This is a genomic window from Endozoicomonas sp. Z74, assembly GCF_057680865.1.
The window spans coordinates 1-40,893 of the sequence record NZ_JBLYZI010000047.1; the positions used below are offsets into that span (position 1 = coordinate 1).

General features: G+C 51.2%; 31 protein-coding genes and 10 tRNA genes. 31 read left to right on the forward strand and 10 right to left on the reverse strand.

The window, feature by feature from the left end:
* Nucleotides 1–107: 107 nt before the first annotated feature.
* The gene (locus tag ACNRUY_RS14260; protein ID WP_488112316.1) at nt 108–455 is read right to left on the reverse strand and encodes a hypothetical protein; all 348 of its coding nucleotides are present in this window, start codon (nt 453–455) and stop codon (nt 108–110) included.
* Between the two features lie 6 nt (nt 456–461).
* Here ACNRUY_RS14260 and ACNRUY_RS14265 point away from each other — a divergent pair, with 6 nt between their 5' ends.
* The 13 genes from ACNRUY_RS14265 (at nt 462) to queC (ending at nt 17,783) form a co-directional block, all read left to right on the forward strand.
* Nucleotides 462–1,550: a hypothetical protein gene (locus ACNRUY_RS14265; RefSeq protein ID WP_488112317.1), complete on the forward strand. Its 1,089-nt coding sequence runs from the start codon at nt 462–464 to the stop codon at nt 1,548–1,550.
* A gap of 74 nt (nt 1,551–1,624) precedes the next feature.
* Nucleotides 1,625–2,632 carry a Holliday junction branch migration DNA helicase RuvB gene (gene ruvB, locus ACNRUY_RS14270; protein ID WP_488112318.1) on the forward strand — a complete coding sequence of 336 codons (1,008 nt, stop codon included), beginning with the start codon at nt 1,625–1,627 and terminating at the stop codon, nt 2,630–2,632.
* Nucleotides 2,633–2,851: 219 nt separating this feature from the next.
* The gene (locus ACNRUY_RS14275) at nt 2,852–6,868 is read left to right on the forward strand and encodes a hypothetical protein (RefSeq protein WP_488112319.1); all 4,017 of its coding nucleotides are present in this window, start codon (nt 2,852–2,854) and stop codon (nt 6,866–6,868) included.
* 231 nt (nt 6,869–7,099) lie between these two features.
* Nucleotides 7,100–10,549, forward strand: a complete 3,450-nt coding sequence (locus ACNRUY_RS14280) for an ATP-binding protein (protein ID WP_488112320.1) — start codon at nt 7,100–7,102, stop codon at nt 10,547–10,549.
* Between the two features lie 41 nt (nt 10,550–10,590).
* Complete coding sequence (locus ACNRUY_RS14285) at nt 10,591–11,076, forward strand: hypothetical protein (RefSeq protein WP_488112321.1); 486 nt, start codon at nt 10,591–10,593, stop codon at nt 11,074–11,076.
* Nucleotides 11,077–11,185: 109 nt separating this feature from the next.
* Nucleotides 11,186–11,854 (forward strand): protein TolQ, encoded by a 669-nt coding sequence (tolQ, locus tag ACNRUY_RS14290; protein WP_488112345.1) that lies wholly within the window; start codon nt 11,186–11,188, stop codon nt 11,852–11,854.
* Nucleotides 11,855–11,871: 17 nt separating this feature from the next.
* Nucleotides 11,872–12,309: a protein TolR gene (tolR, locus tag ACNRUY_RS14295; protein ID WP_488112322.1), complete on the forward strand. Its 438-nt coding sequence runs from the start codon at nt 11,872–11,874 to the stop codon at nt 12,307–12,309.
* Nucleotides 12,310–13,131 (forward strand): cell envelope integrity protein TolA, encoded by an 822-nt coding sequence (gene tolA, locus ACNRUY_RS14300; RefSeq protein WP_488112323.1) that lies wholly within the window; start codon nt 12,310–12,312, stop codon nt 13,129–13,131.
* Complete coding sequence (tolB, locus tag ACNRUY_RS14305) at nt 13,128–14,480, forward strand: Tol-Pal system beta propeller repeat protein TolB (protein WP_488112324.1); 1,353 nt, start codon at nt 13,128–13,130, stop codon at nt 14,478–14,480. Before tolA ends, tolB begins: the two co-directional genes overlap by 4 nt.
* A 218-nt stretch (nt 14,481–14,698) precedes the next feature.
* Entirely contained in the window at nt 14,699–15,262 is a 564-nt protein-coding gene (locus ACNRUY_RS14310) for an OmpA family protein (RefSeq protein WP_488112325.1), read from the forward strand.
* Nucleotides 15,263–15,299: 37 nt separating this feature from the next.
* Nucleotides 15,300–16,175 carry a tol-pal system protein YbgF gene (ybgF, locus tag ACNRUY_RS14315; protein ID WP_488112326.1) on the forward strand — a complete coding sequence of 292 codons (876 nt, stop codon included), beginning with the start codon at nt 15,300–15,302 and terminating at the stop codon, nt 16,173–16,175.
* Nucleotides 16,176–16,423: 248 nt separating this feature from the next.
* On the forward strand, nt 16,424–17,074 hold the full coding sequence (gene queE / locus ACNRUY_RS14320; RefSeq protein ID WP_488112327.1) for a 7-carboxy-7-deazaguanine synthase QueE: 651 nt from the start codon (nt 16,424–16,426) through the stop codon (nt 17,072–17,074).
* Nucleotides 17,075–17,111: 37 nt separating this feature from the next.
* Nucleotides 17,112–17,783, forward strand: a complete 672-nt coding sequence (gene queC, locus ACNRUY_RS14325; protein WP_488112328.1) for a 7-cyano-7-deazaguanine synthase QueC — start codon at nt 17,112–17,114, stop codon at nt 17,781–17,783.
* Nucleotides 17,784–18,141: 358 nt separating this feature from the next.
* Here queC and ACNRUY_RS14330 read toward each other — a convergent pair whose 3' ends face one another.
* A complete protein-coding gene (locus tag ACNRUY_RS14330; protein ID WP_488112329.1) occupies nt 18,142–19,632 on the reverse strand; it encodes a M81 family metallopeptidase in 1,491 nt (496 codons plus the stop codon).
* Between the two features lie 105 nt (nt 19,633–19,737).
* Between ACNRUY_RS14330 and ACNRUY_RS14335 the strand changes: the two genes are divergently transcribed.
* Nucleotides 19,738–19,813: transfer RNA gene (locus tag ACNRUY_RS14335), tRNA-Lys, on the forward strand.
* A gap of 206 nt (nt 19,814–20,019) precedes the next feature.
* Nucleotides 20,020–21,063, forward strand: coding sequence for a quinolinate synthase NadA (gene nadA, locus ACNRUY_RS14340; protein WP_488112330.1), 1,044 nt, complete (start codon nt 20,020–20,022; stop codon nt 21,061–21,063).
* Nucleotides 21,064–21,099: 36 nt separating this feature from the next.
* On the opposite strand, the gene ACNRUY_RS14345 is transcribed toward nadA, so the two are convergent.
* Complete coding sequence (locus tag ACNRUY_RS14345; RefSeq protein ID WP_488112331.1) at nt 21,100–22,560, reverse strand: M48 family metalloprotease; 1,461 nt, start codon at nt 22,558–22,560, stop codon at nt 21,100–21,102.
* A 435-nt stretch (nt 22,561–22,995) separates the two neighbouring features.
* Here ACNRUY_RS14345 and ACNRUY_RS14350 point away from each other — a divergent pair, with 435 nt between their 5' ends.
* Nucleotides 22,996–23,226 (forward strand): sulfurtransferase TusA family protein, encoded by a 231-nt coding sequence (locus ACNRUY_RS14350; RefSeq protein WP_488112332.1) that lies wholly within the window; start codon nt 22,996–22,998, stop codon nt 23,224–23,226.
* A 12-nt stretch (nt 23,227–23,238) separates the two neighbouring features.
* Entirely contained in the window at nt 23,239–24,300 is a 1,062-nt protein-coding gene (locus ACNRUY_RS14355; protein WP_488112333.1) for an AI-2E family transporter, read from the forward strand.
* A gap of 97 nt (nt 24,301–24,397) precedes the next feature.
* Here the strand turns inward: ACNRUY_RS14355 and ACNRUY_RS14360 are convergent, their stop codons facing one another.
* Nucleotides 24,398–24,916: a peroxiredoxin gene (locus tag ACNRUY_RS14360; RefSeq protein WP_488112334.1), complete on the reverse strand. Its 519-nt coding sequence runs from the start codon at nt 24,914–24,916 to the stop codon at nt 24,398–24,400.
* A 391-nt stretch (nt 24,917–25,307) separates the two neighbouring features.
* On the opposite strand from ACNRUY_RS14360, the gene dapA reads away from it, so the two are divergent.
* Entirely contained in the window at nt 25,308–26,183 is an 876-nt protein-coding gene (dapA, locus tag ACNRUY_RS14365) for a 4-hydroxy-tetrahydrodipicolinate synthase (RefSeq protein ID WP_488112335.1), read from the forward strand.
* A 284-nt stretch (nt 26,184–26,467) separates the two neighbouring features.
* A complete protein-coding gene (gene bamC, locus ACNRUY_RS14370) occupies nt 26,468–27,619 on the forward strand; it encodes an NlpB/DapX family lipoprotein (protein WP_488112336.1) in 1,152 nt (383 codons plus the stop codon).
* 71 nt (nt 27,620–27,690) lie between these two features.
* On the opposite strand, the gene ACNRUY_RS14375 is transcribed toward bamC, so the two are convergent.
* The gene (locus tag ACNRUY_RS14375) at nt 27,691–28,794 is read right to left on the reverse strand and encodes a phosphoribosylaminoimidazolesuccinocarboxamide synthase (protein ID WP_488112337.1); all 1,104 of its coding nucleotides are present in this window, start codon (nt 28,792–28,794) and stop codon (nt 27,691–27,693) included.
* A gap of 654 nt (nt 28,795–29,448) precedes the next feature.
* Here ACNRUY_RS14375 and ACNRUY_RS14380 point away from each other — a divergent pair.
* Nucleotides 29,449–30,324: a co-chaperone YbbN gene (locus tag ACNRUY_RS14380; RefSeq protein ID WP_488112338.1), complete on the forward strand. Its 876-nt coding sequence runs from the start codon at nt 29,449–29,451 to the stop codon at nt 30,322–30,324.
* 67 nt (nt 30,325–30,391) lie between these two features.
* Here ACNRUY_RS14380 and rdgC read toward each other — a convergent pair whose 3' ends face one another.
* Nucleotides 30,392–31,399: a recombination-associated protein RdgC gene (rdgC, locus tag ACNRUY_RS14385; RefSeq protein ID WP_488112339.1), complete on the reverse strand. Its 1,008-nt coding sequence runs from the start codon at nt 31,397–31,399 to the stop codon at nt 30,392–30,394.
* Nucleotides 31,400–31,587: 188 nt separating this feature from the next.
* On the opposite strand from rdgC, the gene ACNRUY_RS14390 reads away from it, so the two are divergent.
* The 11 genes from ACNRUY_RS14390 (at nt 31,588) to ACNRUY_RS14440 (ending at nt 34,452) form a co-directional block, all read left to right on the forward strand.
* A tRNA-Val gene (locus ACNRUY_RS14390) sits at nt 31,588–31,663 on the forward strand.
* Nucleotides 31,664–31,736: 73 nt separating this feature from the next.
* Nucleotides 31,737–31,813 (forward strand) — tRNA-Asp (locus ACNRUY_RS14395).
* Nucleotides 31,814–31,976: 163 nt separating this feature from the next.
* Nucleotides 31,977–32,053, forward strand: a tRNA-Asp gene (locus ACNRUY_RS14400).
* Between the two features lie 49 nt (nt 32,054–32,102).
* Nucleotides 32,103–32,178 (forward strand) — tRNA-Val (locus ACNRUY_RS14405).
* Nucleotides 32,179–32,251: 73 nt separating this feature from the next.
* Nucleotides 32,252–32,328 (forward strand) — tRNA-Asp (locus tag ACNRUY_RS14410).
* Between the two features lie 47 nt (nt 32,329–32,375).
* Nucleotides 32,376–32,451 (forward strand) — tRNA-Val (locus ACNRUY_RS14415).
* Nucleotides 32,452–32,527: 76 nt separating this feature from the next.
* Nucleotides 32,528–32,604, forward strand: a tRNA-Asp gene (locus ACNRUY_RS14420).
* Between the two features lie 47 nt (nt 32,605–32,651).
* A tRNA-Val gene (locus tag ACNRUY_RS14425) sits at nt 32,652–32,727 on the forward strand.
* A gap of 74 nt (nt 32,728–32,801) precedes the next feature.
* Nucleotides 32,802–32,878, forward strand: a tRNA-Asp gene (locus ACNRUY_RS14430).
* Between the two features lie 411 nt (nt 32,879–33,289).
* Nucleotides 33,290–33,991: a hypothetical protein gene (locus tag ACNRUY_RS14435; protein WP_488112340.1), complete on the forward strand. Its 702-nt coding sequence runs from the start codon at nt 33,290–33,292 to the stop codon at nt 33,989–33,991.
* Complete coding sequence (locus tag ACNRUY_RS14440; protein ID WP_488112346.1) at nt 33,943–34,452, forward strand: protein kinase domain-containing protein; 510 nt, start codon at nt 33,943–33,945, stop codon at nt 34,450–34,452. The genes ACNRUY_RS14435 and ACNRUY_RS14440 overlap by 49 nt, the downstream gene beginning before the upstream one ends.
* Before the next feature lie 131 nt (nt 34,453–34,583).
* Here ACNRUY_RS14440 and ACNRUY_RS14445 read toward each other — a convergent pair whose 3' ends face one another.
* From ACNRUY_RS14445 to icmH, 4 genes are read right to left on the reverse strand one after another with little or no spacing between them, the layout of a single operon-like run.
* The gene (locus ACNRUY_RS14445; RefSeq protein WP_488112341.1) at nt 34,584–35,558 is read right to left on the reverse strand and encodes a serine/threonine-protein kinase; all 975 of its coding nucleotides are present in this window, start codon (nt 35,556–35,558) and stop codon (nt 34,584–34,586) included.
* A 9-nt stretch (nt 35,559–35,567) separates the two neighbouring features.
* On the reverse strand, nt 35,568–36,296 hold the full coding sequence (locus tag ACNRUY_RS14450; protein WP_488112342.1) for a PP2C family protein-serine/threonine phosphatase: 729 nt from the start codon (nt 36,294–36,296) through the stop codon (nt 35,568–35,570).
* Complete coding sequence (tssM, locus tag ACNRUY_RS14455; protein WP_488112343.1) at nt 36,293–39,826, reverse strand: type VI secretion system membrane subunit TssM; 3,534 nt, start codon at nt 39,824–39,826, stop codon at nt 36,293–36,295. Before tssM ends, ACNRUY_RS14450 begins: the two co-directional genes overlap by 4 nt.
* Complete coding sequence (icmH, locus tag ACNRUY_RS14460) at nt 39,823–40,707, reverse strand: type IVB secretion system protein IcmH/DotU (protein WP_488112344.1); 885 nt, start codon at nt 40,705–40,707, stop codon at nt 39,823–39,825. Before icmH ends, tssM begins: the two co-directional genes overlap by 4 nt.
* Nucleotides 40,708–40,893 lie beyond the last annotated feature (186 nt).

The following is a 40,893-nucleotide window of genomic DNA, read 5'->3' on the forward strand; positions in this document are numbered from 1 at the left end:
CAAAATACCTGTCTCGTTACCTCGGGTGGAAAAGGTTTCTTAAAACTCAACTCTTCTCAGAGGAGGCTTTTTTAGATCAAGTTTCTATACATTGGGTAGAGCAACACTTAATTTGAACAGCGCCGGATATTCAGATTCCCGAGGGACGGTTCCAGATGTTTATTCCTTCTAGTGGTTCTCTGCCGGAAAGCGAGACTCGGGGCCATGAGGAAGGAAGCCGTTCGGGCTATCGCCTGACTATCGGTAAGATTCATCTCAATGGCCTTGAGCCCGTGCAGCTGGGCCACTCTGAAAGTGAGCACGGACTTTACGATCAGGAAAGTGCACTGATCAAAGCAGAGAGCCTGTCGTTTGAGCTTGAGTGTGTCCAGGAAGAAGGGGAAGAAGGCGAACCGCCGCGTGAGCTTGAGAGTGCCCATGAAGGGGGGGGAGAAGGTGAAAAAAAACTTCTTCATGCCAAATTGTATATCAGTATTGACGCACCAGAGTTAACCGGTGACACGAACCTGTTATCTCTTCTGGGTGAAAGTGTCAGCCGCTATTGTTATGGGGTTACAAAGCATCTTCCAGGTCTTACTGATGAATCCCAAGAAATAGAGCCGGAAACTGATAATCTGTGGGAGAGCGAGAGGACAGAAGTTCATCTCCATTCCAATGCAGTGAAAGTAAAAGTGCTTCAGGCGGAAAATTTGACAGATAAATACGATGTTCAGGCTAAAGGAAGCACAATCTCACTCATTGAGCTTAATGCTCAACACCGTCCAAATCTTGTTTCTGGGAAAACATCCGACAAGCCCCAGGTGGCTTTTAACCGTTTTGAGCTGGAAAAGCTTCAGGTGGGGGCTATTCAGATAAAAGCCGGTGAGTTGAGTCTTGATGAAGGCCTGAATGGAACTCTTTCTGTTACTGTGGGCGCCGACCTTGAGAATTTACTGAGTTCAGTTCCAAAGCATCTGCGCAAAGTGGTTACCGGCAACGATGCGGGAAGGCACCAAGTGGGAATTGAAGTGAAGCTTGACGTGAATGAAGGTGAAATTGACCTGAATACGTTATCCACAAAAGGCGTGAGTGATCCAGGTATAACCACCCTTCAAAAAACCATTGAAACAGTGATCAGACGATCTCTCGAGTCAGAACACACCCGGATCAGGGAGCGCTCTGACGGCGAGAAGGAAGTGAAGCTGCACCTGCTGCCGATGGCAAACATCCCTTCTGGGGTCAAGCGGAGCGCCTCTGATCCAGGACCTCAGCGTAAGGATGATAAGTCCGTTCTGGTGGATAAAGGGAAAATACGCCGGGTAAAATCCCTTGTTGAAGTGTTGCAGAGCAGGGTGACGGCGCTTAAGGCGAAAACGGGGAAGTTGCCGGAAGCATTGAATAAGAAGCTTCATGGCATGGGGTCAAAAGTTACCACCCAAAAAATGGGTGTGGGCCACACCAACATCTTAAAACCGGTTCCAGGAGAGCGAGGAAAAGTGTCGTTACCAGCACTTTTTGACGAGCTTGTGCAAGCGAAACTGGGACCGGACAGTCACTCTGGTCACGACTAGCGGAATCGCTATTTTTCCATTCGTTTATGTGGGCTGAAGTGGTAGTCTTAAAGGATCAGCGCACAGGCAAAGAGATGATAGAAGCAGACCGTTTGATTTCCGCCGAGCAGCGGCCCAATGAAGAGATTCAGAACCGTGCCATCCGTCCCGTTAAACTTCAGGATTATACCGGGCAACCGAAAGTCCGGGAACAGATGGAGATATTCATCCAGGCCGCCCGAATGAGGGGAGATGCTCTGGATCACACGCTGATTTTTGGGCCTCCGGGGCTGGGTAAAACCACTCTGTCGCATATTCTGGCCAATGAAATGGGCAGCAATATCCGGTCAACCTCAGGACCGGTCATCGAAAAGTCTGGGGATCTGGCGGCACTGCTGACCAACCTTGAACCCAATGACATCCTGTTTATTGATGAGATTCACCGACTGAGCCCAGCGGTGGAAGAGGTACTTTATCCGGCAATGGAAGATTATCAGCTGGATATCATGATTGGAGAGGGGCCTGCTGCCCGGTCCATCAAGTTGGACCTCCCGCCTTTTACTCTGGTGGGCGCTACCACTCGAGCGGGCCTGTTAACCTCACCTCTAAGGGATCGTTTTGGTATTGTCCAGAGACTGGAGTTTTACAGTGAGGCTGACCTCAGCACCATTGTCCTTCGCTCTTCCGGCATCCTGGGGGTGGCTATGGAAGAAGATGGGGCCCGAGAAATTGCCTGCCGGTCCAGGGGAACTCCCCGAATTGCCAACCGTCTTCTACGCAGAGTCCGGGACTTTGCAGAAGTGAAAAATAATGGCCGTGTTACCCGTCAGTTGGCTGATGATGCCCTGAATATGCTGGATGTGGATGCCCGAGGCTTTGACCATATGGATCGGCGGCTTCTGCTGGCAATGATTGAAAAGTTTGACGGAGGTCCGGTGGGGGTTGACAGTTTGGCCGCTGCCATCAGTGAAGAGCGCGATACCATTGAGGATGTCCTGGAACCTTTTCTGATTCAGCAGGGGTATATTATGCGAACGCCTCGGGGCCGGGTATTGACTCGAAATGCATATCAGCACTTTGGTCTTGATTATAAAGAGCCCTGAAGGGCTCCCATTCAGTTGCACCTTCACAAGATTGCGTGGACTCACTTTACTATCTGTACTGGGGTTGACTTTTTCCGTATATAGAGACCTTTCTTTTTTTATCAAGCAGGCTGTGAATTATCACCTATTATGCTCTCAAGGTTTATAGAGCAAAGAAGTATGTGCTTAAAATACATAATAGGCCCTAAGCGAAGGCTTGCTCTTTTTCTTGTTTTTATATTGATTTACGGTCTGCCCCTTGCCGTGTGGGCAATGCCTTCAGGGACAGAAAGTGGAGAGGAGGGTCATGGGGAGCAGGAGCAGGAGCAGGAGCCTGGGCCTGAGCCTGAGTCTGAGCCTTATACAATCGTCTCGCTTGAATTGCAGGCGTTGTATAGCGAAGCCTGGAAACTCGATCAAATGCGTAAGTTTCTTGCTTTGTTAAGAGACTATGGTCATGTGTTAGTTGCTGCGGATTATCGCTTTTTTTGGAGAAATAATGATGGAGAAAAGGAATTTGGCATTGAGATTGGTAAAAGTGTAGTTGGAGCAGCTTTGAACCCGACAGATACGCCAGGTGCTGAGGCTGCACAGGTCAATCGAAATCCTTTTGTATTTATGCCTCCTTCTCCTATGAGAGAGCAAGGCTCTCCATCCAGCCATCATAGCTCTCCAGCCTCAATGGAAGTCCATAATTTATGGTGGCTTCCATTTGTTGAAGGTAAAGAGGCTTACCCTGAGGAAATGGAAAGGAGTAAGCTGCCTCCATCTTTTGGTCATATTCGTATGAGCGAACTAGAGGAGGAGTCTGTCGTTTTATCTCCACAATACAGAGGGGAAGAGGAAAGTTATTTTCCCTCTGACTTTTTGCAGGTTTCTGGAGTTCTGCCGAAACCATCGCCTCTATCCTCGGTTCAGGAGGAAGATTATGAAGAGTCAGAGTCAGAGTCAGACAGGAGATTTATGGAGGAGGAGTTTAATGCGTTTATGACGGCCACGCTAAATAAAGGTCCAAGTTATTATATTAAACATGGCAAGCTTAATCCAGAGCAGCTGTATGTCGTTTATGTCATAAAAGATTATTATGGAGGTAATTTTGAAGTCATTGTTCCATTTGACACACTAAAGCGTCGGAAGCTTTCAGATATGATTTCTCCAGACTCAGAATATCCAATGAATAGTAGAGAATATCCGATTCCATCAGAGGAGGATAAGGAGAGTGTGAAACGAGCAAAAGAAAAAAAAATCAGGGAGGCTTTATTGTCGCTTCTTCGCAATTTTGAAGCAACGCATAACCCAGACTTGCCAGAAAGTAATATGATGCTGAATAGAAACTTTGGTTCTGGCATTTCTGCTCAGGTTAGTAATACGCTTTATCGTTTCAGAAGTCTTGCTATTAAGAGGACTCATGTGGCTCTTGATACCCGTGAGGAGGCTGAAAGGGTGATAGACGCATTGGGTGCTTATGTTGTTCTCTGTGAAAGGATTGTAAAAGAGTCTTTGGTGCCGGTTGTGTATTTATGGATATACAGCGAAAGGCTAAAGAAATTCATTATTTATTCTGTCCAAGGGGAGTTGCTGTATAACCAGTTTATAGATGTTATTCTTGCAGCTCCAGGAGTAAGTGTTGAAACAAAATTAAAAATAATTAATGATTTTTATGAAGGTATTAGCCCTTATAATGACTATGATTTTGAAAGGATTCAACAAAATCAGGGGGGCAGGGATGGAATAATGACTGTAAATACAGATATGAATCCAGGTAATTTCGTGTATGTGTCTGCAAGATTGAAACAGATGGATATTGTTCCAACGTATACTCAGCTAAATGGCCAGATGTCTCCAGTTAATGACCTTGTGATAGATATGTGGCCTGAAAGAAGAAGGAACCTGTATGCTATGAGTTCTGAACCTAGTTATCCGTACCTTTTTTTTTTAGTGCAAATGTTGGATCAAAGAAATAAAAGCAGAGATAAGGTTGTGAGGATGGCTCGGGTTGATTCGTATTCTGAGAATGATCGTAAGCTAATTAATGACTGGGAACAAATCTATAATAAATGTATGTCAATAACGTGCGAAATCAATTGGCTGATGAAGCGCATCCGAAAACTAAAATTACATAGCAATGCAAAAAAAGAAAGTGCTAGACAGGATAAAACAAGGGAGGATAAGTATTTTGATTATTTGCTATTTAGTCTTCAAATTGGAATGTTCGAAGAAGGTGTAGATGGTAATGCAGAATTTCATGGAGATGAGGTCTATGAAAATATTCAGTCAATGGATGATAGAACTTATTTGGAGAAAATGTTGGCTGCCCTAGTTCGGCTGGAGGAGAATATCAATTCTGCAAAGAAAAAACTTAAGAAAGGCGGGGGTGGAGTATCGAGCAAAAATAAATATGTTAGCGGTAGAATGAGGCAGTTTCAATTTGTTGAAGAAAATGAAAGGTATCGATATTATTTTAAGCGAATGTTCGGTTTTAAGTTTCCAGGGGTTTTTCCTGATAATATGTGCTTTTGGCAATCCTTGCTTGTGGTTCTTGAGAATATTTGTAAAAGGAGTGGCTTAAGCTATGAAAATCTATTTAATGGGAGGAATGCGAGAGACCTGATGATCGATGTGCAGAATCTACGGAATAGAATGCTTCAGGCTGGAGAGCATAGGACAACTTCTAGAGCGGATGAACCAGCTAGTTGGTTTGTTGCCGACGATGTTCCAGTGGTGTTGAGGTTTTTATATCAGCAGACAGGGATGAGGTTTCGCATCCTGTTGATTCATACTAATGAGGAATGGAATCCGGTGGGTGTTAGTTATCAGCATAATGAAGACGGTCAGACTGAGATTGATGTAATACATAATATTTCTGAAATAGCCAGATCTGCAAATATGCCTCATACGCTGGTTTTTTTTAATCATTTGCATGGAGCTTATACTAACCAACAATATGATCACTGGAGCCCTGTTTTATCGTATTCAAATTTAAATGTCGCGAGTTATTCTTTTAATCCTTTTTCATATCCGTCATCTGCTACTGGATTGGAGCCCATGACCGCTGCCTCACCTGCAACAACCTCACATCCTGAACAAAGTTCCAGGAAAAAGAGGCCGTCAGAGAGTGATAGTGAAGATCTTTATGTGTCAGTGCTTTCTAGTCTTGATCAGCTGCAACCTCCGTCCAAAAAAAATAAACCGGATAAAATGAGGAAAAGAACCTTTAATGTTGACAGGCTTGGATTTGCTCATTTTCCCGAGAAAACAAAGTATATTTACCCGGATAATAGTAAGGGAGGGTACTATTCCTATTCTGCCTATTTGAGGAAAGCTCTAGCGAATTTGATGCGCCTAATTCATCCTGAGGAATGGAGTGTTCTTGCAAGTTTCCTGGATGAGCTTCTTCCCAAAAATTACAGACCCCACCAACGTTATGGGAATAGTCATAATATGCTGGATTATGAGCCGTATTTTTTTGCATTCCTTGATTGGCTTATAAGAGATGTAGAAAAATCGACGGTCAATAAAAAACCTAATGGTATCGTGGTGTTCCAGCCGGTAGCTGGCTCTAATGAAAATAAACCTGTATATAACTGGTGGGTGTTCTGGCGAACTAAAAATGACAAGGGGACATCTATGCATCATTCACGTACAGGATCTTCTGATGACATTGCAGAGTTCTTAAGAAATCATCCCAGCTTTTATGCTTTGTATACTACGGCTCCAGCCCTGAGTTCAGAGCACTTCGTATTGCCATTTGAGGTTTCCGAATATACTTTGGTTCCGGGTTGGTGGGTTGTCATCCCTGATGAACAGATGCATCAACGTTGGGGCAGTGGTGTTTCAAGGGATGCTTTGGCAGAGAGTCATGACCCTGAACAGCTAGATAGTTTGGATATGACTCGCCTGTTAGAAGGGCTTGAATTTGCTTCAGGAGCGATGGTGGAAGGAGATCAAGGTGTTGAAGCATTAATTGGCAATTTGGGTGAACACAGGAATGACCTAGAAGTGGACGGTGAAGGTGATGACCAGGATGACTCATGGGATGATACCGATGATGCAAGAGATGGCACGGGCACAGGGCGCAGTCCGTTTCAAGGGAAGCAGGTTGCTTTTTTAAGAGAGAGCCCGTTGAATGTGACAAAGGAAAATACCCAGGGCTGCATATCTATCGTTAAATCTTACTCTCCTCTGTGTTTTGAACCAGTGCCTTTGTTAGCTCTCCCGGCTCAGATAATGGCTTATTTTAAACGAAATAGGTACTGATAACTAAGGCAGCATCACAGGGATGTGCTAGCTTGCTATGTATCGCTGGGATGATATGGGAGGTTATTAATGACTATGTATTGGGGGAGACGGTGTTTATTATGGTACCAGCGCGCCATATATCCTGATGATGAAGTGCACTGCATACATAGATGGTTATTTGTTTTTCATCAGCAGTAGTTCTTTGAAGAAAAACCCGTTTACAAACTGGACAGTGATGATCCTGTTGTTATGCCCAAATCGATCCGGCAAAAAATAACCCTCTATACTCTGGTTCCTGCTGTTGCGTTTTACAGTGTGGTAACGATTGTTTTTCTCTATTATGCCTTCAAGGCCGTTTCTTCTGAGATAAGCCGAAAACATCTTTATCAGGCACAGCAGTACGTTGCGGTCATTGATGGTAATGCCCAAAGGGTGCTTAAGGCAGGCAAGGCGCTTTCCCTTGGTCTTGATGGGTTAATCAACCATCCGGGCAGTCAGGCTTCTTATCTGAAAGCGCTTCTTGGCGACACGGATCTGGTGACAGGCATCGGGGTGATTAACTATGGAGGAGACCAGTTTCACAGGGATAAGATTTATACCCAGTATTGGTTAAAAACGAATGGAGAATTTCATGAAAGCTCGGGAATGCCTCCATTTTCAATTCCTGTTGACGAGATCGTTCCACTTTTAAGCAGTTCTTCTATCCTGACCCGTTGGTATGTCTATACAGGAGTTGAAAGGCGCAGGTTTCAATCCAGTTTGCTGGTATCGGTGCCTGGTAGCAATCAGTCTGTGATTCGCCTCGACATTGATGGGGCAAAGCTGACCGAGCCCCTTGTATGGAAGAACCCCAGAACACGACTGATGTTGCTTGACCCCGCTGGCAACGTGCTGTTCACCAGTGGCATAACGCTGCCAAAATACCGGACACTGGATGAGATTACTGCCCTTCCCCCCTGCAAGGGGTTTGGGGATATACAAACCACTGTTGAAAATGAAAACCCGGTTGCACGGATTTTGCTGGATCCTATTCGGCCGGCTACTGACCCTGAGCCATGCGGAATTTATCGAGAAGCGGTTCAAAGGGTTTCCTGGGAAGGGGAAAACATCAATTTTCGCTCATTTTCCCGAAGTGATAAAAGATGGGTAACGGCGATGCCGGTCCCTTCAACAAGATGGTATTTTGGCCTCAGCATGCTGGAGCAGGATGTTCTCGCCCCGGTTATGCGTCTGGGAATACTGGGAGCCTTTCTTATTGGAGGTGCTTTGTTGTTGACACTGGGGTGTCTGTGGGGGGTGTTGGGGAGAATCATCAGTCCCCTGAACCGCCTCAAAGAGCAAATGAATATGTTTGCCCTCAGTGGTGATACAAGGGAGGGAGAAAAGGATTCAAGGGACGAGGTGGCCAGCCTCAACAGAAGCTTTACCCGCCTGAAAAGCAGGCTGGCGGATAGGGAGCACGCACTGCAGCAGGCCAGAACCCATAATATGGGGCATTTGGTTCAGCAGCTGCGGGGGCACTATTTTTATTTTAATCTTGCCAGGGATGGCCGGATTACCTATGTAAGCCCTTCGATTGTCACAGTGCTGGGGTATGAGGTGGAGGAGTTTACCGGGCGCATTCAGCAGTTTTTGACAGCCTCCAAAATCAATCACCCTTTTTTCAATATTCTTGATGCCCTTACCGCGGGGTTGTGGCAGGAAGCTTTTGAAGTGGAAATGCGTCACCGGGATGGTTCTGTCCGGTTAGTTGAGATGTTTTGCACCGGCCATGCAAGCAGTCTCCCGAGGGGGCATTATCTGGATGATGAGGATGGAGAATCGCCGGGTACCGCCATTGAAGGCATGGGAAACGATATCACTCATCGCGTTCGTGATACCGAGAAGTTCAAATCACTGATCGCCGGTGCCCCCGACGCAGTGATAATCACCAATGAAGATGGGGTGATCAGCCTGGTCAATTCAAAGGTCGTCGAGCTTTTTAAATATCAGGATAAAGAGTTGCTGAACATGCCCCTTGATATCCTGATTGATCCGGACAACCGGGAACAATGTACTTTGCTAAGAAAGTTTGATCACTGTCAGAGTGACCTCCATTGTTTGAAGGCGGCTTTTTCCCGGGGTATTGACCAGAGTGGCCACAGCTTTCCCATGGAGGTTTCCAGCAACGTCCTGGATACCAGTGAAGGAGTATTGGTGTCCATTGTCTTAAGAGATATTACGGAACGAAAACTGATCGAACAGGAATTGCTGGCGGCCAAGGATCAGGCAGAGAAAGCCAGCCAGGCCAAGTCCATGTTTCTTTCCAATATCAGCCATGAACTCCGTACTCCATTGAATGGTGTGTTGGGTTATGCACAGTTGTTACTGGCGGATAAAGGTGTCCCTGAACGGTACCGGCTCAATCTTTCCTCTCTTGAGGCCTGCGGGTTGCACTTGCTGACGCTGATCAACGACATTCTGGACATGACAAAAATAGAAAGTGGAGGTGTCCGGCTTGATCCTCAACCTTTTAATCTGCGGGCCACACTGAATACCGTGTTGGCAAATGTCTGCGAACTGGCCAGGGAGAAGTCACTGGTTCTGAGCCTGAATGTGGAAGACACCATTGCTTCGGAAATTATCGGGGATAATGTCAAGCTCAGGCAGGTATTGATCAACCTGGTGGGGAATGCGGTTAAATTTACCGAAAAGGGGTCGGTATGCATCAATGTTTCCCAGACAGTTGCCCAGAAAGGCGACCAGCTGCTTTTTGAGGTGATTGATACGGGCATCGGTATCTCGCAGGTTGATATGCAAGAACTGTTCAAGCCATTCAGTCAGTTGGGAAAGGGGCAGAACCAGGGAGGAACCGGGCTGGGGCTGGCGATCAGTTACCGTCTTGTCAGGGCAATGGGGGGGGATCTGCAGGTGTGCAGCGAGCTGGATAAAGGCAGCCGGTTTTTCTTTGCCATCCCTGTTCGAACCAGTGATATGTCCAATGGCAAGGAACTGGCAAGAGAAAAGATTAATCAGATGATCGATAGTACATCCGATGATCAGACCATGTGGCAGATTCTGGTTGTGGATGACAGCTTTAACAACCGGGATATGCTGGTGCGTGCATTAAAAGCGCGAAGGTACAAGGTGGATGCCGCTGAGGACGGTGAAGAGGCTCTGGAGAAGTGCCGTGAGACGTATTATGACCTGGTCCTGATGGACCTTCGAATGCCAAGGCTGGATGGAGTTGCAGCCACCCGTGCTATCCATGGAATGCCTGAAAGACAAACCATGAAAATCATGGCGATTACTGCCAGTGTGTCCGAAGAGACCCAGCTGAAAATCGTTGAAGCCGGCTTTTGTGGTTTTGTGACCAAACCGGTGCATTTTGATGAGTTGTTCAGCGCTATTCATCACCAGCTCCAGAACCGGAATGGAGCAGGGCGAAAACCGGATAACCTCTTGAGAGTTCAGGAAATGATGGAGGCTATTGGCCGGATGCTTGAGCTGGGGGATGTGGAGGCTCTGGCGGAAAAAGCCACTGGCTGGCTTGACCAGCCCGGTTATGGCCAGTACCCCCCGGTGATTATTCAGTTGTGCAAGGAGCTTGATCTCCAGGCGCTGGAGGCGCTTTATCACTCACTGAAAGAAGGGGATTATAGTGTGAACCAGGGGGGTGGTTGTTGGTCTAAAACGGATCACAATCAGCAGAGTTTCTGAGGGGATCTTATGAAAAAAAGCTTATTGGCAGGAGGATACTTATGAGCCCACAACCACGAAATTTGTTTGACTATTTTCTTGTATGCGTGCTGGTGTGGGGGTTATCAGGGTGCAGCCAGCGCGTACAGATAGACGCCGAGCCTGTTGCCCCTATGGGGGGAGCAAGGTTTTCTGCCACTGAAAATGCCTGCAGAACCCTGATTCTTTCTGCCTCTGTTTTGCCTCTGGATATTTATCACATGGGGTTGTGCTATGAGCAGGGGTTGTCTGTAGCCTCTTCCACAGCCCAGGCCATCGCGCTTTATCAGGAAGCAGCCCGCTGGGGGGTTCCTGAAGCCAAGGTTGCCTTGCAGAGGTTGCATCAGCCGGTACCGGAAGCCGAGTTACGACAGCGCCAGGAGCAGATGGGTAACCAGATCCGGCGGGAGCGTGATGACTCTGTTTATCGCCAGCTTGAGCAGGAAAGAAGTCGTCTCCTCCATGACAGCCGCTATCGAACCCGCTGTGGATTGCACTGGTGTTATTGATTTTCCGGGAGTTTGTCAGGGGTTAACCGATACCCGATCGCGTTTTGGTGTTATGATCGGGGGCATTTCCTGTTGATTGACGGTAGTGAGGTTGTCGGTGACGGATAGCATGTCATTGTGGTCGCTGATTGGCAATGCCAGCTGGGTTGTCCTGTTGGTGCTTTTTATGCTGGTAGCGGCATCGGTTGTTTCCTGGATGATGATTATCCAGAGGGGGCTGCTGCTCCGGAATGCCCGGCAGGCGATGCTGGCTTTTGAGGACCGGTTCTGGTCAGGCATGGATCTGATTGAGTTATATAAAGATGTTCAGGCCAATGACAACCCCGATTCCGGGCTGGAACAGATCTTCAAGGCGGGCTTTACCGAATTTACCCGCCTGCGAAACCAGGGCACCGCGGATCCCGATGCGGTGATGGAAGGTACTCAGCGAGCCATGAGGGTCGCGATATCCCGGGAGCAGGAAAAGCTGGAAACCCATCTGCCGTTTCTGGCCAGTGTGGGCTCCACTTGTCCCTACGTGGGACTGTTCGGCACGGTTGTCGGGATTATGAATTCTTTTCGAGGTCTGGCGGTAGTTCAGCAGCCCACCCTTGCATCGGTGGCACCGGGTATTGCTGAAGCATTGATGACCACCGCAGTCGGTTTGGTGGCCGCCATCCCGGCGGTTGTTGCCTACAATCGATACGCTTCCCTGGTGGACGCTCTGATGTCCAATTACGAAACCTTTGCTGATGAGTTCTCCAGTATTCTTCATCGCAAGGTTCACAGTCGGACATAGCGGCGCGGAGCAAAACCATGGCGCAAGCAAAAAATCGCCGGAAGCCCATGTCGGAAATCAACATGGTGCCTTTCATTGATATCATGATGGTGTTGCTGGTCGCTTTTATGATCAGTGCCCCCATGCTGACCCAGGGAATCAAGGTCGAACTCCCCAAAACCAACAGTGATGCCATCCCCCTTCCTGAAGATAAAGAGGTGTTGATCCTCTCGATCAAGGCCAGTGGGGAATACTACATGGATCTGGGGTCAACCCGGGAAAAAGCCCTTCAGCTTTCCTCGTTAATGGAAAAAGTTGGAAAAGTGGTGGCGGCCAGACCCGGTATCCAGGTTCTGGTCAAGGGGGATACCCGTGTTGACTACGGTTCGGTCATTGAGCTGATGGCTGGAATTCAGACAGTAGGAGTCGCCAATGTCGGATTAATTACCGATCCGGTGGTGCTGGAAGGGAAGTAAATGAAGAGGTGGTTCTCCAGGGTTTCTGCAGCCCTTATTCATGGTTACAGTTTCCCGGTGTTTCTCTCTCTGGTGCTTCACGCTGTGATCGGCGTGGCGGTATTTGCCAGCTGGGAGCGTCACTCAGAGGTACGGTTTAAGCCCCCGGCGCACATTACGGCGGCTTTGGTTGAGCTTCCTAAGGAAAGGGCAAAACCGGTGGTGGATGATTCGGCCAGGAAGAAAGCGGCAGCCCTTAAAAAGGAGCAGAAGGCTCGCAGGCAGGCTGAAGCCCGCAAAAAGGCGGAACAGAGAAAAAAAGAAGAGCAGAGACAGAAGGCGCTGGCCCTCAAAAAGGAAAAGGAGCGCCGGGAAAAAGAAGCCGCCCGGAAAAGAGAAGAGGTTGCCCGCCAGCAGCGGGAAGCGGCGGTGAAGAAAAAACAGGAAGAGGAGCGCCGCAAAAAGCAGCAGGAAGATATGCTCAGGGCTCTGGAGCGGGAGCAGGAGGCCAGGGAGCAGGCTCTTCAACAAGAGCATGACGAACAGCAGGTGGCAAAGTACAGCTCCTTGATTAAAAGTCTGGCGGCTCAATACTGGAACAGACCTCCCAGTGCCCGCAACCATATGGTGGCTGAGTTCCGCATCAGTCTGTCACCCTTTGGCGATGTGCTGGATATTTCCATGGTAAAGTCCAGCGGTAATGACGAATTTGATCGCTCGGTTATCCAGGCAATCAAAAGGGCGTCGCCTTTTTCTGAGTTAAAACAGCTGGATCGGCGGGTATTTGATCAGTACTTCCGCCGTATTATTTTCCGGTTCAAGCCCGAGGATCTGGTGAGATGAGGCCTATACTGAAATTTTTAGCACTGTTTGCCTGCCTGCTGATGGTACAGCAGGTTCAGGCAGAGCTGACCATTGAGGTCACCCGGGGGAATGACCAGGCGGTCTCCATGGCGGTCTCCCCTTTCGGCTGGAAAGGGGAGAAAGTTCTGCCGGAAGATCCCGCAGCCATCATTGATAATGACCTCAAACTCAGCGGTCTTTTCAGGCCTCTGGCCCGAAGCAGCATGCTGAGCTTTCCTTCTAAAGAGTCTGACGTGTATTACCGGGACTGGAAGGTTCTTGGAGCTTCTTATCTGGTAACGGGAGAGGTGAGTCACAGTGGTCAATTCTATACTCTGAATTACCAGCTATACGACATTGTCAGGAATAAGCGGATTGCCAGTGGTGGTTTTACCGGGCTTGAAAGCCAGCTTCGTGGAATGGCCCATCGTGTCAGTGATGCGGTGTATGAAAAAATCACTGGCCTTAAAGGTGATTTTTCAACCCGCATTCTTTACGTAACAGCCCGGCAAGCGCAGAGTGGATCGTCTAAAAAAACACAGATGGACTACCAGCTGAATTACGCCGATGCCGATGGCAAGCGTGATCGTAAAGTGTTCAGTTCCAAAGAGCCGATTCTTTCTCCCAGCTGGTCACCGGATGGCACCCGTGTCACCTATGTTTCATTTGAAACCGGACGACCGGCTATTTACCTTCAGGAACTGGCCACCGGAAAACGTGAGCGCCTGACCCGTTTTAAAGGGTTGAATAACTCTCCGGTCTGGTCGCCGGATGGCCAGTCCATTGCCATGGTGCTTTCCAAGGACGGTAACCCCGATGTTTATGTTCTGGACCTGAAGACCCGGAAGTTCAGTAATGTGACTTCACACTACGCTATTGATACTGAGCCTGACTGGATGCCGGATGGTAAGAGTCTGGTATTTACCTCCAACCGGGGAGGAAGCCCCCAGGTGTATCAACAGGCTGTTCGCCGAATGGCCAATGGAGAAACGGTTCCAGAAGGCAAGCCCCGGCGGCTGACCTTCCAGGGGCGGTTTAATGCCCGGGCCAAGGTCTTCCCTGACGGGAAATCCCTGGCACTGGTTCACAAAGGTCAGGGCGCCACGGACTTTAATATTGCAGTACTTGATCTTGACACAGACCGGCTGCGCCTTCTTACATCCTCAAAGCTGGAGGACTCTCCCAGTATTGCGCCTGGTGGCAGACGGCTGATCTATTCTGCTCAAGGTGGCAGAAATGGCGAATTGGGTATAGTGTCTGCTGATGGTCGGGTGAAACACCGGCTTCCTTCAGCTGCCGGTGACGTTCGCGAGCCAGCCTGGGGGCCCAGCGTGGACTTGAAGCGTTGAGAGGTTTTGTTTGAGGTCGCCCCCATCCCCTGGTATCCGGACTGGTCGGGAAACCTCAGTTCTGTTAGTGTACTGCAAAAACAGTTATGGGCAGAAAATGACGCCCACACTGAACCATGGGAATGCACAGCCTGTTGTAAGTTCGGCAGGCCGCTGGTAGCGGCATTTTCATAGTAAAATCATTGAAATCTTAATTCAGAGAACGACTGGAGTCTGACATGCAATTTGCCAACGTTGTCAAGGCCGCTGCACTTGCTGTAACTGCCATCTGGCTGGCCGGGTGTGCTTCCACCGGAGGGGAAAGCACCTCTTCCGCCAAGACCGAGCCTGTATCCACGGTTGAAGATGAAGTCATGGTTGAGGTAGAGCCGGTGCTGGATCCTGCTGTTCAGGCGGTGGTTGACAGTGGCCGGATTGATGCTTCTCCGGAACAGATTGAAGCTTTGCTGGACAAGAAGACTTACAACTTTCCGTTTGACAGCTCCAAGCTGGGCCAGGAAGACTATAAGGCACTCGACGTTCAGGCAGCTTACCTGAACTCCAGGGAAGGCGCTGACAAGAAAATTGTTATTCAGGGTCACACCGATGAGCGTGGCACCCGTACCTACAACCTGGCTCTGGGTGAGCGACGCGCTAACACCGTTAAGAACTACCTGGTAGCCAAAGGGGTTGCTGCAGGCCGGATTGAAGTCATCAGCTTCGGTTTTGAGAAGCCTCTAGACCCGGCTCACAATGAAGCGGCCTGGGCCATGAACCGTCGTGCTGTGATTGTTGTTGATTAAGGGTTGTCCACTGAGTTTCAAAAGGGGGCGGGACTGAATGAGAGCAGGAAATTCGCACAGGAAGCGTCGTGGCTGGTGTGCTCTGAAATACTCTGCAATGATAATGGGGTTGGTCAGTAGTTATGCAGCAGCGTCTGTACCCATAGAGCAGTCTCGTCCCATTGGTGTCGACAATGCGCCCATCAGCAGTGCCCAGGACGACGGTGAAAAGGTTGAAAGTTCACCGGCTCCATCCGTCTCTCCTGCTGCTGCAGACTCTTCAACGGCCTATTTGCTCAATACCATTGAACAGATGCGCCAGGAGTTGATGGAGCTTCGCGGTCAACTGGAAGAGCAGGGATTTCAGTTGGAACGGCTCCAGCAGGAAAATCGTGACCGCTACCTTGATCTTGATGAGCGGATCTCCCGGTTAAATCAGAGCGGCGGTAAGACGGTTGCATCAGGCAGCCGGTCTCCGTCGACAACCACCCCGGTAAAAAAGGCAACCGGTAAGAGTGGCTCTTCCTCAAAGGTGTCTGGTAATGAGGCATTGAAAGGTGAGGAAGAGGCTTATCAGGCGGCTTTTGGTCTGATTCGGGGCAAACAGTTTGATCAGGCTCGAGAGGCTCTGAAGAAGCAGCTGACTGCCTACCCTAAGGGGCGTTACGCCGATAATGCTCAATACTGGCTGGGGGAGGTTGAGATGGCCCAGGGACAGTACCAGCCAGCCCGGGATGCTTTTCAGAGTGTGCTGAATGACTATCCGGGCAGTCCGAAGGTTCCCGATGCCAGCTATAAGCTTGGCCGTCTGCACGACCTTCTGGGGGATAAGGATAAAGCCCGAAGCTTGCTGGAATCGGTGATTAAAAAGTACCCGGATACGGCAGCGGCACGGCTTTCTGATACTTATCTGAGAGCGATGGACGGTTCCTGAGTCGCTCTCCTTTCTTTCTAGCGGCCTGCCCGACAGGCTGCCAGGCAATCGTGCTGGAGGTGTTGTCTTCAGCGCGGCTTGCTTATCTGTTCATTCCCTTTCTTTCGCTGTTCTGCGAGAATTGCCCTCTTTTTTTATCTCATTAAGTGCCTTGGTCATTGAGCGGAATCTTCTGTGTATTGGGTTCTTTTGGCATAAGGTGGGTGTTGGATTTCTGAGGGGGAAGCCCTCTACTGTGGGTGTGACCAATGTCGGCAGAAATGCTCCGGGTGTCAGAGATATTCTATTCCTTGCAGGGTGAGACCAGAACCATGGGGCTTCCTACGGTTTTTGTCCGGCTGACAGGCTGTCCTCTTCGTTGTCGCTGGTGCGATACAGAATATGCGTTCAAAGGGGGGGGGCTGATCAGTTTGCAGGATATTATTGGCAAAGTGTCAGAGTATCGCCCTGCCTATGTCACGGTCACCGGCGGAGAGCCCCTGGCTCAGCCTGGTTGTCAGCGATTGTTGGCTCTGTTGGCGGATCAGGGGATTGAGGTTTCCCTCGAAACCAGTGGTGCCATGGATCTGTCTGGAGTGGATGCCCGTGTGGTTAAAGTGATGGATCTCAAGCCGCCCGCTTCCGGAGAGGTGCATCGAAACCTTTATGACAATATCCAGTACCTTGACCGGCGGGACCAGGTCAAATTTGTGATTGCCGATCGCGATGATTATGAGTGGTCGGTATCGAAACTGATGGAATATCAACTTTCTGAACGTGTGTCAGATGTGCTGTTTTCTCCGGTCAGTGGTGAGCTTCCTCCGGAGCGGCTGGCTCAATGGATTCTGGATGACCGCTTGCCGGTCCGGTTTCAGATTCAGTTGCACCGGGTGATCTGGGGTGACCAGACGGGGGTTTAAACCGGACTTTCCTGTTTCAAAAAGAGAATCGATTGATATGAAAAAAGCAGTGGTGTTGTTATCCGGAGGCCTTGACTCTGCAACGGTTCTGGCAATAGCCAGGGATCAAGGGTTTGAGTGCTATACCGTCAGTTTTGATTATGGCCAGCGCCATCGTTCTGAGCTGGAAGCCTCCGTTCGTGTGGCAAAGGCGATGGGGGCCAGGAGCCACAAGGTATTGAAGCTAGACCTCCGGGATATCGGTGGTTCGGCATTGACCGATGATGATATTGATGTTCCTGGTTTTGGTGGTGAAGGTATTCCTGTCACTTACGTCCCTGCACGCAATACCGTATTCCTTTCTCTGGCCCTGGGATGGGCTGAAGTGATTGGGGCCCGAGATATTTTTATCGGTGCCAACGAAGTGGATTATTCCGGATACCCTGATTGTCGTGGTGAATACCTTCAGGCCTTTGAGACAATGGCTAATTTGGCGACCAAGGCGGGTGTAGAGGGAGATCATTTTCATATTCGCGCCCCCCTGCTGGAATTGAACAAGTCCGATATTATCCGCGAAGGTGTCCGGTTGGGGGTCGATTATGGCATTACGGTGTCCTGTTACCAGGCGGATGATCAGGGACGTGCCTGTGGAGAATGTGACAGCTGCTGTTATCGCAGAAAGGGGTTTCAGGAAGCCGGGGTGGAGGATCCGACGCCTTATCAGCATTAAGTGCTAATTAATCATTAGTTAAACTCCTGGCTATGCCGGGGAAGCTCGCATAGGTTGCACTGTGGCTTCGCTAGCTGATCTTGATGTTTCCGCCATAATCTATTTACCGTTTTCCCTCACCCCAGCCCTCTCCCAGAGGGAGAGGGGGCTTGTTGGTGCAAATTGTCAAAGTCCTTCCCTTGGAGGGAGAGGGGGGGGGCATATTTTTAAAGCCGTCCCCTGAAGAGAGAGTTTGGGTGAGGGCAAAAGTCAGCAAGATCGTCTCCCAGGTCTTTTGGTCAAGAACCAAGGCTTTGATCAGCACCCTTGGATGCAATAAAAGCCCTTTGAAGGTGTTTCATCCAGGCTTTGCCGAAGGTCAGTTAAAATGCGACTTGGGATAGCCGCAGCCCTTATCCAGTGGGTAGATAGGGCGGCGCAGGTGCTGGAAAGGAAAAAGACGGTAGTCAGAACTGGTGCAGCCTTCCCCATCCAGCAGTTTGTGGTTGCGGGTGATCGTGTTAAAGCTGGCACGGTGGTGGATTCTGGATTTTAAAACCAGCAGGTGCTTCTGCTCCGGGTTAATGCCTGCAGCGATGAAAATTCCTTTGTCCCAGGGTTCAACATGATGGGAGACAATGATGATTTCCATGGAGCCAGTGTCCAGGACAGCAGAGTGGCCCAGGTCCACTTCCACTCCATGATACATGTCGCCGTGAATAATCCACTTGCCATCAAACAGGGATTTGACGCAGCCAGTGAGGGTGAGTGGAGCCCCTTTCAAGTTAAGGCTTGGGATATCCGTTTTGCCGCCCAGTTCCAGAGTGATGGTTTCACCAATACCCGCCTGTTGCATTCTTTTTACGGATGCCGGATCCCAGACGGCAGCGACGGCCACCTTCTCCAAGGTCAGATCATGAATGGCTTTTATCGCGGTCATAACGTCCTGGGTTCCTCCTGAACCACAGTTATCTGAGTGATCCAGCAATACCTGTGTGCTTTTTTCCTTTCTGGCCTGTTCAAGGGTGTTTATCAGGTCGCAGCCCTGATAAACCATCTGCGGCCTCTTTTGCCAGGCTTCTTCAAGGATTTCCGCAGTCAGTTGATGGGCCAGCGGCTGATTGTTATTGGTAATGACGATGACTGAAGGTGAGGTATAAGGCGTGTCAGACAGAGGAAAGCCTCCAAAGAAACTGATGTCCAGTACGTCTTCGTGATTTTCCAGCTGGCGGCAATGGGCCATGATGCTGGCAAAAGGTTCGTCATCGGTTCCCTGGCGAAGCGTGTGGGGAAGCACCGGTATACGACCAAAGCCCATTGTGGGGCGGGCAGCCCCGGTTAATCCGGCTTCCAGTATCCGGGCAGCCCGAAGCCCGGTTTCCCTCATGTCAATATGGGGGTAGGTCTGGAATCCCGTTATAACATTGGCATTCTCAACCATTCGTTCGCTGATGTTGGCGTGGAAATCCAATGCGACCGCAATGGGTTTTTCCGGATAAAGGGTTCGTAATTTTTGCAGTAGCAGTCCTTCAGCGTCAGTACTGGTTTCCGTCACCATGGCGCCGTGAAGATCCAGCAGCAGGGCATCCGCCTTTTCGGACGCGGCCATGATTTTACCGGCCAGGCTTTCATAACAGGCTTCCGACATGGGGCCTGAAGGCATGCTTTCGGCGGCGATGGGGGTGACTACCTCCCAGGAGTGCGCCCTGGCAAAGGTCAGATAGCCTCCGGTAGGGGTATTGGTTGAGAGTAACCGGGACTCTATTTCCTGATTTTCGATCAGGCACCACTGGCGAAAGCGTTCTTCATCAGTGATGATCGGGGAGAAGCTGTTGGTCTCATGTTTAAACATGGCAACCAGGACGCGCATTGGGCTTTCCTCGGTAAAGGGATGACTATTGAGAATAGACACTGACTCAGTGGGGAGGATAAAATTCTTGTAAACCCGGCCGGGTTGCGTATAATTTCCGGCCACGGGTCGTTAGCTCAGTTGGTAGAGCAGTTGGCTTTTAACCAATTGGTCGTAGGTTCGAATCCTACACGACCCACCACTCTTCTGTTTCCTTCCCTTCTTTTTTTACCTTCCTCTGGCCTTGAAATAATCAGTGCTGATGATGCCTGCGAGCTGTGATAGACTACCCGCCAGTTTTTGATAGAGGAATTCGCGGACACTTTACTGTGGGGGTGCTCTTCCAGCTGTCTTCGATAGAAGGGTGCAGTCAGGGACAGGTAAAGTGCTTTGCCGGGCGCAAGCTTTATGAATGCAGTGATAGACAGAGAGCTCGTTCAGGGCCATTTGCAGAAGGCTCCAATGGTGCCGGTGGATCCGGCGGTGAACGAAGCTAAAAAGAAAAGAATCAGGGCGCTCCTGGATGAGAAGAGAGCGGTTCTGGTGGCTCACTATTACACTGATCCGGTTGTTCAGGAGCTGGCCGATGAGACCGGTGGGTTCATTGCGGATTCCCTGGAGATGGCTCGCTTTGGGGCCCGTCACCCCGCGGATACACTGGTGGTTGCCGGTGTCCGGTTTATGGGGGAGACCGCCAAGATTCTGAGCCCTGAAAAGCAGGTGCTGATGCCCACGCTTGAGGCAGAGTGCTCCCTGGATCTGGGCTGTCCGGTTGAAGAATTCTCTGCCTTTTGTGATCAGCATCCTGACCGGGAAGTGGTGGTTTATGCCAACACCTCGGCTGCGGTGAAGGCTCGTGCTGATTGGGTGGTGACTTCAAGTTGCGCTCTGGATATTGTTGAGCAGCTGGACGCGGAAGGTAAATCCATCATCTGGGGGCCTGACAAGTACCTGGGAAGTTACATCCAGAAGCAGACCGGTGCTGATATGCTGTTATGGGACAGCAGTTGTATTGTTCATGAAGAGTTCAAGGCCAGGGGTATTCTTGACCTGAAAAAGGTGCATCCGGACGCCGCTGTGCTGGTTCACCCTGAATCCCCGGATGCAGTTGTAGAGCTGGCGGATGTGGTGGGTTCCACCAGTCAGCTGCTCAAGGCTTCCATGGAGATGCCTAACGACACCTTTATTGTGGCCACGGATCGTGGGATTTTCTACAAAATGCAGCAGGCCTCACCGGATAAGCAGTTCCTGGAAGCGCCTACGGCGGGCAGCGGTGCCACATGCCGGAGCTGTGCCCATTGTCCATGGATGGCCATGAATTCACTGGATGCGTTGCTGGGTTGCCTTGAAGAGCCGGGCGAGATGAATGTGATTGAGGTCAGTGAGTCGCTTCGGACACAGGCATTGAAGCCCTTGCAGCGAATGCTGGATTTTACGGCTTCAGCTAGATAATGAAATAAGGGCTCCTCTGGTGAGGAGCCCTTTTTTTTAACTGTTCTTCATTTTCTGCCGGTAATTCATCATATCCGCCAGCTTCTTGTCCAGCTTGGATTTCAGGGCAAAATTGTCACCCACCATCTTGCGGGCGTACTGAAGATGCTTGATAGCATCGTCCAGGTTGCCATTCAGGAAAAAATACTCCGCTCTGGACTGGTGCAGGCCGAGGATGTCATTTGCCTGTCCCTGAACCTCCGCCAGGGCAAACCAGATGTCCGGATCGTCCGGTCTGGCACGGCTCAGCTTTAACAGTTCGTCCCTGGCTTCAGAGTATTTTTGTTGTTTGGTCAGGACTTCTGCGCGGGTAGCCATAAGAGGGTAGCTTCCCGGGTTGATTTCCAGTGCCTTGTCCAGCCTGGCAATGCCTTCGTTGGCTTTTCCTGTATCCGCATCCAGAATGGCCCGGGTCATGATCAGGTGAAGGTTGCTGGGGTTGTCCTTCAGAAGTGGGGTCAGATATTGGTCTGCGACTTTGAAGTTCCGGGTTTTCATATTAGCCAGAACCAGCCCGTATCGGGTTACTGCGGGAGCTGAAGAGAGTCCGGCTTCCAGCTCTTTACTGAGCTGTTTGGCCAGTTCATTGGGGTTGCTGTTGTTCAGGATGGCTGCCCGCATGCGCATCAACTGGTAATTCAGTGAGCCTTTGCTGGCTTTTAAGGTCTGGGCAGACAACTGGTCGGCGCGGGCGCGGGAGTCGGAGATCCGGTTCTCCGTGACCGGGTGGGTCAGCAGGAATTCGGGGGGGCGGCTGCCAAAACGACTGGCCTTGTTCATCAACTCAAAGATTTCCGGCATGGCCTGAGGGTCAAAGCCTGCTTTGGTCAGGGTGTTAATACCGATATTGTCGGCTTCACGTTCAAACTGTCGGCTGAAGCGAAGTCTTGAACTCTGGACACCAGCGACAGTCGACGTCAGTGCGGCGGCCCCGGCATCGCCACCGGCCGTGGCCATCAGAATGATTGAACCCAGTATCGCAGCGGCGGTGGGTATGCTTTTATTACGAGCTTCTTCGACATTCCGGGCGTAATGACGCTGGCTGAGGTGGGCCAGTTCGTGGGCGAGCACTGCGGCAAACTGGGCTTCGGTTTCGGCATACAGGAAAAGGCCGGTGTTCACCCCGACAATACCGCCGGGTGCGGCAAAGGCGTTCAGAACCGGGCTGTCGATCACCAGGGGCACCAGCCGGTGATCCTGGAGTTCACTGGAGCCTGCGAGCCGGAATATCAGTCTTTCCAGGTAGTCTTTCAACTGGGCATCGCTGATCATGGGTGTCTGGCTGCGCAGTACTTTCAGCCATGTCCGGCCCAGCTCGTATTCCTGTTGCTGGGAGATAATACCGGATGTGGCATCCCCCAGGCTGGGAAGGTCAACGGGTCCAGCCGTGCTGGCGCCAGGATACATCGTCAGTGCGCTGCTCAGGAATATGGCTGACAGGAGACCCGGTTGTTTCATAGAATATCCGTACTCGTATTGTCTGCTGTGGGAATGCGGCCGTTTATCCACTTTCCGGTTGGCCGGATTCCATTCGATTGCACTTGTGTCTGCAGTGCTCAGTGTTATCAGGTTAGACTCTATCATGAAACCATTGGTTTGGATTGGGCTTCATGAGTTGCAGTCCCTTTAATGTTCAAGGCTGCCTTAGTTTATAGGCCGTTGAGCCTGAGGGCAGTGCTTTAGTTGCTTTATATTTACACTGTTCATACAGAATGTCGGCATTAATGAACCGGTTCACTGTCCGCTCTTTTCAGGTTCAGGCTGATGGCCGATCGTTGATATTACCTGTTTAGCCGAGGAGGTAAAGCGTTGTATGATGGCTTTAATCTGAAACCCATAATTTACATTGAGCCTGATGGGGATCTTCCCCAGGGTTGGAGATAAAGCAAAGGCATGGTTGAAGTTGATCTGGAGCTTGACCTGAAAGGGATGAGCTGCCCGTTACCCTTATTGAAGGCCAAGCAGGCATTGAGCCGAATGAGCGCTGGGCAGGTGATCCGGGTCTATGCCACCGATCCCGGGTCCGTCAGGGATTTTGCCAGTTTCGCTCGTATCAGTGGACACCGCCTGATAGCCAGTGAAACGTTAAAGGGTGTTTTTATTCATACCCTGCAGCACAAATAAAGAGGACGGTAGATGCTGAATGTCATTAAGGGCTGGCTGCACCGTTACCTGTCGGACCAGGAAGCGGTGGTGCTGCTGATCATCCTGGTGCTGGGTTTCATTATTGTGCTCACCATGGGGAATATGCTGGCTCCGGCCTTGGCGGCTCTGGTGTTTGCCTTTCTGATGCAGGGTGTTGTGAACTGGCTGGAGCGGTGGAAGGTTCCCCATGTGCTGGCCGTCAATCTGGTGTTTGCCGGGTTTATTGCGGTGTTGCTGGTGTCCATTCTGGTGGTCATTCCCCTGGTCTGGGAGCAGGTCACTCACTTGTTGAACGCCCTGCCGGGAATGGTCAGGGAGGGCCAGACACTGATGACCAGCCTGCCTGATCTTTATCCGGGGTTTGTCTCGGTTCAGCAGGTGAACCTTCTGGCCAATACTATTAACTCTCATCTGGCCGGACTTGGTCAGTGGGCGCTGTCATTTTCCCTGTCGAAAATACCCGGTGCCATGGCGTTGATGGTTTACCTGATTCTGGTGCCGATACTGGTGTTCTTTTTCCTGAAGGATAAAGATCTTCTGATCCGGTGGATGGCGGGGATGTTGCCCAGACGACGCCGACTGATTGATCAGGTGGCGGATGAAATGAACGACCAGATTGCCAATTATGTCCGTGGCAAGGCCATTGAAATCCTGATTGTGGGGGGCGTAAGTTATCTGGCTTTTGCCATCATGGGGCTGAACTACTCAGTGCTTCTTTCAGTGATGGTGGGTTTTTCTGTGGTGGTTCCCTATATTGGAGCCACTGTGGTGACCATCCCGGTTGCCATTATCGGCTTTTTTCAGTGGGGACTGTCAGACCAGTTTGCGATTCTCATTGTGGTGTACGCCATTATTCAAGCCCTGGATGGTAATGTGCTGGTGCCTCTGTTGTTCTCAGAAGCGGTTAATCTGCACCCAGTGGCGATTATTGTTGCGGTACTGGTGTTTGGTGGGCTGTGGGGGTTCTGGGGGATTTTCTTTGCGATTCCCCTGGCCACCTTGTTAAAAGCAGTGATGAATGCCTGGCCTACGGTGGCAGAGCCGGAGACTTAGGTGGGTAATGACGTTTCCCCTCACCCCAGCCCTCTCCAAGGGGGAGAGGGGGCTTCACGGCGCAAACGTTTAATCTCCCGCCCTCAGGCCTCAGGGTTTACTCCTCCTCCGGGCTCTCTGCTTTTTTGCTTTCTTCAATAACCGCTTCTGTGTCCACCATCTGGGCTGCCTGAAGCACATCCTCTACATGGTTTTTAATGCGGACTTTGCGCCATTCGTGTTGCAGGATGCCGTCACTGTCAATGAGGAAAGTGCTGCGCTCAATGCCCATGTACTCTTTGCCGTACATCTGCTTGAGCTTGATCACATCAAACAGTTTGCAGAGGCTTTCATCAGGGTCTGAGATCAGCTCGAAAGGGAAGTCGTGTTTGGCACGAAAGTTTTCGTGAGACTTCAGGCTGTCTTTGGAAACGCCGAAAATAAGGGTGTCGGACTCTGAAAAGCGGGCGAAGTTATCTCGGAATGCCTGGCCTTCACTGGTGCAGCCGGGTGTGTTGTCTTTCGGATAGAAAAACAGCACCACTTTACGGCCCTTGAGTTCTGAAAGTTTGACGGCGGTGTTACTTGTTGCTTCGGCAGTGAAGTCAGGAACGGGTTGACCCAAAGTAACGCTCATGTTCTGTCCTTTATTTCTTTCTTGCAATGGCTTCTTTAAACAGTGACTTTTATTTAATCAGAATGAGGCTGTTTTTTCTGCGTTTTTATTCATAATCAGCGTTTCGAGTGTATCGGCAAGGTTAGCAAAAAGTTCGGTTGCCGGTGATGGATTTTGTTTTTCTGTCCTCTTTTTCCAGGAAAAGCGCCTGCTCCCCTTAATCCATAGGAGAAAGATGCAAGTGGCTTTTTGTCGCTCCAGGCTGTTGTCAGCTATTTTAACCGCTCTGCCGGGGAAAGCGAGGGGGATTCTGATTCAGGTTCTGTTATCTTATGTCATCAGAACCCAGCCCTTGTGAATACAGGGGGGCGTTAGTAACATTACGCAAGAATCTGCCTTTAGGAGTGCACTGATGATTACCGGGAGCCTGGTGGCGATTGTCACCCCCATGCTTGGCAATGGTGAATTGGACTGGGAGAGTATGCATACTCTCGTGGAACATCATATCGACCAGGGAACGGACGGCATTGTCGTGGTTGGCACCACAGGCGAATCAGCAACCCTGACGGTTCAGGAGCACTGTGAGGCCATCAAACGGATGGTGAATCAGGTGAACGGGCGTATTCCGGTTATTGCCGGGACGGGAGCCAATTCAACCGCAGAAGCGGTTCATCTGACGGCAGAAGCAAAATCCCTCGGTGTGGATGCCTGCCTGCTGGTCACTCCCTATTACAACAAGCCCACCCAGGAAGGCTTATACCTCCATTACAAAACCGTGGCGGATTCTGTCGCCATTCCCCAGATTCTCTATAATGTGCCGGGGCGGACTGCGGTGGATATGCTGCCGGAAACCATTGGCCGGTTGAGCCAGCTGGACCATATTGTGGGAGTCAAGGAAGCAACGGGGATTGTTGAACGTGGGCGCCAGATTCGTGAACTCAGTGGCGAAGGTTTTGCGATCTACTCCGGGGATGATGCCACTGGCATGGAATTAATGCTGGAAGGTGGTAACGGTGTGATTTCCGTCGTTAACAATGTGGCACCCCGTCTGATGCATGAGTTGTGTGTTGCCGCTATGGCCGGAGATCGCATCACCGCAGAGGCCATCAATGAAAAACTGGCGGCCCTGAGTGAGGCGTTGTTTGCAGAGGCGAACCCGATTCCAGTGAAATGGGCTCTCAGGGAGATGGGAATGATCCGGGAAGGCATTCGCCTGCCGCTGACCCCGCTTTCCCCTGAACATCATGACCGGGTTCGGGATGCCTTGAAGCAGGCCGACCTGGTGTGAGTAGATAAGAGATAAGTTAAGCACCCTGAAGGACCCGCTGGGTCTAAAGACCCATAGGGCCTAAAGACCCACAGGGCCTAAAGGCATAAATTCAGCCATCTGTCTGATGAATCTCATGGGTGTGCTGCATTTTCAATGTTAAGCTATTCAAGGCCATGGTGGCTGGATGGCTGTCGGAACTTCGGGGAAGGGCGTCAGCCGGACTTCGAATGCGCTTTTTTGTAGAGAATGAAGCGATGATGATGAAGGCGACGGCCAAGGTAAATCTAAGGAGCATAGAAAGTATGAGGCGCACTCTCTTAAGCCTGTCTGTTCTGATCGGTGCTGTTTCTCTGGCAGGCTGTGCCAATCCTTTCGGCCAGGAGGGGTATCTGCGCGACAAGTCGGGAGACTACACCACGGCTGAGACTGCAGAACCGATCAAGCTGCCCGAAGGCACAAATGCCAAGGAGATTGGGGATATTCTGGTGATTCCGGAAACCGGCCAACAGTATCAACCGCTTTCCAGGGATTTTGAAATCCCCCGGCCTTCCCAGCGTCTGATGATGAAAGAAGGCAACAGTTACTCTCTGGAGAGAGATGGCTCCAACGAATGGCTGCAGGTGGCCAAGAGTCCTGCGGAAGTCTGGCCCGGTATCCTGGCTTATCTTGAAGAGCTGGGTGTGGTGGCTGTGACCAAAAACCCGCGGACGGGCATTATTGAAACCGAATGGAATGATTTTGGTGAAGATAAAGAGCACGGCCTTATGTACCGCACCATTGGTAAGCTGGTGGGGGTCGATGACCTTGACCCCATGGAGGACCGTTTCCGATTTGAAGTGCGAAACGGCATAAAGGCGGACACTGCCGAAGTGCATATCTCCCACAAGGGAAGGCCTGTCACCAAAGCAGGAAAGGCGCCTGCGCCGGAACCTGAGCAATGGAACAACCTGGAGGCTCGCAGCCAGCGCCTGACCAGTGGCATGCTGGGAGAGTTGCTGGTGTTCCTCGCCCGAAGCGAAACCCGGTCCTCCGTTTCTCTGTTGGCGCAGGATCTGGATGTGGGCTCTTTGACTGAATTGAGTAAAGACGGCAACGGTAACCCAATACTGACCATTCGTGACCTTTCCTTTGCCCGTGCCTGGGCGGCGGTTTCTTCTGCGCTCGACAAGGCAGGGTTGAAGGTGATTGACCGGAATCGTTCTGCAGGGCTTTTCTACGTGGCCAAAGACCTTCAGCAGGTGAATCAGGAGGAAGAGGAGAAAGGCTTCTGGTCCGGGCTGTTTGGTGGAGAGGATGACAAGAAGAGTGAGGTTTCCGATCCGGCAGAAACTCTGAGCGTCAGGGTCAGCAACTATTCAGAAGTGGTTCAGCTGTCGGTAGAGGAAAATGTGAACACTTCTGCACCGGCGGATGTCAGTGAAAAGCTGTTGAAGCTGATCCAGGAAAATATGTAAATCTTTATACAGCCGGTTCACTTGTGAGTGAACCGGCTGCCTTCCTTTATCTATGGCGATTTCAGGGGTGTTCAGTCAATCAGTCCATAGTCCCGCTTTAACACTTCAATGATCTCGGCTTTGGGGTTTTCTGACAGGGTCAGGGTTTCACCAGTGATCTTTTCTGCGATATCAATGTAGGTGCGGGAGACTTCCATCAGGACGCTTTCGGGCAGAGGGTTCTCTCTGGCCAGCCGGTCACGCTCATCCATACGGTCCTTGTTCAGCAGAACGTCAGGGTCAGGGAAATGGTTCAGCAACAGCTGCCGGAAAGCCTCCTTGGAGTTTTCCACTACCTGGCCTTTCCGGTAGGCGGGACCGTCCCAGATCCGGGAGGAGTCTGGTGTGCCAACCTCATCCATATAAATCAGTTTTTCCTGGCCACTGGCGTCGGTCACGTAACCAAACTCAAATTTAGTGTCCACGAAAATCTGGTCCAGTTTGGCCAGGGCCGTGCTGATAACCTCAAATCCTTCTTTCAGCAGCATTTCGTAACGGGAAATATCATCCAGGCTGTTGAAGTTGAAGGACTTGAAGTGGTCTTCAATGTTCTGGCGGGTAATGTTGACGTCATCCACTTCCGGAACACCGGGAATATTTTTCAGGATGCCTTTGGTAGAGGGCGTAATCAGAAGCTCCGGAAGCTTCTGGTCTTTTTCCAGGCCGTCTGGAATCTGGATACCGCAGAACTCACGCTCTCCCTTGCTGTAGGAACGCCACATGGAGCCGGTAATGTATTGACGACCAATGGCTTCAATCATCACCGGGCGGGCTTTCTGGACAATCCAGACGAAGGGGTGGGGGATATCCAGAATATGGCTGTCCGCCAGCCCCTGCTCCCGGAACAGTTTGAACCAGTGGTTTGAAATGGCATTGAGGGCGGCACCTTTGCCAGGTACCCCGTTCATTCCCCCTTCCCCGTGCCAGAGGCAGTCAAAGGCGCTGATACGGTCTGAAATGACCATGATGGCCAGAGGGGCGTCAGGGGCGACGTCATAGCCTTTTTCCTGTATCAGCCTCCGACTGTCGGACTCTGTCAGCCAGTACACGGAGCGAACTTTACCAGAGTGGATGCTCTGGTCAGTCCGTATGGGAAGATCGTTGTTAACGGCCAATACCTTATCAGCAAGACTCATTGCAACTAACCTGTTTGAGTGGATGATTGGACATGTGTTTTAGTGGGAGCCCGCTCTGCAGTGACTGTTAGAAGTGTTATAACTGCAAGGCAGTGGCGCCCGGTTGCCTGAGGCGGCATCATAGCAAATGTCCCATTCCTGATGTAGTGGGCAGGCAGTAAATCGCCTGTTTTTCATTTGGCAGGAATCCAGGCTTGCCAGAGGTATCGGGTCAAAAAATCAATCTTTTCTTTAATAACTGATAGTTATTAGGGAAAAGGGCGTGAATTGCCCTTTTCAGGGGGAGTAAGGGGCTGTTCCCCGGGGCGCTAATTTTTTTTATACACAAATGTCAAGCGATTGACGTGTATTTTTTTTGGACTTTATAAGTGCCTGATTTTTTAAGTACTTATCGCAACCCATTGAAATATAAGACAAAAAAATAGATTAAAAAATAACCAGTTTGATAAAGGGGTAGGAATCATCGGTCTTTGTGACCGGTTGGTGACAGTCTTCCACAAACTTATCCACAGAAACTGTGGGTAAATCCTGGTGGCTGGGTAATTTGCCGGTCAGTGGGTATTCAGGGTGCCGTTAATTCCAACTTTGTATTAAAGTTTCGTCCATTGATGACGAGACGACTTCAAGCAAAGTTCAAACAATAGAGTATTGATCATGAGCGCAGTGATGAGTGACCAGAGCAGTGTGATGGATGTGACGGAGAGTAATATCCAGGAGATACTGCAGCTTTCTACTGAAAAGCCGGTGCTTCTATATATAGGGATGGGCAGTGACCCGGCCTGCTCTGAGCAGTTGTCGACTCTGGAAGCGCTGACGACCTCGTATCAGGGCAAACTGGTACTGGCGAAACTGGATGCAGAGGTTGAGCAAATGCTGGCTCAGCAGCTGGTCAGTCAACTGAGGGTCAGTGCATTACCGGGGCAGGTGATTCTGCACCAGGGTCGCCCTGCCCAGGTGTTCAGTGGCCCCCAGACGGAGGAGGCTTTGCGGGCGGTTCTGGACCCCCTCACCATGAGTCCTGCGGACATCATTCGCCAGCAGGTGGATGCGCTCATTGCCGGGGGTGATATTCAGCAGGCCCTGGCCATGGTTCAGCAAATTCTGCTGGAAGAGCCGGAGAATCATGGGCTCCAGGTGTTGCAGGTGAACTTGCTGCTGGAGCTGGGCCGTATCGATGATGCCCGGCAGCTGATGTCTGCGCTGCCGGATGATGCTGAAGGTATTGCCCAGCCAAAAGCAAAGCTCGCGTTTTATGAAATGGTGGCGGATGCCCCGGCCCGTGATGAGCTGGAGGCCAGGTTGAAGAGCGATGACAATGACCATGAAGCCCGTTACCAGCTGGCCATTCGAATGGTCATTGCCGATGCGTCGGAAGAGGCTCTGGATCATCTGTTGATCATTGTCCGCCGGGACCGCCAGTTCCGTGAAGACGGTGCAAGGCTGCTGATGCTGAAGATTTTTGATCAGCTGGGTCCAGGCAACCCGGTGGCCAAGAGGTATCGGAGCAAGCTGTTTGGCCTGATGCACTGATTGATGGCGAGTAGAAGTTGAGTAAAGAGCGGCGCAGGTTAAAGGGCGCCGCGCTCAACAGGGAGGGTCAGGCTTCGGCTTTTTCCGGAAGGTCTACGGAAAGGCTGGCCACGGTTTTACGTTGTTCTTCATTTTCCTCGCTCATCCCGCCCAGGCACTCCACCAGATCCCGGATCATTTTCTGAAGGGTGAGCGTCATGACGGAAAAGTCAGCATCAAACTGCTCGGCAGCGCTGTCCGCCTCAATTTCATCCAGCTGATCCTGAATCACTTCGGTAAACTTCAATTTACGGATGACCAGGTCATCTCCCAGAACAAAGCTCAGGGCCTCGTCCCAGACCAGTGCCATTTTGCTGACCTGCTTGCCTGCCGCCAGGTGAACATCCACCTCTTCACCGGACAGTTCCTGCTTGCTTACTTTAACCTGGCCTCCCTCATCGCCGGGCTCGCGCAGTTCACATTCTTCCCCAAGGACCAGGCAGGGGGGGAGAGGGGTTTCCCGGGACAGCCAGCGGGTCATGCTGAAGGAAGGCATGTTCTTGAGGGGGGTATTAACAATGGGAAGGCTGCCAAGGCATTCCCGCAGGCAGCTGGTCAGTTCTTCCGCTTTCTTGAAGGAGGAGGCATCCACCACCATCCAGCCCTCAGTGGGGTCGATATAGGCACTGGTCTTCTGACTGCGGGTGAATGCCCTGGGGAGCAGCTCCATCAGAACATCGTCTTTTAATGCCTTCTTCTCTTTGCTGAATACCTGGCGGTCCTGTTCCTGCTCAATCTGCTCTACCTTTTCTTCCAGGACATCCTTGATCACGCTGGCGGGTAATACCTTCTCTTCCTTGCAGGCGGTGACCATGACAAAACCATTGGTGCTGTGGGTCAGAAGGTCTCCATGCTTGCCAAGGGGAGGCACCCATCCGTAAGTACTCATGTCCTGGCTGCCACAGCTCCGAAAGCGCTTCTGTACCAGCTTTTCTTCCAGTTCCTCAGCCTTAAGCTCAAAAGCCTGGGTAAACCGGTAAAAAATAAGGTTCTTGAACCACATGGTCATTCCTGAATCCTGATAATGAAGTGCCATGGTAGCAGACCTGCTTTGCAAAAGAGGAGCGGCCGGAAAAAAAGTCTTTAATAACGGTTGCGTATCAACAGGTTAGCTGCTTATAATTCGCCGCGTTGTTGAGAGGGGCGCTGCCCGCCAACAACGGCTTTCATAACGGACTACTTTCTGGAATGGTTTCCGCAAAATAGTTCTTTTATTAAGCATTTGGGTGATTAGCTCAGCTGGGAGAGCATCTGCCTTACAAGCAGAGGGTCGGCGGTTCGATCCCGTCATCACCCACCATTTCTTTTACATGACCGCTGAAGCGTTATGTAAAAGTGCGTGACCATCAATATTCAGTGTTGATGTTATCAGCGGACCGGTAGTTCAGTTGGTTAGAATGCCGGCCTGTCACGCCGGAGGTCGCGGGTTCGAGTCCCGTCCGGTCCGCCACTTCATTGACAATTCCTGCGGTAAAAATTGCTGTAAAGGGTTGTGGTGGAGGATTGAATGATTGATCTGTCAGGGTATACCACAGGTTGATCTTGGGGGAAGTTCTGGTAAAGTCTTCGTCCGCTGTCGTTAGAGACAGTGTTGCAGAAAAGCGTTTTGCTGCGGACCGGTAGTTCAGTTGGTTAGAATGCCGGCCTGTCACGCCGGAGGTCGCGGGTTCGAGTCCCGTCCGGTCCGCCACTTGCTTTCAGGTAGGTGATCAGGCAAGGTTCTGCGACAAACAGGTTCAGGGTGATTAGCTCAGCTGGGAGAGCATCTGCCTTACAAGCAGAGGGTCGGCGGTTCGATCCCGTCATCACCCACCATTTCTTTTGCATGACCGCTGAAGCGTTATGTAAAAGCGCGTGACCATCAATATTCTGTATTGATGCTATCAGCGGACCGGTAGTTCAGTTGGTTAGAATGCCGGCCTGTCACGCCGGAGGTCGCGGGTTCGAGTCCCGTCCGGTCCGCCACTCTTTTCGGGTAACAGTATCTGGAAAGGGGTTTTTAAGAGAGTTCAGGGTGATTAGCTCAGCTGGGAGAGCATCTGCCTTACAAGCAGAGGGTCGGCGGTTCGATCCCGTCATCACCCACCAATACACTTTTGCATGACCGCTGAAAAGGTTATGTAAAAGCGCGTGACCATCAGTATTCTGTGTTGATGTTATCAGCGGACCGGTAGTTCAGTTGGTTAGAATGCCGGCCTGTCACGCCGGAGGTCGCGGGTTCGAGTCCCGTCCGGTCCGCCACTCTTTTCGGGTAACAGTATTTGGAAAGGGGTTTTTAAGAAAGTTCAGGGTGATTAGCTCAGCTGGGAGAGCATCTGCCTTACAAGCAGAGGGTCGGCGGTTCGATCCCGTCATCACCCACCATTTCTTTTGCATGACAGTTGGAAACATTATGCAAAAGCGCGTGACCATCAATGTTCTGTATTGATGTTATCAGCGGACCGGTAGTTCAGTTGGTTAGAATGCCGGCCTGTCACGCCGGAGGTCGCGGGTTCGAGTCCCGTCCGGTCCGCCATCTCTTCAAACCCTTGCGATACCTGTCGTAAGGGTTTTGTCGTTTATATGGCCTCTGTTCAAATGGTTAGCGGCAGAATGCTTTGGTTTGTGGCCTTCCGTTTTTTTAGTTATTTTGCCTGTTTTTCTTACTTTTTTCTGCAAAGCCGTGGTTCACGGGCTTTGGCAAATAACAGAATTTAACTGTTTGTCTTTTAAAGATTTTGTTGTTTTTTGAGGGGTTTAATTTCAAAGGTTCGTAGCTTTTCCTTCGGCCAGGTGACCTGGTCTGGATTTTAATTTTCATTCAGGGATGAAGAAGATGGATCAGAACTGACATTCTTTGAGTCAGCTATGTAACATCCGGATAAAGCACAGACCGCTATGGCCGAAAGAGAACAATAGATACCCGATTCTAAAGGTCATGCTGAAAATGAACTCTGCAAATATCACTTCATATATTGAAAAGATTGATGGATTTGTAGATTCTGGCCAATGCGAGACTCTTGGAGATCTAGCCATAACCAAGAGGGGAAGGCTGGTTTCAGTGAAAGGGCACGAAGATGATGACCATATTTATGATGATGCAAAAGAGCGGTTTTGCGGTCAGGTTAACAGTTATCTGGGGTCAAATAAATTTACACTTAGCTCGGATATTGCTGAGGTAAGTAAATCATTAAAAGAGCGAAAGATACAGTCAGAATATCATCAGGCGGCCCGTAATCATAATGCGCTCTACTTATCCCAGAAGCTTGGTTCAGGGTTTGAAAGTGATGTTGCGATTGCTGAAGGAGCCACAGAGCGACATGCCTTTAAACTTCATTCAAGTTCTTATCAAGCAGATAATGAACGTAATGTCCTGTCGATATTGGATCATAAAAATATAATAAAAAATCACCCATCTTTAGAAAATGATGAAAATACCTTTGCAGTAGCAAGCACCCCTAGTGATGAAGAAGACTTTGAGTTAGTTGAGCTCAAAAAAATGGAATGTTCTCTAATAACCAATGTCAAAAAAACTACATTAATGGATAGTATTAAAAAAGGGGAGCTAAGCAACATTGAAAAGTTGAAATTGCAGGTAAGATTCTTGATGCTGTCGCGTACCTTCAAACAAGGAATGTTGTTCATTTAGATATAAAATCCGATAATGTTCTTTTGGATGAGGTATTTGAACCTTTTCTGATTGACTTTGGATTTTCCCGGATTGGTCACTCTCATGAAACACTACCCATATCTGGTTATGGGCCAAGAGGGCCTTTGGAAACTAAACTTGGCATAAAAGTCGATTGTAGTGTTGATGGTTATAAAGCGGATGCTTGGGCAACAGGGTATCTTTTGCTTGAAATGTTTTCTGATCCATCTAAATTCAGTGGTTTTAAAAATGCAATGGATAAATTACGGAAATCTTATGAAAAATGCGGTTTTTTGGCGGAATCAAAAGATGCAGAGTTGAGGTTCAAGAAATGTACCGATGAGCTTGTTAGTAAGCTCCCCGTACCTATGCAACAGACTACCGGAAAACTATTAGAACTTGATCCAGAAAAACGCCTGACGGTAAAAGAGTGTTTGGAACTTTACCATAATGAAGAGTAAGTGCCGACCTGAAGTAAAAAATAGTTCAGACCTTATCTAAGGAAGGTGAGAATACCCCCCCAACACACTAACGGTCGATATGGGATGCGGTGAGATAAACCCAGGTGCCCAGCTGATGCAATAAACCCGGCTCAGGGTTTCACCTTGAAGAAAAACCAGGAGCGGGAGGGTTTGCTGGTTTGCAGGGCCTGGAGCTGGTCGGTATCAATGGCTCTCAGGGCGTTCAGAAGGGGGCGAAGGGAAGAGGGCCTGTCTGCGGGGTTCAGCGACATTCCCTGCAGCAATAGATCTGAAAGTTCATGGGTAGCCGGAAACAGAGGAGGAATGTCAGAAAGGTCTGCGCTGTCAGAGCGGTCCTTCTCAAATGGATGGTTGCCCTTAAGCAGCTGGTATACCAGGGCACAGGTTGAAAACTGGTCGGACATCAGACTGGGGGCGCTGCCGGTAAAAAGCTCCGGAGCCGCATATCGGCTGCTCCAGGCCTGAATGTTGCAATGTTCAAGGGTGTTGATACGGGTACTGGTACTGGTGGATATGCCAAAATCAAACAACACCAGTCGACCATTGGCTTTGATGATCAGGTTGCCGGGTTTGATATCCGCATGAATCACCCCGCAGGTATGGCAGTGTAACACCGCCACCACCAGCTGGACGGACAGATCCAGGGCCTTCTGGGCTGAAAGTCTGGAGCCCGGAAGGCCGCTGTTAATCATGCTGTCCAGGGACTGCCCCCGGATTTCATCCATAACTATAAAGGGCTTTTGCTGGGACTGATCAATGTCAAAGTGACGCACCCGGACCAGGCCCGGGTGATGTAAACGCTCGCTGATCTGGTACTCACCAAATAGCAGCCGGTCAGCATCGGGATAGCCTTCCAGCTGACTGCTGACCATTTTGATGGCCACTGTCTTTTTCTGCCCACTGAGGGTTTCCTGGAGAGCGTCGCGGGCCCGATAGACCACGCCCATGCCACCGACCCCCAGGATTCGTTCAATGGAATACCTTTGCTGCAATAATTCAGGCTGACCCGGCATGGGGGACTGAACATCGCTGATGGCTGAGTCGGGGACAAGGGGCTGCTCTCCCTGTTGCATAACACTCTCCATGGAAATGGTTTACTGAAAGTAAACGGCCAGAGCCGTTATGTTGTCCGATGCTTTTCCAGCCAGGGAACGGTCCACCAGGCGGTCAACCGCTTGTCGTGCGGAGGGGGCATTAAGGCCTTCCGCCAGCTGCTCGGGAGCAAGCTCCCGAAACAGCCCGTCGGTGCACATCAGAAGCCGGTCACCACTGGACAGGGTGAATGCGGTTTGCTCCAGTGCCAGCCGTCCTCCGCCACCAATGGCCCGGGTCAGCCTCTGGCCACCGGGCAGGCTGGCGGCCCGGGTTTCACAAAGTACGCCCTGCTCGATCCACTGTCTGGCCTGGGTATGATCCCGGGTCAGACAGTACAGTTTGCCCCGGCGCCATAAATAGCAACGGCTGTCGCCAGCCCACAGGCACACGGCTTGTCGACCCTGGCGGCAGACAGCCACCACGGTGCTGCCCGGCAGTAGACCTTTAACAAGGGTCATTTCCTGGCTTAACTGGTTGTGAACTTTCCCCAGGGCCTCGGAAATACCCTTGACCCGCTGGGCCAGGAGAGCTGGCTGAGACTGATCCATCAGTCCCTCAATGACCATGCGGCTGGCCAGGTCGCCCCGGCCATGGCCACCCATGCCATCTGCAACTGCCCAGAGCGCAGAGGTTTTGGCATTCAGGTAGCAGTCTTCGTTGGTGGTTCTGATTTTGCCCAGATCCGTCCGGGCAAAAGAGTGGCATTGAAGGTTTTCTGGATCGTTCATAAAGTTTCTGGCAGCCTGAATCCATCCAGCAGTTGGCGGTCAAAGGGGTTGTTGGCCGATTCGGCGGTTAGAAGGAATTGCACCTCGGGTGCCTGGCTTCCCCCCTGATGAAGTTTCAGAACCCGCTCACCCTGGAACTGGCTGATAACAAACTGATCCAGCAGACGGAACAGGGACCAGGCGCCGGAAAATTCATACATTGTCCGATTCACACGGCTAAGGTCTTTCATTTCAAGGCTGGCATACTGTTCAGCCCCTTCCACGGGCCATTGGAAGGCTTTGCGTTCAACAGGGCCATGTTCATAGCCCAGGGACTGTGGACCAGAGCGGAACTGCACCTGAATAACGCTGTTGTCCAGCTCATAGGGTTCCAGATTGAAACTGGCTGTTGCCCTGCTGCTGTCCCCACTGAAGAAAGCCTGCTGAATACGGTGAGCCTGCTGGAAAGTGTCCTTCAGTGAAGTGGACAGATGGATGGAGAGACCATCGGTGACATGCTCCACCACTTTGCCATTGCGAAGGCGGGCAAAGGGGCTTAACACCTCATCCCAGAACACCTGTAACTGGCCATCGCCCCTGAAGAAGGCATTGAAATCCGCCAGGGCAATTTCGCTGTCAGTGCTTGCAAAAGGGTAACGATTGGCAATTTTACGACGGTAGACGGGCAGGACATCCTCGGAATAACGGCGGGCAATATAGCTGCGCGTCGCTTTCAGGCTGAGGGCCCACGTATTGTCGCCAAGGGTTTGTAGCCAGGACTGAACCGGTTGGGGCAGACGGCTGGCGGCGTTTTTCAGGGCATTGAGCGGCTCATTGGCTCCTTTCATATGAGACCGGGTGAAACGGTACCCCGCCTCTCCGGAATCAGAAGCGTTGAGAATGGCGGAGAGACTGCCATGGAGATCATTGACCGCCACATTCATATCCTGAAGCACCACGGCAATACCTTCCCCATCAGGCAGCAGCAGGTTCAGGCTGTGGAAGCGTCGGGAAATGGCCTGACGGGCGGTGGAATTGTCAAGCTTGGCCATAGCCGCTGACATACCACCGGCAGCAACTTTCGCCAGTTTGCCTTTCTTCCCCTGAAGCTTGGAGGCGGCTTTTTCAACCCCATCTTCGGCGAGCTGGGTCTGGTCCAGGAAGGTGGTGTTTTCCCTTATGGTGGAAAGAATCCGGATCACGGGTTCGGCACCGGAGGTGATACCAGCAAGCTGTCGTGCGGCTTCGGTCAGATTATCAGGCGTGGTGATGGACAGTTTTCCTACCGCAGTGCTCCAGTACTCGGCATAGTCCCTGAAATACATATCCTCTACCTGGCCATAGAGCTTACGGAGTTCCAGTTCGCTGAGGCTGGCGGAGGTGCCAAGCACCCAGTTCTGCTTCACTTCCGAACGGATGCGGTCAAGCCCCTGGGGCAGGAACACATCCTGGTAGCCCCTCTGGGTGTAGAGTCCGGGTATGGAAAAGTCTGCTCCATTGAAAATACGGTACTGGGGGCTCAGCACGGAGTTGAACCGGAACGGTTCAAGCTCCTGACCAAAAGTATCTTCCTTGATATTCCGGTAAACCAGGGAGGCCACTGACTCTTTGCGCAGCTCATGGCGGGCCTTGTCGACGATCTGCTGGTTCAGTACAGCAGGCTCAAAGCCACTTTCCAGGAGGCGCTGAAAGTGCTCAACCAGTGCCTTTTGTACCTGGCTGTCGCCGCTGTAGCGATAGGACCAGTCCAGAGCCAGCCAGTTTTGCAGGTACTCCCGGTCCAGGTGCTGTTGCTCCTGAAGCATCAGGTAGGCACGGAGCGACTGGAACAGAAAGTCCCGGTTGTCCAGGTTGGCCATGATCTGTTCCTCCAGCTGCACCAGAATACGGGGCAGCAGGAGCTGTTTCAGTTCATTATGATAAGTGGCGGTGACCTGTGGGTCGAGCCGCCCAGCCTGATCCAGCCCCATTCCCTTTGGAAGCAGGGTCTTTTCCCGGTGGCCGTATACCCAGGTGGCATTATAAAGAGTGTTCAAAACCGGCAGTGTGCTGCGGGCTCCTCCCAGAGGGGACAGTTTGATACGGGCTTCCCGGTATTGCTGGAAATCACTGATCAGCTGTTTCTGTTGATCTGAATTCTCAATAAACGACTGTGTCCATAAGCCTCCCGCCAGGCAGACGATACCAGCGGCACTGCCGTATACCAGCCGGTTGGTCCAGCGTACCCGGCTTTCATAGCGGGCATCAATACCGGCCAGATCTGACTCAGGAATAACGACTTCCTCCAGCAGCCGCCGGATAAACAGGCCACTGCGATGGCTCTGCACAGGCAGCAGGCCGCTGCTCATCCCCAGGTTCTGGCCAATAGCGCTGGTGCTGCTGTCCACCTGCGCGCTGACGGCCGGGGTACTGGTAAAATAAAAGCCCCTGAGCTGGGTGCCCTGGTGGTACCGGGTGGGGGCAAAGGCCAGCTCAATAAACAGCGACAGACGTTCATTGATACTGGCCAGGCTCTGGGGAAACTCCAGAATCCGGCTGCGTCGCTGAATATCGCGCTCATTGTTGACCCGGCTGATCATCTGGCTGTTGAGGCGGCGGAGCAACTCTTCATACTCACGGTGGACAATGTCTATCTGGGTGCCATCATCCCCCTCCCGGAAGGTGACGCCCATTACCTGTTCCCGCTCCTCTGTGGTCAGGGCCTCAAAGGTTTCGTTGAAACCGGTGAGTTTATCGGCCTGGGTCAGCACCAGATAAACCGGTACATCGATGCCCAGACGGTTGCGGATATCCTGCATCCGGTCCCGGATATCACGGGCATGCTGTTCTATATCCACTTCCGGGCTGCTGATCAGACGACCCGTGTCCAGGGTCAGAATCAGTCCGTTAACCGGACGACGTCGACGCCGGTTGTGAAGTCGGTCAAGGAAGCCCTCCCACACGGGCACATCAATTTCCGGGTTGGCACGGTTGAAGTAGCGGCCGGCCACATCCACAAAGACGGCGTGGTTGGCAAAGTACCAGTCACAATGACGGGTGGCGCCAATATCCCGGGTCATGCGCTGTCGGGCCTGCTGCTCCAGGGGAAAATCAATGCCGGAGTGCTGCAGCAGGGCGCTCTTGCCACTGTCAGTGGCTCCAAGCACCAGGTACCAGGGCAACTCATACTTGACCCGGTCGCCGCGGCGGCCATAGAGGCTAGAACTGCGAATGGTAACCTGGGCATCGTCCAGCCGTTTGCCCAGCAGGGCGAGCTCCTCACGGATCTGCTGCTTCCTCTGCTGAGAAGCCAGGGCCATCTGAATTTCTTCTTCCGTTTTTTCCCGGCGTGTTTTTCTCCAGGACGAGATGGCCAGTGCGACGCCCCAGATCAGGAACATCAGAGCGATCACAATCACCCTGGGCGCGATACCGGCGAGAATGGCATTTTCAGCGACGGCCACCTGAGGGCCGCCGAACCACACCAGCAGGGCCAGTACCATCACCAGTAAAAAGGTCCAGAAGGCGGGGCGGTTGATGGCTTTCCAGAATGTTGCCAGTTTCTTTTTCACAGGGATTCTCCATTGCTGTCCGTTGCCTGGCTTTCAGTGTCGCTTATTTCATAAAGGGTTGTGACGGTCTCGGATTGTTGATCCAGAACGTAGCGGAAGCCACCATAAATCACCCCAAGGCTCAGTACCGCGATCAGTGAAATGATGGCCAGCGGTGCATGGTGGGCCAGTTTATGGGGGCGGTCCGCTGAACCTTTCCAGTTGGGGGAAAGCTCTTTACGGATATCCCCACGGAGGGTTCGGATCTGGCGGAACAGACTGTCCCGGATCGCTTCCAGTTCGGTGATCCCCCGGGCTTGAAAGCGGTATTTACCTTCAAAGCCCAGACTGAGGCAGAGGTAGGCCAGTTCCATCAGATCCAGATAGCGGACCGGGTTGGTGGTCAGCCGCTCAATCAGCTGAAACACCTTTTCGCCCCCATCGGTTTCCTGGTGGAAGGAACTGAGCAGGCTGCTGCCAAAGGGGTGGTCGCCCTGGTTGCCAGGGCTGCTGCTTACCGCCTCATCCAGGGCAGTACACAACAAGTATCGTGCAGCAGTGACATCGCCGCTGTCGCATCCCAGGGAGAGTGCCTGGTACTCAAAGCCCTTGATATCATTGACCAGGGCCTCCCGGAGGGATTCCGAGGGTTGCAGGGCATTGCGGTCGCTTCTCAGGGCAGTCATCCGGGTCAGCAGCGGAGCTGCCGCCTGGACAATGGGGTTGGCCCCCATATTCAGGGTTTGCTCCGGCCGTTGCCGGGCGGCATACACCATCCGGTCAGCCAGCTGTTCATAGTGGATAGGGGTGGCCTGGCTGGTCAGCGCAGAGGGGGACGGACCTTCATTGTCCCGGCTGACCAGCATGGTCTGGTCATCAATAGGCGGCGATTGTGTGTTCATAGAAGACTATTGGAGTGATGTAATTTAATAGGGCTTAAGTTTTAAAAACTGTGATCAGACCGGCGCTGTTCAAATTAAGTGTTGCTCTACCCAATGTATAGAAACTTGATCTAAAAAAGCCTCCTCTGAGAAGAGTTGAGTTTTAAGAAACCTTTTCCACCCGAGGTAACGAGACAGGTATTTTGT

Bases quoted from the DNA above. Each gene is read 5' to 3' on its own strand.
- queE (WP_488112327.1), top strand. From the start codon at position 16,424: ATGTCGGCAGAAATGCTCCGGGTGTCAGAGATATTCTATTCCTTGCAG.
- queC (WP_488112328.1), top strand. From the start codon at position 17,112: ATGAAAAAAGCAGTGGTGTTGTTATCCGGAGGCCTTGACTCTGCAACG.
- tolB (WP_488112324.1), top strand. From the start codon at position 13,128: ATGAGGCCTATACTGAAATTTTTAGCACTGTTTGCCTGCCTGCTGATG.
- nadA (WP_488112330.1), top strand. From the start codon at position 20,020: ATGAATGCAGTGATAGACAGAGAGCTCGTTCAGGGCCATTTGCAGAAG.
- ACNRUY_RS14350 (WP_488112332.1), top strand. From the start codon at position 22,996: ATGGTTGAAGTTGATCTGGAGCTTGACCTGAAAGGGATGAGCTGCCCG.
- icmH (WP_488112344.1), bottom strand. From the start codon at position 40,707: ATGAACACACAATCGCCGCCTATTGATGACCAGACCATGCTGGTCAGC.
- ACNRUY_RS14285 (WP_488112321.1), top strand. From the start codon at position 10,591: ATGAGCCCACAACCACGAAATTTGTTTGACTATTTTCTTGTATGCGTG.
- bamC (WP_488112336.1), top strand. From the start codon at position 26,468: ATGAGGCGCACTCTCTTAAGCCTGTCTGTTCTGATCGGTGCTGTTTCT.
- ruvB (WP_488112318.1), top strand. From the start codon at position 1,625: ATGATAGAAGCAGACCGTTTGATTTCCGCCGAGCAGCGGCCCAATGAA.
- ACNRUY_RS14380 (WP_488112338.1), top strand. From the start codon at position 29,449: ATGAGCGCAGTGATGAGTGACCAGAGCAGTGTGATGGATGTGACGGAG.
- ACNRUY_RS14310 (WP_488112325.1), top strand. From the start codon at position 14,699: ATGCAATTTGCCAACGTTGTCAAGGCCGCTGCACTTGCTGTAACTGCC.
- ACNRUY_RS14445 (WP_488112341.1), bottom strand. From the start codon at position 35,558: ATGGAGAGTGTTATGCAACAGGGAGAGCAGCCCCTTGTCCCCGACTCA.
- tolA (WP_488112323.1), top strand. From the start codon at position 12,310: ATGAAGAGGTGGTTCTCCAGGGTTTCTGCAGCCCTTATTCATGGTTAC.
- ACNRUY_RS14345 (WP_488112331.1), bottom strand. From the start codon at position 22,560: ATGAAACAACCGGGTCTCCTGTCAGCCATATTCCTGAGCAGCGCACTG.
- dapA (WP_488112335.1), top strand. From the start codon at position 25,308: ATGATTACCGGGAGCCTGGTGGCGATTGTCACCCCCATGCTTGGCAAT.
- ACNRUY_RS14450 (WP_488112342.1), bottom strand. From the start codon at position 36,296: ATGAACGATCCAGAAAACCTTCAATGCCACTCTTTTGCCCGGACGGAT.
- tolQ (WP_488112345.1), top strand. From the start codon at position 11,186: ATGTCATTGTGGTCGCTGATTGGCAATGCCAGCTGGGTTGTCCTGTTG.
- ACNRUY_RS14280 (WP_488112320.1), top strand. From the start codon at position 7,100: ATGCCCAAATCGATCCGGCAAAAAATAACCCTCTATACTCTGGTTCCT.
- tolR (WP_488112322.1), top strand. From the start codon at position 11,872: ATGGCGCAAGCAAAAAATCGCCGGAAGCCCATGTCGGAAATCAACATG.
- ACNRUY_RS14360 (WP_488112334.1), bottom strand. From the start codon at position 24,916: ATGAGCGTTACTTTGGGTCAACCCGTTCCTGACTTCACTGCCGAAGCA.
- ACNRUY_RS14330 (WP_488112329.1), bottom strand. From the start codon at position 19,632: ATGCGCGTCCTGGTTGCCATGTTTAAACATGAGACCAACAGCTTCTCC.
- ACNRUY_RS14355 (WP_488112333.1), top strand. From the start codon at position 23,239: ATGCTGAATGTCATTAAGGGCTGGCTGCACCGTTACCTGTCGGACCAG.
- ACNRUY_RS14435 (WP_488112340.1), top strand. From the start codon at position 33,290: ATGAACTCTGCAAATATCACTTCATATATTGAAAAGATTGATGGATTT.
- ACNRUY_RS14260 (WP_488112316.1), bottom strand. From the start codon at position 455: ATGAAGAAGTTTTTTTTCACCTTCTCCCCCCCCTTCATGGGCACTCTC.
- ACNRUY_RS14375 (WP_488112337.1), bottom strand. From the start codon at position 28,794: ATGAGTCTTGCTGATAAGGTATTGGCCGTTAACAACGATCTTCCCATA.
- rdgC (WP_488112339.1), bottom strand. From the start codon at position 31,399: ATGGCACTTCATTATCAGGATTCAGGAATGACCATGTGGTTCAAGAAC.
- ybgF (WP_488112326.1), top strand. From the start codon at position 15,300: ATGAGAGCAGGAAATTCGCACAGGAAGCGTCGTGGCTGGTGTGCTCTG.